Source organism: Spirochaetota bacterium (assembly GCA_025061835.1).
Taxonomy (GTDB): domain Bacteria; phylum Spirochaetota; class Brevinematia; order DTOW01; family DTOW01; genus SKYB106.
Genome location: JANXAC010000008.1, coordinates 1 through 57,671, shown reverse-complemented (window position 1 = coordinate 57,671; position 57,671 = coordinate 1). Strand labels below are relative to the sequence as shown.

The window sequence follows — 57,671 nt, the reverse complement described above, 5'->3', positions numbered from 1 at the left end:
ATCCCTTCATCATCTTTGTTTAGGAATGGATGATGTGTGAGAATAATGTTAAACCTATTTGTTGAGGTTTCCAATGCACTCTTTAAAAAATTTATCTGACTAGCCGTAAGACCTGATGCTTCTGGTTCAGGCAGAATACCGTTGTAAGCAAAGAAGGAGAAATAGTAGTCATAACCAGTATCTATGAATATCAGTCTAACATTGCTTATATCAATGTAGTAGTTTAAAAATCTTTTGCCAACAAACCTAATGTAGTTTGGTATTTCTGTTGAGGTAGTCTTGAATAATGTTTCATACTCGTGGTTTCCGGCAACCATGTAGATTGGTATTTTATAGTCTCTATCAAAGTAAAACATTCCGTTTGAGTAATAGAAAATGTTTGTAAGTATGCGGTAGTTTTCGCAAGAGAATATTCCCTCTCCAAACTCAACTATATCGCCAGTTAGAACAACAATATCCGGTTTAAGTAAGAGGATGTTGCTTCTTATAGTTTGGATGTTCTTTAAATAGTTTCTAGAAAACAATTTAAGGTAGTCAATGTGGAGGTCCGTTAGATGTAATATCCTGACACCTTCTAGTCTGGAAGATAGAACTATCAAAAACACTAGAAGTGTCAGGAGAGTCTTAACCATTTAAAACCTTAAAACTTAACCTTTGTAGCACCTCTTTTGGAGTGATATGCTTTTAAAGAATCGCTTGCTGCATAAGCCCAGATTACATCAACTTCTCCTTTTAACTCTACATTACCTATCTTCCTTGGTATGACAAATTCAACTACCGTTTTGTTTCCCTCTCTCTTACCAGCAGAGTTAATTACTTCATTCTTCTCCGCTTTGACATGATTGTGTTTAACACCTATCGTTTGTTCTACTTCAAACTTATTCTTATCCTTGTTGAAGTATCCTATAAACATAATTGATTTATCCATCATTGGTGAGCCAAAGCCAACAGATACCCATCCTTTAGCGTTTGCTTCCATACCCACATAAGCATTTTTGTCATCATATGAAATGTAAAACTTAAAGTCCTTATCAACTGCGTATGTTGAGGAATACTCCTTATCCTGTATTACACCGTCAACTTTCACGTTCTTTGCTTGCCCAAAAGCGAATATTGAACTAGTTAGCATTATCAGTAATACTAGCACTCTCATATTTCCCTCCAAAAGTATTAGTATATACTAAAAAGTGATATTTATGTCAAGTTCAAATTCTGAAAAGGTATTGAATTTGAAATAATGAGGTAGTTTTATCTAAAATTGTAGAAAAGTTTTAGCAATGCCCCCATCGTCTAGTGGTCAGGACACGGGGCTTTCAATCCCGGAGCAGGGGTTCGATTCCCCTTGGGGGCGAAAAGAGGTTTTTTATGGGTGTTCCAAAGCATAAAAAATCACATAGGAGAGTAAGGAATAGAAGGACTAGAGTATTTTATCATACACTTCCATTTCCAGATAATGTTCTTGTTAAGTGTCCCGAATGTGGTTCTTTAAAACTTCCTCACAGGGTTTGTACTGCTTGTGGTAAGTATAAAGGGTTAGTATACATTGACTATCAGAGAAGGCTTGAGAGGAAAAGACGAAAACAGCAAGAAATGGCTAAGACAAAAGTTTAGTTATGAACATAATTGATGGTAAGTTAGTATCTTCCTTCTACAAAAATGACTTAAGGTCTAGGATCTCATCAAGTGGTTTAAAAATAACACTTGCGGTAATCCTCGTAGGTGATAACCCTGCTTCTAAGATATATGTTTCAATGAAAACAAAGGAGTGTAACGAGGTAGGAATATACACTAAAGATTTCTTCCTTCCTAGTGATACTACTGAGGATGTTGTTATTAAAATCATAAGAGAATTGAATAGGGATGATGAAATAGATGGTATTCTAGTTCAATTACCTCTACCAAAGCACATAGATGAGTATAAGGTTTTATCTTCAATATCTCCACTAAAGGATGTAGATGGTTTTCATCCAGAGAATGTTGGTAAATTGTTGATAGGAAAACCATTTGTGGAGCCTTGCACTCCGAAGGGTATAATAAGGTTGATGGATTATTACAATATACCTATTGAAGGTAAGAGAGCTGTTGTTATTGGCAGGAGTAATATTGTTGGAAAGCCTGTTTCGGTTATGCTGATGCATAGAAATGCTACAGTTACGGTGTGTCATTCTAAAACGGTAGGTTTGGAGGAAATTTCTAAACAAGCAGATATATTAATAGTTGCTGTTGGCAAACCTAGGTTTGTAAATAGTTCAATGGTAAGAGAGGGTAGTGTGGTAATAGATGTTGGTATAAATAAAATTGAGATAGACGGTAGAAGTAGTATTGTTGGTGATGTTGACTTTGACAATGTTAAGGACTTGTGTTCCTATATAACACCTGTGCCAGGTGGTGTAGGACCTATGACAAGAGCAATGCTTCTTGAGAATACCTACAATTTAGCAGTTTATAGAAGAACTTGTGGTTGTAGTGTTTAGTTTTGGGCAGAGGGGGAGTTGAACCCCCACGGGTTGCCCCACTAGATCCTAAGTCTAGCGCGTCTGCCAATTCCGCCATCTGCCCTCTTCTTGGGTCGTGCAGGACTCGAACCTGCGGCCCGCTGATTAAGAGTCAGCTGCTCTACCAAACTGAGCTAACGACCCATCATCCGCGCGCCTGGCGGGACTTGAACCCGCAGCCTTTGGATTCGAAGTCCACCGCTCTATCCTATTGAGCTACAGGCGCTAACAAACATATATTGTATATCAAAGTATCACTTTTTATCAAATTATTATTTCTGTCTTGCTGTATATTCGTTCAATACCTTCTAAGAATAACCTCATATCCTATCTCCGAGAGACATCATTTTAACATACTTTCATAAACTCATTCTTCTTCCTGCCTAATCTCTAAAAAAATACAACAATTTTTTGTGAATACTCTCCATTCCAGTTGAAAAGTAAAATTATCGTTTTTTATAATTCTGTAAAACTTATAGACTCTGGAGGTATTGAGAAGATGATAGAAGTTCCTTATCAGTTTTCAATAGCAGGAAAGAAAAACAATTACACCTTGTTGGTTAAGATAAATGGTGATACACTTGAGATAAGACAGTTGATAGTATCTTCAGATGACCACGAGGTGTTCAAGGTTGATGGTATGCACTATGTTGAGTTTAGAAGTGATATTAATAGGCTTAGGGAATATGCTATGTTTATAGTTAAGGATGCTCCCGAATATTACAAGGAAGCAAATCTTCTAGAACAGCAGGTTAGTGAGTTAATAAAGAACGCTATAAGGCATGGTAATAAGAATGACGTTAACAAGAAAGTCAAAGTATGGTATTCGTTTGATAGTAAAGTTAAAATAGTCGTTCAAGATGAAGGTGAAGGGTTTAAGGATATAGATGATTGGAATAAGTTTAATCTTGCCAGAACTATCGCTATATATAAGCAGGATTTTGAGAATATAATGAACTTTATATCCTGGAGAGGTAGAAATGAGAATGAGATGGATGGAGGTAATGCTCTGTTTGCAGCAATAGAATATTGGAATGGAGGAATATATTACAACGAGAAGGGTAATAAAGTATGTGCTATAAAATACTTCCCGGATAACCCTGAATACGAAAAATATAAATAACAGTCAACTATCTTGATAATTACGCTATGCTATTACCAATTTCCATATTATGGATACAGGTTATATCTGTAATCTTCTCTTTTATGTTAGGTCGCTATGTGTCAAAATTTGTTGAGCCAGTTCATCTTGACAATATTATCAAAGAGTCTCATAACATAAAATTACCGATATACATGACTACTGTCATAGTGTTGATATTCGGTTTTTCATTGATATTTGTGAAGGAGTTATACATACCATCCTACGAAACTATAAGGTCATTAACGATACAACTGAATGTAGGCTTAAATATATCTTATTTTCTGACGCATACATTCTCGTTTTTTATATTACCAACTGTATGGAAGTTTATATCCTATTCTGGTTATAAGTATAGATTACTGATACTTATTCTAGGATTGATGATATTTGTTGGAATCATTCACTTCATTGCTTTCGTAGGTTTTCTTTTAGTTATAGTTTTTGGCACAATATAGACTATTTAAGAGTTATTATTACTTTGTTCACACTTTGATCAATCTTGATTTTTGAGTATTTGGGGTCAGTAGCAACAGCATTTATCAAGTCATCAACGAAATCTGAGGAACCACCTTTGTAAGTTATTTCGTACTCCGAGGTATTACCAGAGATGCTTTTTCTCTTCTTGTTGCCTATTCCTGGTAGCCTATCCAATATATTTGAAAACTCTCTTTCCTCTGAAACATTTTTAAAACCTATTATCACAACATTTATTCTTATTCCTCTCTGGAAGTAGTCTTCTACTGTCTTCAGAACCTTGGGTATTTCCTGTTCAACTACTTCGGTTAAAATGTCAATCCTATTTTCAAAAGCACCTTTTTGAGACTTCTTGTTTCTTGAGAAGGTAGAGGAACCTAACCCTTTGCCAGTTGAAGCGTCGTATGCCTTTATACTACCTAGTATCGTTGTATCTGAAAATGTTGATGTTGCAAGGTTGTCTCTTGCTTCTGCATCAACCTCAATATATACATCAGCTTTAAGTTCTTGGGCTAACATCTGTGCTAGAGACATTGTTTGACCTGACTTCTCCTCATATATGTATTGGAACTTTTTGGAAAGTTCCATAGACCTCTTAAACTCAACGTAATTTAGACCATACTCGGATAGTTTGGAATTCACAATCTCTATGAATACTTTATGAAAATCATTATCTTCAATCTCTTCAATCTTATCGTTTGGGACAAAAACTAAGAAGGAAATGTCATATATAACTGAATCACTTTTTGGATTGAATTCAACGATGTTTTGCTCAACCTTCTTTGTGCTTGGCTCGCTAGTAGATAACTGCTCTTTCTTCGTTATGCTTTCAGGTGGTATGTTCTGACTAGGCTTCTCCTTAATTACTTTGTCTAGATGACTTTTAAGTAAATCAACTTTAACTTTGGTTATTCCTTTTACAACTTTCTTGCCAGATCTGTCAAGTATCGCAGTACTTGAAAACTCAGATGTTTCATTAACAATCTTTCTATCTTGTAGTATTAGCTTGTCTATCTCTGTAAAGTTATCTTTGAATTTCTTATCTCCTATCAATTCAATAGATGCCTTTCTTATACCATCAATAATAGCATTCCTGCGTGCTTCAAAATATTCATCCCCTTCACCTTCAACTTCGTAAGATTTTATACTTGCTTCTTTAGACGAGGATGAAACATAGTCTTGCGTTTTTGTTTCACTTGTTGTCTGTCTAGGTTCTGCACATCCACCTAATAGTAGTACAATTAAAGCAAAAGTAATCGTAATGAACCTAAATATCATAACAACCTCCTCTGAAAGTATTCTTGTAAAAATAACAACTCTCTTTCAAGTTATACCTTCTTTGAGTTTTCAATAAAACCTTCTTTAGAATTCTTTAACGATTATGTTGATGTCAAAGATACTAGATATAGTTGGTGCTATTGTCTATGTAGCAATACTCTTTCTAGGGATAAGGCTTGGCTTTAAGGAAAGCTTTAGAGTTTTCTTGTTTATAGCATTCATTACTGTATTCAATACTGTGATATTCAGAATTTTCAAATACTTCATAGTTCAAGATTATCTACTCGTGATAGATGTAGGTGTTGTCATTGTTTCTTCACTAGTATCATTTTTTTTGTTCTTTCAGGTTGTTAACAGAATATACGAAATGGTTGGAGAGATAGATATACCGATAGTCAGTAAAATGGTTGGTTTCTTGTTATTCGCAGTGAATGGGGTGTTCATTATTGGGTATTTCGTGATATTCACCGATATATATCCACAACTACACTATATTCTTGAAACATCAAGTTTTTTGAGAATAATGTCAAACATAGTTAAGTTTATAATTGGTATAAGAATACTATGATGTCACTTTTGGGTTTGGATAATTCGTTTTCATTAAGAGGAGGATTGATATGAAGAGTATAGTCATTTTAATTACTCTCGTGTTTGTTTGCTTATTCGGTTATGGTGCGTTCTCTCAAGATATAACTGTTTATCTGTTTCCAAGTTTTTACTTCTTTGCGGATGCGGTAGGAGTAGGTTTTGGGCTTGGGAGCATGATTGAGATTGGTAATTCAAAATTCTCACCATCAGATACAATAGCAATCTCTCCCGAAATATCGTTCCTTTTCTCTCAAGCTCAGGTCAATAGTTTCTCTTTCTTCGCTATAAAGTTCATACCTACTTATAATGCTCTTATATACTCATTTGAGAAGAACAATAACCTTTTCCTGAAATTCGGTATAGGGACTGGTATATCTTTCAATAATGCTTCAGTAAGCACATTGTCGCTATCAAGTATATCTCTTGTTTTTGAGCCTGTTCTAGGCTTTATTTACAATTTCTATAACAACTTCTGGGCAGGTGTTGATATAAAATATACTATATCAAGTGATGTAAATAACAGAATAACCTCTATGGTATCACCTAGTATATCTGTTCCAATAGCCATGAGATTTTGATCCTAAAATCTAAACGTTAGAACTCCGAATAGCCTCTGTCTCAAGTTTTGACTAAATATAATAATACCTCCGAATTCAAGTATTTCGTAATTAACTCCGAGTTCAAAAGCGAGTGTAATTCCATCACTATTGGAAAGTTTTATGTCAATGTTTTCTTTAAAAACATCCCTAAATGTAGTTGAGTAAAAAATAAAGGTTTCACTATTATTAAGTGGAATGTATGTGGTAGTATTGAACTTTGTTGTCTTACTTTTGATGTGGAATGATAATTCTATGCTTTCCATACTAAAATTGCTGTTGATTGATACCAGTGGTTTAGTATAAAAACTTAATTCGTTGATACTTATGTATGGATACAAGGATAAGAATATCTTCTTTTGGTTTATGTCGTTATACGCTTCAACATCTAGAAAAGAGAACTTGTATATTTTATACGCTCCAAAGATGTGAAATTCACTCTCAAATCCTCTCTCTTTACTCTTCATATCTTCACTATCAATTATAACCTTGTTTATGTATGAGAATTTAAGATTTTCATCATTCAGTCTTGATGAGAATATTAATCCTTTTCTGACATACCTTCTTGAGAAGAAAGATGAAGAGAATGGAGAATAAAACTCATCCGTTGAGATTCTGCTTTCAAGTGAGAACTCAAACTTACGGTAATACCATTCAAGAAGACTAGCAAATGCTAGATTAATCTTGTCTGAAACTACTGAACTTATCTCAACATTCCCAACAAGTCCAAGGCCTAGTAGGTTTCTAGCCCTGTAGTTAGCAGATACGAAAAAATTACTCCAACTACCTACGAGTAAATATACATCCTCAACACCAATAACACCTCCAAGTATGTAGTTAGAAAACTCTTGTGAGAATAGAATAAAAGGTGATAAACTAATCCAAGACTTTAATGTAAAGCAAACTCCTTTCATAATATCCTGTATTCCATCAAAGTTTCTATCCAACCTATCGTAATTGAAGGGAAGAATGCTATTGGTTTGGAGTGGATATAAATATGCAAACTTCGTTAGATAGTTGTATCTTGTATCACCGAAGACAAGACCTCTTCCAAAACTTATCCAAACATCTCCTAGTGTTAGTGATACATTGGAATTGACTACGTTTAAAGAAAAGATAAGTTCGTTCCTGCTGTTTAAAATTCCTTTAAGATAGAAATAGTCAGATGTCTGACTTATGTATGCGAAGTCAAACTTATCATCATACCTTATGGAGAATGTGTTGGTTGAGAATGATGAAGGTATGAAAGAGAAGGTTATTAAGACTACTAACACTATTTGTCTAGACTTCACAGTCCATACCAGTTGTCTAGGTCTGAAAATGAGACTGTTCCATTACCATCTTCGGTTATAACAACAAACTTATATGAAAATACATCTCCACCAGATGATATGTTGTTATCGCCAGTCATATCAATTTTGACAACTATTATGTAAGTACCTCTTACATAATTTCTATAGGATGTCCAAGTAGAGTATCCTCTTTCCAATCTTCCACTACTCGTCTCAAGCAATACATTGTTTTGGTCGTTGAGCGAGAATGTGAAGTTGTTTGTATTGTTTTGACTCAAGTTTGAGTTGCTATAAATATTTATTTCGTAATAGTTATTACCACTTCCTTTGGTAATTTGGACGGTTATTCGTGTAGCTGAAATTTCAATACATGAGTATATAATCAGAATCGTAGTAAGTGTTAGTAATATAAATACTATCTTTTTCATAGAACCAATCCAGTTTTATATTCATTAATAATATAATTAGTTTTCAACATTATTCAACTAAGTTTGACAAATTCCAATTTCTATTGAGTAGGTAAAATTCTAGACTTTATTGCGAACTTTAGGCTTTGTTGAATAAGTTTGGATCTGTTGTCACTTTTTGTTTGTAAGTTTCGTTTGTATTTTAGCAGGAGGATAAACCTATGAAGAGTAGAATAGTTATAATTCTGGTGTTGATCTTTATTTCAGTATTTTCTTATGTAGGGTGTCAGAAACTACCTACTATAGTTGAAAATCTACTAGGAGGACAACAAACTTCACAGCCTTCAGAGAGATCCGATGATAGACCCCCTTCAGTTCAAATTATAAATCCAAGGGATTATCAAGCAGTTAGTCAAACTTTTTCACTATTTGGTTTTGTTGTTGATGATAAGAGTATAGACAGCGTTATTATATTAACATCTTCTGGTAGTGTAACCATAGATGCTAGTGAGTTTGAGATAACTAGAAATCCTCAGGGTTTTGTATATGCTTCATTTTCAAAGGTTTTGTTATTTACATCTGGAGGGACTAACCAGGTAAGGGTTTTTGCTAAAGATAGTAGTGGTAAAGTTAGTTCAACTAATACTTTAAATGTTATAGTTGATACGCAGAATCCGACATTAAGTATTTTAGGTTTTGAAAGTGCATCTGATAGAATAGTTAGCACTAATTTCCAATTGAGTATTCTTGCTTCTGATGATACTACTGTGGATGGTATATTCATCGCTATAAACACCAATGTTTATACCAAAATATCAGATACAAGAAATCTAGTCACCAATCTAATTTTTGCTAATAACACTACTAACACCATAAGAGTCTACTCTAAAGACGTAGTAGGTAAAATAAGTGAGATTAGAGAAATTACGTTAATAGTTGATATTAATATACCGGTTATAAGCATATCTGAACCACAGAATGGTATTTGGATAAGTTCTAGTAACTTGGTTATAAGGGGAACTGCTAGTGTTTCTTCCTCTGCTTCAATAGGTAAGATATTTGTTAACATAGACAATACATCTTGGGAAGAAATACCAACGCCATCCTCTTCTTGGATGTTTCAGAGAGTAGTTAATATTCAGAGTAGTAATGTAGTTATAAGGGCGAAGGTTAGAGATAATATCAATAGAGAAGGGGAGGCTTCAATAGTGGTTGGTATTGACTATACTAAACCTACTGTCTCAATAACAGGTCCTGCTAACACCTCAACAATAACTCAAACAACGATTGTTGTTAATGGAACTGCTAGTGATAATGTAAGTGGTATTAGCGTAGTTCAAGTAAAAGTCAATAATGGAAATTATGAGGATGCTATAGGTAAGGATACTTGGAGTAAGCAAGTTGGTTTAACCAACGGGACTAACACTATATTCGCAAAGGCTATAGATAATGCGGGCAATTTCAATGAAGTCAATGTAATAGTTATCGTTCAGGGGTCTGGCGGAGGCAGTGGAGGTGGCTCCGGTGGCGGTTCTGGTGGAGGCGGAGGTGGCTCCGGTGGTGGTTCTGGCGGTGGGGGTGGAGGAATATCGTTTCCCGGTGATGGTCCTGAAGACCCAAGAGATTGGCGAGTCTATTTTGTTATGACTGATAGGTTTGTTGATGGATTTTCCGGTAATAACAATATTTATGGTGATGAGTATAGAGCTCCTAATAATGATAGTTCGGATGCTTTGAGGTATTATAACGGTGGTGATTTCAGGGGACTTATAAATAACCTTGATTACTTAAAGAATATGGGCTTCAATGCTATTTGGATTACTCCTGTTGTAAAGCAACCACCAGGAAGATATGTCAACAGTGGTCAAACCTACGACGCAGCTGGTTATCATGGATACTGGGGATATGATTTTGATAGTATTGATCCACATTTAGAATCTCCGGGTGCAACATTTGATGACCTAATAAGAGAAGCACACAATAGAGGTATAAAAATAATACTTGACATTGTTCCTAACCACGCTCATGGTGGTGATGCGCATCCAAGTGTTAAGTGGTTTAATGATAGGCTGAAGGTTAAGTTTGATGGACAGTGGTGGGAGTATAATCCAACTACAGACCCATATAAAAATAATCCTAATGTAGAAGGTATATGGGAGAATAATCCAGGTTTCTTTAATTATAGAGGTGATTACAAACTTCTTGATCTGCTTGACTTCAATGAGTGTGATCCAAGAACGCGACAACACATTTTCAATGTTTATAAGAAGTTTATTGACAGGGGAGTTGATGGGTTTAGGCTTGATACAGTTGCGTATATGAGAAAGCAGTTCTGGGGACTCTTTGCTGATGTTATGTGGGAGTATGCCGCGACGACTAAAAACAAGCCTTGGTTCTGGATTGTAGGTGAAGCATGGGTTGCTACAAGGCAAGAGGCATTGAGTTATTCAAAGTTTTCATCAAGAGGTGTTCTGTCGTTGCTTGACCTACACGGCTCTTGTATGGATTTTCCAGGTCAAGCAAAAGGAATATTTGCTGGTAGCACTGGTTTTGAACAGATGGCTAACATTATGGCTAGTGATTACAGTGGAGGTATTGACCCAACATTCCTGGGAACATTCGTTGATAACCACGATAAGCCAAGATTTCCCGGAGGATATGCGGATAACAATTCTATGGTTAGAATGTGGAGAAATGCCCTTAACTGGTACTATTTAGCGAGAGGTATTCCTATTGTTTATTATGGAACAGAGTTTGAGGGAACTGGGGATAATATAAATGATTACGGCGATGGTGAGCCAAAAAATAGAAAGTTTGTTGGTCAGGATAGGATAAATAGGTTACTATCAAACCCAAATAACTATCCTATATATAGACATCTAAGAATGTTAAATAGGTTAAGAGAGGCGGAAATATCTCTGAGGAGAGGATCTCAAGTAAATATTCATTTACAAGGAAATCTCGCAGTATTCAAAAGAGAGTATGTTAGTTCAGTATCTTATGTTGTTATAAACAAAGGGGATGGTAATGCGAACTACAACCTATCTCTTCCAAATGGTAATTATAGACTTTTAACGCCATCAGGTGACTCAATTTCAACTAATAACATAACAGTTAGCTCTGGTAGTTATAATGTTAATGTTTCGGGTAATAGTTTTGTAGTATTAGTCTATAGTTATCCAGACCCTGCTAATAGTGTATCAATATCTGGCACATACTCAACGAATATGAATAGAGTTATAGGAAATCTATGGAGAGGAACTATAAATGTTACATCAACTGGTAATGTGAATGTTTATTTCAACGCGGTCTATTCAACTACGAAAACTTATGGTGATAACAACGAAGTTGGAACATTCTTACCAGTTAGTGGAGATGCTGTTGAAACTTCAACTGATCCTATAACATTTGAAGCACCTGTTACGGGTCCTTACCAGATAGAGTTTAATGATGCTACACTTGCTTATACCATAAAATATGTTGGTAGCGTGCCAATAACTACGATAGTATTAAGATCCTTTGTCGGAGGAGCAAACTTTGTTGGAGTTTGTGGTAGTTATTCTCCACCCACGAGTGCTAATGATACTAACAACATAGTTCCAGGTATGACTTGGTGGGATAGTGGTCCTGCTACTGTAATGACATACAAAGGTACTGATAGTAGCGGTAGAAATATATGGGTTTGGACTTCTACTTCGGTTCCTAGCGGTAGAAATATTGAGTTTAAGTTCAGAAGGAATGGTGTAGATTGGACACCAGGTGCTAATTACAGAGTTGTAGGAGGTCAATCAGTAGATATAACTTATGACTGGGGCTTAACATCTAGTCAAGGCTCTCCTAACTTAAATGATACAACTCCACCGACTGTTAGTGTGTCATATCCAGCAAGCAATCAGATGATAATGAACCAGACTAACATAACAATTTACGGTAGTGCCTCGGATGATAGGAGTGGCGTAAAAGAAGTGTTTATATCTATAAATGGATCTCCTTTTGTCTTGGCTTCAGGAACAACAACTTGGAACTATACAACTAATCTTTCAATAAATACGACTAATCTGTTAAGGGTATTCGCAAGAGATGTTTCAAACAATACAAGTTCTACTAATGCTATACCATTTACAATTACAAATATTCCATCCACCGGAATAACAGTCAAGTATTTTAACAACAGTTGGAGTAGTGTGAATATCCATCACAATATCAGTGGTAGTTGGACTACTTCTCCGGGTGAATCAATGACTAGTGAAGGAAATGGTTGGTGGAGTAGAAATATAAACGGAACTTCTGAAACTTTTGATTTTGTCTTCAACAATGGCTCTCAATGGGACAACAACTTGAATAGAGATTATATCTCAAAAATATCTTATGGTAATCTGATACATGTAAGCAACAGAATAGTTAATGTTGGAGCTTTATACACAGGCAACGCCCCTGTTAGTGTTAGAGTTAGATACTACAGACCTGACTGGACTACAGTCAAGATACACTACAATAATGGTAGTACTTGGACTACTGCTCCAGGTGAGGATATGGTAAATGAAGGAGGTGGTTGGTGGAGTAAGACCATAAGTGTCGTTGGTAATAACTACGCTGTAGCCTTTAATAATGGAAGTGGAACTTGGGATAACAACGGAGGACAGGACTACAAAGCAAATATTGCATTCACTAATATAATTATAAGGGGTAAAAAGTAGAATTGAGGTATTATATAACTGGGGAGTTGCTAAAAGTTTGACAATACGCAACTCTCCTGGTTAATTTTAGTTTAGAAAATTTTTCAGATTTTATATTCTTTTGTCTTGTGTGAATTAGTAGAAACTTTAGAACCCTAAAGAGACTATCAAAAGATGGTAAATTTGCGAGTTTCTTTAAGTTTTGGTTATGTATGTTATTTGAGTTATTGATTTTTAACCATAACTTTTTTAAATTATTATCAAGAAAGCATTTTAGTTGTTTTAAGCCGAATTTTTGTGATTTTATTTATAATTTTTGGTATCCGAAGTTATAAAATATTACTAGCTATTTAGGAGATGATATGAGTAGGACAACTAGAGACTATTATGAAATACTCGGTGTTCCTAGAAATGCTACCAAAGAAGAGATAAAGAGTGCGTATAGAAAACTAGCATTAAAATACCATCCTGATAGAAATCCGGGGAATAAAGAAGCGGAAGAGAAGTTTAAAGAGATAAACGAGGCTTATGAAGTTTTGAGTGATGATGAGAAGAGAAAGATTTATGATATGTATGGTATAGATGGTATCAAGGGGGCTACTGGTTATAGAAACGCAGGTGCAGGTGCTGGACCAGGATACAGATGGACTGATTTTGGAGGCTTTGGGGGAGGGTTTGGTGTTGAGGATATATTTGAGGATATATTTGATACCTTTTTTGGAACTAGGAGGACAAGGACTTCGTATTCAACCAGAGAGAGTGCTCCTAGGAAAGGGGAAGACATCTATGTTGAATTTGAGGTATCACTTGAGGAGATATTCTTTGGTTCTACTAAGTCTGTTACAATTGAAAAAAGAGAGACATGTTCTGCGTGTGGTGGGATTGGGACAAAGAACGGTAGAAAACCTGATGTATGCCCAACTTGTAAGGGGAGTGGAACTGTAACTGTGAGAGAAGGTTTCTTTTCATTAACAACTACTTGTCCTACATGTAAGGGAACTGGTAAGATAATAAAGGAATACTGTTCTGTTTGTGGTGGAACTGGTGCTGTAAACAAGAAAAAGACGATAGAGTTTAAGATACCTAAAGGTATAGAAGATGGTATGATGGTAAGAGTAAAGGGTGAGGGAAACGCTGGAAAGAATGGAGGTGCACCTGGAGACTTGTATATCGTCATTAAACAAAAGCAACACTACTTCTACACTAGAGAGGGGCTTGATCTCAAATGTGAAGTTTCTATACCTTTTACAAAAGCAATATTAGGTGGTGATGTTGAGATACCATTCCTTGATGGTAAATCAATAAAAGTCAGGATTCCTGAGGGAACTCAACCAAACGATGTTCTTAGGATCAGGGGCTCTGGTCTTGAGGATGACAAAGGTAGAAGAGGTGATATTTACTGTAAGGTCAATATAAGATTACCAAAAGTGTTGAATACTAGACAGCGTTTCTTAGTAGAACAACTTGCTAGAGAGATTTCCGAATCATCCTAGATATGCCTTCTTAACTTCTTCTGATGTTTTTAAAGTATCTCTATCTCCACTCAACACTATCCTACCAGTCTCAATAACATATCCCCTATCCCCTATCTCTAGTGCTTTGTTTGCATTCTGCTCTATAAGCAGGAGGGACATATTTTTCTTTAGGTCGAGAAGAACCTTGAATATTAGGTTTATAGCCTTCACCGCAAGTCCCATTGAGGGTTCATCAAGGATCATAACCTTAGGTCTTGACATAAGTGCTCTTGAGATAGCCAACATCTGTTGCTCTCCTCCACTCAAAGTTCCTGCTTTCTGCTCTCGCCTTTCGTAAAGAATCGGAAAGAGTGAGAAAACATATTCAATGTCCTCTTTCTTGGCTTTTACATCTTTTACTAGGAACGCACCCATCTCAAGGTTTTCTAGAACAGTTAGTTTTGGAAATATCTTTCTACCTTCTGGAACTTGGGCAAGTCCAAGCTTAACTCTTTCATGAATAGGATAGTTTGATATATCCTTCCCCAGAAAGTAGATACTACCCTTTTTCAAACTCACAAGACCCATTATGGTGTTGGCTAGTGTAGTTTTACCAGCACCGTTCGCTCCAAGAATACAAACAATCTCATCCTTGCGAACTTCTATTGAAACTCCTTTTAAAACTTCTATTTTTCCATACCCGGATACTATATTATCTACTCTCAAAAGTTCCATAAGAGTATTATAAATACTTTGCTTTGTGAAAAAGAACTTGCTTAAAGTTATGAAGCTACTATCCAACAAACATTCAAAAAAGAGATAATGTTTAATCAAAGTTTAGAAATTACTTATTCCTAATGGAAATTGAAGTTTATTGGTTCGGAACGCTAGTGGTTATTTTTCTTAAATTCTATGCTTAGACTTATAACATTATCAAAGGCTAGTATAGTGAATAGTTTTAAACTGGTAATTTCTAGAACCTTAACTCACCACTTACATATATGGATATCTTTCTCGTATTTTCAGGAAATATTCGTAAAACATTGAGTAGTATTTGATCATCTACACAGAAGTTTACTTCAAAGTCGTTGAAGTTTGGTATCCTTATGAAGAATGTAACACCTGCAGTAAGATGGAATTGTGAGTAGGATCTAGAGATTATCTCTAGTTGAGTTTTTGAGAAACCTAACATTATTCTGTATCCGGAAATATCGTCGTAGTATATAAAGCCAATTTTAGGTAAAAGATAATCCAACAAATTGTCTCTGGATGTGAATATTTCGTAATTATCCGCTCTTGCGCTCATTAAATTTAAGAAAACTAGATCAAGGCTTGTTGAGACTATGAGGCTATTAACGATTGAAAACGATATACCTGTTGAGACTACTGGCGGGAAAGTTTGTTGTATTAATCCGTAGTAAGGGTTTTGGTAAGATGTTGAGAATGGAGACTTTAGAACTATAGAAGCCCTGAAATCATCAAGTTTTACTTTCAAGCCTCCAACAGCCATAAAGGAGAAAGTTGGAATATTTTCGCTTATGCCAAAAACTGGTCCAACGGCACCGCCAAGCAAGAGAAAAGAATTAACTTTTCTAGACAAACCAAACAGAAACGGTTTGTAAAATGTTTCAGGTGTATCTATGTCGTAAATGTATGTTGTGTATAGTATTGACAATCTTGTCAAGTCATCAATTCTGATGCTAATACCTATGTTAGCAGGATCAAATACAAACCTTTTTCTATAGAGTTCAATTATGTTTCCAACATTCACAGATGAGGTTGCTTCGTAATAAAGCGAGATATAACTGTTTTCAAGTGAAATGTTAGCAGGATTTACAATTGTTAGTGTAGGGTCTTTGAAGAGGTTAGCACCTGTTCTACCGACCGCTATGTTCTTCGCACCTTGACTCAAGAACTCAAACTGTATAGCATCGCAGGTGGAAACTATATAAAATACAAGCAGTAATAGTATCGCCTGTTTAGAAAAAAAACTTTCCATGACTAGATAATAGATTACTAAAATACTTTACTCAAAAGCAAGTTCTAACTAGACTATTTAGGGATTATCTTAATTCTCACTATTAAGTACTCATGAGCTGGTGTTCTTTCTCTTCCTTTCGTTTGAGAATTTTTGAACTTTATTATAAAATCATTGTGTGATTTCTTACCAGGATACGCTATTATTTCAGTTCCATCTTAGGTCGTATAGATGGTGGGATCAAGAGAATGTTTAGTAGCCTTCCTTATCTCATGAGACGGTTTAATATAGTAATAAACCGCTTTGATAAGCAATAAGGTCTCACTTTAATACCTCCATAACTAAGACATATCTATGTGTTATTCTCAAGTTTTCACATTTGTCTTTATTGGAGTAAGAGTCTGTGGAGTTATCCAGTATTATGATCTCTTTTATTTTGAGTTCTTCTAGGCTGTTTAGAACCTTTATGGGAATGTTCTCAATGTATCCTTCAATTCTTTGGTCCTTTACATCAATTGCTATGATGCTTTTGTTTTCAAGTCTATCCGTTTCTTGTTTTAACACAGAAGTAAGACAATTGACAATTTCTCTGAATTCTTGTCTGGTTATTTCTGAGGTTATGTCAAGTTTTATAATTGCCAGACTATTGCCTTTACCAGCAATATTTCTTTTTACAATTATTTTAGGTCTCTTGTATAACACTTGAGTCTCAGAATAGTTCTTTCCATCAGAGTATCTCTTCAAGAGATTTACTTTTTTATTCTCTTCTAACTTTTCCCTAAATTGCCAAAATGTTGTTATTTCAAGTTGTTTATTTATATCTGCTGACACCAGTTGTTCTGCATGTATGTTGTTTTCGTAAACTTCTGTAACTATATTTTCTGTTATCTTTGTAGATGCTTCTTTCGTAGGTTCGTTTGGTTTTTCAAATATTGCTAGATATTCGTGTGAGAGTAGTAAGAAATTATGCTGAATACTTTTTTGAATCCATACGGGTGTTGTTTTACAGTTATGTTGCCTTTTTATAACGAGTTCCTTAAGTTTGAAACCAGTGTTTAGGTATATTTGTATTAGTTTGAAACCAAGAGGTATTACATACTTTTTTCTGCGAATATCTCCTATAAGTATTGCACACTTCTTACCTGTCTTAAGGACTCTATAGTTTTCCTTTGCAACCTTCTCAATCTCCTTAAGAAAATCATCAACATCAAGTGTTGAGAGATCATTTTTGTTGTCAACAGTATATTGTATTGCGTTTGCGTAAGGAGGATGAGAACATATAAGGTCAATGGAATTATCATCAATGAACGAAAGATTTCTTGCGTCACCTACAACAATTTCTGGCTCGTATTCATGATCTTTTTGGTTAATTAGTTCTAACTGATTTGTATGTGGTTTAAAACTCAAATTTTGTCTCGCAAGTTCAGTTGCCTTTTGGTTGATATCTACACCTATTGCTCTTCTGCCTAGAAGTTTTGCTTCAACTAATGTAGTTCCAGAACCGCAAAAACAATCTAAAACGATATCACCAGGTTCTGAATACTTGAGTATCACATTTCTAGGTATGTATGGAGACCAATTACCTCTATATCTTCCATTATGGGTTGCCCAATTCCCTCTGTTCTTGAAACTCCACACAGTGGTAGTTTCTTCTCGGAATTCTTTTGGATGTAGAGTTTTGATGCTAATGTTATCCTTAAAGTTGCTAATATTAAGCCCTTTGGACTTCACAATAGCTTTTTCAATAAACTTTAATGACACATTATACTTTTCACCTATTTTTTCATCAGAAATACCTTTCTGTTTGTCTTCAAGGATGTATTTTTCTATGCGTTTCACGCCTCGCTAAATACTAAATGTATTATAAACAATATCAATGTTTTAGTTTAAACTTGACCTAGTTAAAGTTAATGGTGAATATTATAGACTATTTCACTGGTTCAAAAACTTTTCCACCGCCCCTGAAGAATTTGGTAAAGAATTCATAGAAACTCAGCCTTAACGCTTGTATTCCGACTATAAATCCTTCAAAACCTATTATGAATATCTGCCCAAAGACTATGACAAAGAAACCTATTATGTCTCCTATTGTAGTCCCGCTAATTACATTTGCAATCGAAAAGAATGTTATCATAAGTGCGGTATGGTTAAGTGCAAATCCTGCAATTCTTATGAAAGAGATTGTATTGCTAACGAATGATATAAATACTTCAAACAGTTCAAAGAACACTGTAACAGGTGACACTTTGTGATGGTGCTTTACCGACTCTATTACGCTCTCTACTACAAACAAGAGTATCGGTATTCCAACTCCTAGTAGCATTATAGTTACATTAAATGTTCCGCCAAAGATAATCAGGTATATTGGATAGCCTATTAGCGATGTGTAGAATATAAGACCAGATATTCCTTTACTGCTTAAGAGTAGTTTTGGAATGTTTCCTTCTCTTGATGTATTTATGATGTTCAGTATCAAGCCAACAGATATTACGATAAAACCTATAGCGATTGATACTTTCATCAGTTTAAGAACATCGTGTAAAGGTGATGTCCACATTGCTGGTATTATCTTCTCTTCTATTCCAAAAACTGAACCGTACAGGAAGCCGAATATTGCTGCTGATATACCTACTGCAATACCAAGCCCTGAAACAACTCTGAAGCCTTTAAACTTCCAGAAAAGTAGTGCAGAGACAAGTGATAATGCAAGTCCCTGTCCTACATCCCCAAACATCATTCCGTAGAAAAGAACATAAAGAAATGCGAAGATTATTGTAGGATCAACTTCATAAAACCTAGGTATTGCGTATAACTTAACAAGAGACTCAAATGAACTTAGTTGTTTTGGGTTATTGAGTTTTGTTGGTATGACAACCTGCTTGTCCTGTCTGTGTATCTTTTCTGCATCATTCGTTTCAATAACTGAAATGCCATCCGTGATTTCTGTAATCTTTCTAGATACCTCTTCTTTGTGTTTTGCTGGTATCCAGCCAGAGAAGAGAATTAATTTGCCACCTCTGATTGATGATGATTTTATCTTAAGTGATGAATTAACAAACCAGAGTCCTTTGTATAGTGTTAAAATTTCTTCTGTGTCGGTTTCTCTGATTTTTTCAATGATACTCTTCATTTTCTTCTTTTCTATCTCAACCTCACGAAGTTTCCTTTCTACTTGCTCAATGTCTATCGTTTCTTTCAAAACTTCCGAGATGTCTATAAGTTTTAGGAATGATGTTGATAATTTTAAAACTTCATTCTTGTACGCTTGTGGTAGCGATACGAGTATAACCGAAAGGTCTCCGAATGCTTCAACCTCCTCTACTACGCTTGGAAGAGTAGATAAATTTTTGATTACTGGCTGTGTTTCATACTTTGCTACTACGATGATCGCTACAAAAAACTCTTTCGGAAGGTTTCTAGCCTTTATATTTTCCCTTATCTGATATTTTAGTTTTCTTAACCTGAGTTCTACCTCTTCCTTCTCCAATTCCTCAAGCAGAGAGTGGTTGTAGTAGAACCTATTTTCAATTTTAGATAGCCTAGCGTCAATCTCATCAAACGAGAGTGTTTCTCTTTCGTTTAGGGTTGATTTTATAGTCTTCTCATCAATCCCCATATTCACAGAGAGCCTGTCTAGTCTAGTTTTTAAGTTTGAGAATCTCTCATTGTCTGTGTCCTTTCCTTTGCTGAGTTTGGTTAATTTAGCGGCATCCTTCGTTCTAACAGGTTTTACCTCAAACTCACCGAATTTCATAAGGTAGTCGGATATGGGTCTTAGGTAGTCCTCAGTTGTAAGTATTGTAATTTCGGTCATCTTTTCAGGGAAAAGCATAGATACCTCCTACAAGACTAGATCCTGTCTTATTTCTTCCAGTTTGAACCCGCTTTCAAATCCGCCTATTATCGCAAAGTAGTTTTTCATATCAATCTCTCTCATTACTATGATTGCTATCACAGTCGCGGGGTCCATAGGTGTGCCTATTATAATATCTTTACACTTGTTCTTGAGAAGAATGTTTTTGAATTTATCAATATCATCAATGTCAGTTAGTATGAAATTAGGTGGTAATATTCCAGTATCAATACACTTTTTTATGAAACTCTCTTTGGTTGAAAGGAAAATTTCCGCTAATACGTTTTGTTTATCCTCAAGAAAGTATAGGTTTTGGATATACTTTTCAACGTCAATCCCAGATATGAACTTCATTTTCGCAAGCATCATAAGTATGTCGTAGAAAGACTTTATCTTTACTATTCTTTCGTAGTTATATCCGAATTTGACTTTCTTTGAGATGAGGTTTTGATAATACTCAACACTTGAGAGGAATAGTAGTTCATTGATAGTTGATATAGAAACAGTCTTGATGGCGTCGTATAGGTTACGGTTTTTTAATTTATGATGAAGTAGAGTTTTGATGTAGTGATTTTTTATATCTTCAATCCTTTCTGCATTCATAAGTTCCTCAATAGTGGTGGTGGTTGAGTAGTTGAATAGGAACAAATCTTTCTCTGTGTGTCCGCTTAACTTTGCTCTCAAGAGAGTGTTCAAGTTGTAGAATTCGTAGTATAACATGTATGCTTCAATTAGTTCTTTCATATCGGGGTCTCTCGTGAGTTCAATGACTTTTTTAGCAAATTTTATAGGAATGTTTAGAATATATCTTTTGAGTTCGTCAAAATTGATTTTTCCCTTTTCAAACCTTGAGAGTGCTTGAGTTATCAGGTCGCTAGTAGTATAACTACTACTTACTGAACTACCTGCTAGTATGTCTATTATTGATGTATCGGTAGTTTTGTATAACTCACTCCTTATGTGATACATAAGGAGTGCCATTGTTGTTGAGTAGCTCATAATATTGAATTATTAGTATTCTTTGATCTGTGTTTCAAACATCTTGGGAGGGTATTAGTGCTTTCTTGACTTTTGATTTTAGGTTCTATAAAAATAGAGGTTGAATATAAGGAGGTTTGATATGGCTGTCAATGTTGCTATAAACGGTTTTGGAAGAATAGGGAGGTTGGCTTTCAAGGCCATAGTTGAACAGGGACTTCTGGGTAAGGATATTAATGTAGTTGCTGTTGTTGATATAGTTAATGAAGCGGATTACTTCATATACCAACTCAAGTATGACTCAGTCCATGGTAGATGGAACTATAAACTTGGTGCTGAGAAAAGCTCTCCATCTGCTGAATACAATGATGTCTTGATAGTTGATGGGCACAAGATAAAGTGCTTGCTTGCTCCGAAGGAGGGTCTAAGCAAATTACCTTGGGGCGAGATGGGTGTTGAGTATGTTATAGAATCAACTGGTCTCTTTACTGATGAAGAAAAAGCGAAAGGACACATTGACGCTGGTGCCAAAAAAGTTATAATAACTGCTCCTGCAAAAGGTTCTAATGTTAAGACTTTTGTTATGGGCGTTAACCACGAAGAGTATGACTCTTCAAAACATCATATTGTTTCAAACGCATCATGCACTACGAACTGTCTTGCTCCTATAGTCCATGTCCTCATTAAGGAAGGTATAGGTATAGAGACGGGTCTTATGACGACTATACATGCATATACTGCAACTCAGAAAACCGTTGATGGTCCTTCGAAGAAGGACTGGAGGGGTGGTAGAGCGGCAGCAGTAAATACTATACCTTCAACAACTGGTGCAGCAAAAGCAGTTGGAGAGGTAATACCAGCAGTTAAAGGTAAACTCACAGGTATGTCTTTCAGAATACCTGTTGCTGACGTCTCAGTTGTTGATTTAACTTTCAGAAGTGAGAGAGATACCTCAATTGAAGAGATAGATAGTATTATGAAGAAGGCATCTGAAACTTACCTTAAAGGAATCCTTGGATATACCGACGAGGAAGTCGTATCGTCGGACTTTATTCATGACGAAAGATCCTCTATCTATGACTCACTAGCAACGCTTCAAAACAACCTAAAGGGCGAGAAGAGATTTTTCAAGATCATATCTTGGTATGACAATGAGTGGGGATATTCAAATAGAGTTGTTGACCTACTCAAACATATGATCTCCAAGGATAAGAAGTAGTCTTTAGGAGGTGACGGAGATATGAATAAGAAAACTGTAAAAGATATAGATTTGTCTGGTAAGAAAGTATTTGTTAGGGAGGACTTCAATGTCCCCCTTGATGCAAATGGAAACATAACTGACTATACAAGGGTAGATGCTGCGCTTCCTACAATAAAGTATCTACTAGAAAAGCAATGTGCCATCGTTCTTGCTTCACATCTAGGAAGACCTAAGGGAAGAGACCCAAAGAGTAGCCTGATAGCAGTCCAGAAAGCATTATCTGAAAGGCTAGGTATAAGTGTTAAGTTTGCTTCTGACTGCATTAATGATGACGCTAAAAACGAGATAAAAAACCTCAAACCTGGGGAAGTTTTACTTCTTGAGAATGTTAGGTTTTACAAAGAGGAAGAAGCTAACGATGAAAACTTTGCTAGAAACTGGGCTGAACTCGTGGATGTATATGTGTGTGATGCATTCGGTAGTGTTCATAGGGCACATGCTTCAGTAGAAGCATTACCGAGACTTATGAAACAGATGGGTAAGCCAGCAGTTGCAGGATTTCTTGTTGAGAAGGAACTTGAATATCTAGGTAAGTCTCTTAATGAACCAAAAAGACCGTTTGTTGCTATACTTGGAGGGTCTAAGGTATCAACTAAGATTGATGTTATAAACTCACTACTAAATAAGGTTGATAAACTATTAATCGGTGGTGGTATGATGTTTACATTCTACAAAGCAATGGGCATAGAGATAGGTAAGTCTCTACTTGAGCAGGACTATATATCAGTTGCATTTGATATACTACAAAAATCAAAAGAAAAGAATATATCAATAGTATTACCTGAAGATGTTGTTGTTACAGATAGTATTGATAATCCAACAAAGATAAAAACTGTTGGTAGAAACGAAATACCATCAGACATGATAGGAGTAGACATTGGTCCAGCGACAATAAAGTTATTTGGCGATGAACTCAAGAATGCGAAAACTATATTCTGGAATGGACCTTTGGGTGTTTTTGAAAAAGATGAATTCGCTAAGGGAACTGTTGAAATTGCCAAACTCCTAGCAAACCTCAAAGATGCAATAAAAGTTATAGGTGGTGGTGACTCTGCTGCCGCTGTTGCCAAGGCTGGTGTTGAGAGTAAGATGACACATATATCAACTGGTGGTGGCGCATCGCTTGAATTTGTTGAAGGTAAACCTCTTCCTGGTGTTGTAGTTTTGGATGATAAGTAAAAAGACTAAAGGGGCTAATGCCCCCATTTTTGTATGAAAATACAGATATTCATCCTAGGGGCAACTCAAACAAATTCCTACTTGGTTTGGCAAAACAATAGCGGAATAGTGATAGATCCTGGAGAACATCCAGACTTGATTTTAGAGTTTATAACTAAAAACAATATAAATCTAGAATATGTTATCAATACTCATGGACATTTTGACCACATAATAGGGAATAATTTTCTTATCTCTAAAACAGGTGCCAAACTAGTAGTAAATAGGGAAGATACTAGTATGCTCCTAGATCCATTTTACAATCTATCCGCTTATATGGACAAGCCTTTCTATTCCTTCAAGCCTGATGTGGAAGTAAAAGATGGTGATAAAATTGACTCATCATATAAGGAGTTTTCGTTCATACATACACCAGGACATACTCCAGGTTCTACCTGTATATATCTTCCTGATGACAACATAGTGTTTGTGGGTGATACGATCTTTAAATTTTCGTATGGTAGAACAGACCTTCCTGGGGGTAATGAGAGGGATTTAAGAAACTCAATTAAAAGACTTTTATCAATTCTAAAAGATGATGACTTATGCCTTCCTGGACATGGAGAAAGCTTCAGGTTTGGAGAGGTTAGAAAGTGGCTAGAGAATTTGCTTGGAGAATACTAGAAGTTTCTAACAAGGTTGTTATCCTATCCATTCTCTTGCTCTTATTTAGTCTTTCTAGAGGATTTGCCGAACAGATAGGTGATAGGATAGTTTATTATGCGAAAAAGTTTATAGGAACTCCTTACGACCCAGATCCATTAGGAGCTTATGTAAGAGAAAGGAAGATTGTCTTTGACAGCGAAGTTGATTGTATGTATTTAACATTCAGAAGTGTAGAACTTGCGTTTGCTGATGGTGATGAAAAAATTGCTTTAGATATTGCTTTGGATAGAAGGTTTAAAACAAGAGGTTTTATTTCCAATGGAGTTGTGTTGAACTACAACGATAGATTTGAATATGGTGAGGATATGTTCTTGAGTGGTAAGTGGGGCAAGATTATCACAAACTACCAAACTGAAAAGGTTTTTTCTGAAAGATTGGGAGAATATATACTGTTTATTCCTAAAACACATTACGGTAAAGTAAAATACCTAGTTCCAAATGGAAGTATAATATTCTTTGTAAAAGATCCTAAAAATAGGCTGAAGGATGAAGTGGTAGGACACCTTGGAATTCTTGAAAAGACAGGTAAAGAATTGTATCTCATACACGCTAGTGGAAGTAAGAACAAAGGTGGAAAAGTTGTGAGGGAGAAATTAGGTAGATATCTTAGTAGGTCAAAAAACATAGGTTTTGTTATAACACACTTTTGATAATTACACAAAATTTGTGTCTTCTTATCAAATCTATCAGATAATATTGATAATGTTCAGTATGAATTTAGTTTAATAATTCATTATTTCATTTTGTAAGCGATGCAAAGTAGTTGTATCCAAAAGTAGCGGCATTCTGGTTAGGTTTCACTATCGTGCTCTTACCTTTTTCGGAGAAGAATCTGTCAATTCCTTCTAATAAATGTTCAAATTTGTAGATGTGTGTAAGACTCATAAGCGCACCTAACATTACCATATTGACAAACCTTGTGTCTCCTAGGTCAAACGCAATACTATTTGCATCTATGTGGTAAATCTCTATATCACTTCTCGTTGGCGGGACATTGACGAGTGATGAGTTATAGAGTAATAGTCCGCCTTTCTCAACCCACGATTCAAACTTTATTACTGATGGTTGGTTGAAGCATACAACGATATTAGGAGATTGAGTAACGGGAGACGCTACCTCATAGTCGTCTATTATAACTGTGCAATTTGATGTTCCTCCTCTTTGCTCTGCTCCGTAAGATGGAAAGAATGTAGGATACTTGCCGGCAAACATTGCTCCATAACATAGTATCATACCTGCTGACAAGACTCCCTGTCCTCCAAATCCAGATATTATTATTCTGTTCTCCATAGTGATCTAATACCTCCTAGTTTGACGAATACCTAGAAGCATCAACTGATAAATATTTACTAAACCTTGAAATAATAGAAACATACATAATTTAGTTTAATCAATATAATTTTAAACATTCTACTAGTCAAGTTTATTTATGTTTATTCACAAATAGCTTGTGACATCAAAACTATAAGAACTTTCTATTCAAGGTTTTGAAAAGTTTGGAGAGTATTATAGAAATGCTTGTAGTATCTCTTTCTTTTGTTCTTCTGTTAGTTCTATTGGTTTATTTACAACACCACCATCTCTTATGACTGGGTCTATCTGGTCGTGTGATGGTTTGTCAGGGTTGATGTAGAATATACCTATCGGTATCTTATCTTCCCATTCAGATGCTCTTTGCATTGCTTGTGATATATCGTAAGGGTTGTGTCCTACATCCTCTAGTTTGTAAATTCTTTCTTTGAACCACTGGTAGGTATTTTTCTTATTGTATGTTACACATGGAGATATATCATCAACTAGAGCAAAACCTCTGTGTTGAATAGCCTTGGCTATTATTTCTGACATATGCTCTGGCTCACCAGAGAATGTTCTTGCTACAAAAGTAGCACCTGACGCTATAGCAACTAGAATTGGATTGAGACCAAATTCATAGTTTCCATCTGGTGAAGATTTGGTTTTGCTACCAAAATCACTTGTCGGTGAAGTTTGACCTGTTGTTAAGCCGTATATCTGGTTATTCATAACTACATATGTTATATCTAGGTTTCTTCTACAAGCATGTACGAAGTGCCCAACGCCTATACCATATCCATCACCATCTCCTCCCGCTGCGATAACGAGTAGGTCTGGATTAGCCATCTTTATACCTTGAGCCGTAGGTAGTGATCTACCGTGAAGACTGTGATAACCGTAACCTTTTATAAAGTGTGGTAGGTTAGACGAACAACCAATACCAGAAACAATAACAACTCTTGATGGGTCAATATCAAGTTTTGCTAGAGCAGTCTGTAATCCTCTCAAGAGACCATAGTCACCACATCCGGGACACCAAGTCGGGTTAAGTTCAACTTGATACTTTTTTATATCAACAACTGGCATATAACCTCCTTATAAATATCTTTTTACTTCATTTAAAAGATAGAGAGGAGTAAATGGCTCTCCATCATATTTGAGAATACTTTTGTCTATATGATATCCTGTCTCCATTCTGAGTAGCTTAGCATACTGTGATGAGTAATTATTTTCAACAATCACGACATTCTTGTATTTTGAGAGAATATCAGAAATTTCTTTCTTAACTGGATAGAGATATTCCACATGAATATGATTAACCTTTACTTTTTCTTTCCTTAATAATTGCGCTGTCTCCTTTATAACTCCATAAGTTGAGCCCCAGCCAACTAGAGTAATATCAGGTTTTTCATCACCTTCTACGGTAGGTAGAGGAAATTCCTTTACGACATGTTCCATCTTCCTCATTCTTTTCTCCATCATCTTTTTCCTCTTAACCTCGTCAGTGAATATATCACTTATTAGTATTCCTTTTTCATCATGTTCATCAGTAGCTGCGACGTAGTATGTTTCAGGTGTTCCAGGTAATACTCTAGGTGAAACGCCGGTTGGAGTATCTTTATATCTATGGTAACCATCTCCATTTACACTCGTTATTATCTCTCCTCTTTCTATCTTTATTTTTGATGGGTCTAACTCACTCGTATATACTCCGTAATACCCGTTTGAGAGTAGGAAGTCAATAAGGAGTATAACAGGCATTTGATACCTTTCTGCTAGGTTTAAAGCTTCTGGAGCAAGGTAGAAACAACTCACAACATCTTTTGGTGCGATGATTGCTTTTGGATATTCTCCTTGAGATGCACCTAGTGCCTGGAATAGATCTCCCTGCTCTGTTTTTGTTGGTAATCCTGTTGAAGGTCCTCCTCTCATGGAGTTAACGACAACTATAGGAGTTTCAGTCATACCAGCAGAACCTATAGCCTCGGTCATCAGAGAGAAACCGCCTCCAGATGTTGCACACATGGCTCTTGCTCCTGCAAACCCAGCACCAATCGCTGCGTTTATAACCGCAATTTCATCCTCAAGTTGCTTGACAACGATACCATACTTTTTAGCATTTGCAGAAAACCAATGTAAGATTGAAGTTGCAGGTGTCATCGGATAGGCAGAATAAAACTTACACCCACCTATCACTGCACCAGTTGCTATCGCATAATTACCAGTTATTACATAATACTGTTTGTTTTGTTTCCTTATACCAAAGTCATAGGTTATATTAGTATTGTTATATCCAGCGTTTATAACATCTATGTTTGCTTTTGCTACTTCCTCACCTTTCTTCCCTCCGAAAGACTTTCTAACAACATCTTCTAGTAAGTCTCTATCAAGACCTGTAATCTTTACAACAGAACCAACTAAAAGTGTATTTTGCATTATAGGTTGCTTTGCTTGCTCAGGAGCAAGTTGTCTTAGAGAAAGACCTACATAATTTACATCACTTCTTTTTTCAGTTACTTTGACTTTGTCCTCATTATAGACTATAAAGCCTCCGGGTAGAACACTATCTTTGTGTCTCTCATACTCTGCCTGATTTAAAGGTATGAGTATGTGAGGATTATCGCCGTGTGTATAAACCTTTTCATTTGAGATCCTAATTTGTAACCAAACAAATCCACCTCTTATGACAGATTGATAACTATTATAAGCACAAACACCTAGACCACTACGAGATGCTAACTTTGATAATGTATCACCTACTGAAGCAACACCATCTCCAGCACTACCCGCTACTCTTATTATTACCTCACCTTGTTCCATAGATTCCTCCTTTGGTATAAATTTAAAAAAAACCTTCCACTTTAGTCAAATTTAAGACAGATTAGTTAAATAAAAACAGTGATGTTATTAAACTACTTCTTATTGGTAGTTTTTGTTAAGTGCTTGTTAAGAGTAGTTCAAAACTTCGCTAGAATCTGGATAATTCATTTATAATGCTTAGATGATAAGGGTGGTTTATGTTAAGGTTTTCAGTCATATTCGTAGTGATTTATATACTTCTGACATCCTGTTCCCAGGGAATGAAGGGTAGATTGCTGACATCTTTTGATATTGGGACGAACACTAATAATATCCTTCTTTGGATCTCTTACGGTGGCTCAAATTACATATTTCAGTCTTACCAGGATTTTCTGTCATCATCTGTTGATAGAAGTGTTAAGACTTATCTTGATGATAACTTTTTCCTACCATTTCACAGTGTCAACCAGGAAGTATGGCTTGTAAATCAAATTAGACAACAGATCAGAATCCTAAACTCTTCTCAGGATAAGGTAGTTAATGTTAAGGAACTAACATTAAAATCTGAAAGTTTAATCCAAGATGTGGTGCTAAATCAGTATAAATCAATGATGATACTTATGCTGGAGAATATCTTACCCTCCGACTACTTTGTGAATTCTATCGCGTTTTTAAGAGAGAGTTCTAACTCTCTGGAAAACCATACATATAATCTTACAAATGTTTTCAAGATTGAAACTGATGATGAAGGTAATTTTTATGTCTTTCAGATGCCAGATGATAATGAGATAAGAATAGATGTTTTCTCTCCCTCTTTCATTCCTGTTGTCTCTCGTAATGTTAAGGTCTATGAGATAGTTTCATCTAATTTTGTTTTCTCTTCGGTAGTGGTTACCAAGCCTTACACGATCCTTTTCAAGTTTGACTCGCTTGAAAACCAGCAAAAAGGTGAAATATTTTCATTTGACATAAATCTGAACAAGTTTTCAAAAAAGTATGAAGTAGTATTACCTAGAGAGAATTTTCAGATGTTGAGTTATTTGAGGAATGGATTCGTAGCCTGTGCTACATACAAAGGTAATCTGCCTACAGTGATGTTTTTTGATCCGTCCTCTCCCTCTTTCAAGGTTTCTCACGAGATATATATTGATTTTCAATATCCTCTTATGATGAGGGGGTTCAAGGTTGATAGGAGTGGAAAGATTATTGCAATGTTTGCTGACTTCCCTGATAATAGAGTATTATTTTACTACTGGGATCTTATATCTGCTAGATGAGTTTGAGAAAACTAACATATTATTACAAACTCTGATAGTTTGTATGGGAGCTATTGTCTCTACTTACTTCTTGATTTTTTAGATTGAGAAAACATTATGATTTCAGAAGGTTTAACTCTTCAAGGATATGAAAGAAACGATTCTATCTTCGGTTTTGTTTGCTCTGTATGATGGTAGAACATTTGAATAACAACTCGTGCAGAGTGGTGAGTAGTAGATGTTTTCTTCTATGACACCAAATTCTTTAAGTTCCGAGATTATAAACCTCGGGATATCAAAGTATATTTTATCTCCTCTCCTTAGGCAAAAGTCTGAAGCCCACTCAAGAAATTCACTACCAACCTCGTAGCAGCACACATGAATACAAGGGAGTATAAAAAACTTTGCCCTTTCTTGATTGAACTGAAACTTATCTCTAGCCAGACTTACAGTCTTTTTTACTATTCTACTTTTCAAACCTCTCCAACCACAGTGTATTCCACCTACAACGCCATCAAAATAAAACATAACAGGAGCACAATCAGCAGTCCTTATTCCTACTCTTATATTTCTATCGTTTGTTATTATCCCATCCGCTTCAAGACTATGGTCAAGTGAGTATGAAAAGTTAAGGGCATTGCCATCGTGGTAGATCTTACCTTCAGATATTATCACAACATCAGTGCCATGAACTTGTTTAAGTGTAAATACTTCCTGTTTCTGTGAGATAGTAGGTGTAATGACAGATGACATATCAAGGTTTATGAGTTGGAATTCATCAACTAGTTTTGAGTTATCCGTTGTAGGTATAGAAACACCTAAATCAAAATTTTCAAAGTTATAAGAAATAACCATTTTCTACTATTCTCTATCCTCAAGACTTTCAACTTCTTCGGTTATCTCCTCCGAAACATAAAGAGACTCTTTTTCAACTACTTCTTCTTTTTCCTCTACCTCCCTCTTCATAGCGAAGTTTTCACCTTCAAGTATAGCACTCTTTATAACTTCCGTTATCACTTGTATGGATCTCACTGCATCGTCGTTAGCAGGTATGGGATAGTCAACCAGTGTTGGATCAGCGTTTGTATCAACTATTGCTATTATTGGTATTCCAAGTCTTCTTGCTTCATTGACTGCTATCTCTTCTTTAGTTATATCAACAACATAAAGCACATCGGGTAGTGTTTTCATATCTCTTATTCCTTCAAACCTGTCAATAAGTTTCTTCTTGACCTTCATTAGTTTGCTTATCTCACTTTTAGGTAGTTGGTTTATTGAACCATCAACTTCCATCTTTTCTATCCTCATCAAGTTTTGGATTGCTTTTCTTACCGATGGAAAGTTTGTTAGTGTTCCGGGTATCCACTTCTTATTAACATAAAACTGACCACAAGATAATGCCTCCTGCTTTATTATATCCTGTGCTTGCTTTCTAGTTCCAACAAACAAAAACCTTGCTCCTTTCTGGGCAGATTCTTTGGCAAAGTTGTATGCTTCCTTTAGTTTCTCAAGGGTCTTTTGGAGGTTTATTATATGAACATTACCTTTGGTGGCGAAGATATAGTTCTTCATCTTTGGGTTCCACTTACTCTTCTGGTGTCCAAAGTGAGCGCCTGCCTCAAGAAGAACATTTATGTTAACCTTTTCAGACGAAAACGGCTGTATCTCTATTTGACTCTCTTGAACAATTTCTGACATACATTTCCTCCGATCATAATAAATTATAAAAACATAAATCCCAACTATTCAACCTAGAGTAGTCTCCTTAATTGAATATGCTTATTATAAGAAGTTGAAAGAATTCCTTGATCAAACAACTATAGTTTAGTTTCTTGAAAAAAACATTTATAAGGTAATAAACTAAATGTATGTTGATAGAACTCACGCGGATAGATGGCTCAAAGATAAATATAAATCCCTTCCAGATTGAAATGGTTGAGAAGAAGAATAACACTGTGATCAGGATGATGAATGAAGTTATGTATATAGTGTTGGAAGATCCGTATGAGATAGAAAACAAGATAAAAGAAAAAATTAGAAATATCATATCATCATCTATTGGAGGTAAAAATGGGTGAGAGAAGATTTGACCTTTATATAGTGATAGGTTTGGCTATATCCATAGTTTCAATGATAGTTGCAGTGCTTTTACATGGAGTGCCTCTATACACGTATTTGGATTTGGCAGCTTTCTTGATATCGGTTGTTTCTCCGTTCGGTGCTGCGATAGTTTCCGTTCCGTTTGAGTATGTTAGGAACCTGCCTAACATATTTAGAGTTCTATTCTCCACTGAGGATACTGACTACGCAGAGTTGATAGAAACACTAGTCACATTTGCAGAAAAGTCAAGAAGGGAAGGATTGCTTTCCCTTGAAAATGATGTTCAGGATATAAAAGAACCATTTATGAGAAAGGCTATACAGTTGATAGTTGACGGAACAGACCCTGAAATGGTTAAGCATATTATGATAACTGAGATGGAACAGATGGAATTGAGACATCTGTTTAACAAGAAGTTCTTTGATGAATGGGGCTATTATGGTCCAGCACTAGGAATGGCAGGTGCGTTAGTAGGACTCATAGCAGCGTTGAGCCACGCGGAGGATAGAGCAGCAGTAACGCATGGAGTTGCTATAGCATTCATAGCGACACTCTACGCAGTGTTCATATCAAACGCTATAGTTCTACCTATGGCTACAAGATTGGATCTCAAGAACCAGAAAGATATTCTTATAAAAACAATTATGTTGGAAGGTGTGCTATCAATACAGGCAGGAGACAACCCAACCCTAACAAGGGAAAAATTGACTGCATTCCTACCGCCAAAACTCAGAGAACAAGTTCTATCAAAGAAAGAAGGAGGTGTATAGTATGGCAAAGAAAAAAGAACTTGGTCATAAAAGAGAGATGCCTCTATGGATATTTACATTCGCAGATATGAATAACCTTCTACTCGCACTTTTTATCGTTTTTATGTCTGAAGCAACGATTGAAGGGCTTGAAGCACGAATGATACTGTCTTCTTTCTCTGGAAACATAGGTTTTCTAACAGGTGGCAGGAGCTTGTCTCAAGGTCAGTTTTCAGAGTTAGGTTCATCAATAGAGTCCTTACCTTCTAGAGAGACAGGAGTTGCGATGTCTAGGATACAACAGGAAGCTAGGGAACTATTCAAGCCTGAAATAAAGAGTAGAAAAGTAAAAATTACAACTACAGAAGAAGGTATAAAGATAAGCCTTGCAGATGATTTCTTCTTTGATAGTGGTAGTGCTGACATAAAGGAAGAGGTCATGCCAACCATAAGGAAGGTATCGGAACTCATATCGTCCCTTAAGGATGTGAAAGTTGATGTTATAGGGCATACTGATAAATCTCCAGTAGTAAATCCAATAGTCAAAGAAAGGTATCCTTCTAACTGGGAACTATCTACTGCAAGAGCATCTTCTGTTGTTAGGGCGCTTGTTGATTTTGGGGCAAACCCAGAGATAATGACCGCTAGCGGAAGAGCAGAGTTTGAACCTGTTGAACCCAACGATACTCCTGAAGGTAGAGCGTTCAACAGGCGAACAGATATATATATAAAACTCGTCAAAAAGACATCACTACCAACTTACAGATAAAATTGGATCACTTACTTACTACAAGAAAGGCTGATTGATTTACTTTTCTAGCCTTCTCAAGGACCTTTGTTGCCTCCTCATAAGACTCAAAGCCACCAACCCTAACCCTAAATAATTTTTTACCATCCACCGTAGCCTCTTGTATAAAACCGCTGATACCGATAGACTTTAATCTGTTAAGATTACTCTCCGCAACATCCTTTCTCTCGTTTGAAGATACTTGAATGAAATATTTTACATTCCTAGAAGGGGAACTTTTTGTTTCAACTTCTTTTTTATTTGGTGTTTCATTTTTTACAACTTGTTTTTTTTCTTGAACCTTTGTCTTCATTTCAGACTTTGTTGCTTCTTCTTTTTTCCTTGAAATTACATTTTCTCCTGATTTCTTCTCAACCGATTTTTCAATTTTTGTTTCTAATAGTGTGTTCTTGTTACTTTCAAAACTTTTAGGTATAAGATCTGTTATCTCCTCGTCTTCAGGTATAAACTCTTCTTTGAATTTGTTTTTCTGTTCTGAGAAACTCTGCTTTGATGATGGAAGCCCAAGAACATCGTCTGGTTGTGTCTTGCTAGAGGTGATTTCAACTTCTTTGGTATTACTATTCATAAATTTACCTATCATATAGCCTACAACGAAGTTAAATACAGAAAACAGCACTGTTACAATCACTATTAGAGACAACTTAGGACCCGATGAAATCTTGCTTTTAGAAGAACCTGAAGCATTTGGTTGAAAGTTTGTCCTAACACCGTATTCATTGAACTCGTCTTTCTCAAAATTCATTTCTACCTCCTAGAGAGTTCTTAATTAAGTTTCGGATACACCAAAAATGATTAAAATTTTACTCTCAATCTTTGAATTTGAATGACTTTAAGTATTGAGTATTTGAAAGCAAGTTAGTATCCAGAAACAACTAAAATCTTATGTTAAGGGAGACTCTTTGGAAATCAAGCGATAACGATACATTCTCTTTAAGGTTCAACATCTCCTCTAATCTACCATTCCACCAAGTAGCATATATAAACGGACGAGCAATATTATATGTATAACCTGCTATCACGAAAAGACCTAGAAGAGGACCTAAAATAGTTTCTTCCCTTGCTCTATTATCTAGAGCAGATAAAATTGCAAGTGTAGCGTATGGTGATAGTATAGATATAGCTACTCCTCCCATATCTTCAATTACTAGACTACCTAGACCTGGAATTATATTAAGCACCGATGCACCTATCATTCCAAATATACTTATTGAATACCTATAATAGGTATTTTTTCTCGTTTGGTAATCAAGTATTTTGGCATCTCCTTTCATAACATTAAAGACTTCATCATCAAATATATCCTTTCTTTCTATACTCGTCCTTATAGCCATTAAAACCGAAGACTTCATTTTCTCTTCATCTTGAACTTGAGTAGTAGGCTGTAGGGATGTTTGTTTTTCTTTAGGTTCCTCTTTGACAACATTCAAAATAGTTTCCTCGTTGTCCGTAAGTATTACGGATTTGTTAAACACTATCTCTTTAGTTACGTCATTCCTTACTATCACAGAGTAAGGTGTCTTTGATACTACCTTAACCGATATATTGGTATTTCCTTGGACGGCGGATAATACCTGATCGTTCAGAAAGACAGTGTATGTGCTTTGAACATCAAGGTTGATATTAACTGCTATCCTAGCAAAACCTACCGCCTTACCTGAGTAGAATGAAAAAACCTTCTGCATTATGCCGTCTGCTATATCAAACAGATCTTCAGATCTAACACTAAAAGAAGTCAGAGATGAACCTTGATCGTCGTATATTGAAACTTCGTAAGTATATACATTGTTTTTGAAAGTATAATATCCAACTATGTAATTATCATATCCAGAGACTGCTTTTGATAATTCTTTCACATCTCTACCTTTGACATCAAAGGAAGATTCTTTTATATTAGCGCCGGGATAATACTTAGCGAACTGCATTATTGACTTGAGAACACCTACTGATGCACTTGGAATATTCTTGCCTTCCTTGTTGTAAAACTCAAATATTACAACATCCTTTGCGGAGGAAATTGAGCAAACTAGAAACATTACAATAGCAAATAACATTACTCTCATAAGTATCAGTATGAAGCAATAATACATCCTATGTCAAGATTTGGAGGATTGGGTTTGAAGTATTGACACACTTTCACCTAGAGATTTAGGTGAGAGATTTTTTTACATTTTCTTGAGGTATAAGATTTTGAAATTATCTACATTGAAGTTCTGGTAATATAATTATGAGGTAATATGTTTAGAGTTCTTTGGGCATAGTTTTAGTTGAAATCCAACTTGAGATTCTTTGGATATTAAAATATTTAAGTTTGAGTTTCATAATTTGCCTTAATTTGAAAAATATTATCGTTTTTTCTAAATTTATTAACACTCTTGAAATAGGAGTTTTAGTATGATACAAAGAAGAAAGAGTAGAAAAGTTAGAGTAGGAGATAAATACATAGGAGGTGATGCGCCTGTTACAGTTCAGACGATGCCGACAAGTAAGACAACTAACATAAAAGAGACCGTTGATATCATTAAAAGGTGTGAGGAAGCTGGAGTTGATATTGTCAGGCTCGGGATGCCAGATATTGAATCTGCTAGGGCTATAAAGGAGATAAAGAAACATGTCAAAGTTCCGATAGTTGCTGACATTCACTTTGACTACAAAATAGCACTAGAGGCTATAAAAAGCGGTGCTGATAAAATTAGACTGAACCCTGGGAATATAAAAGAAAGGTGGAAGGTAGAAGAAGTTGTAAGAGCTTGTAAAGACAACGGAATACCTATAAGGATAGGAGTTAATGCCGGATCAATTGACAGAAGTAAGTATCCAAAGCCTACTCCTGAAGCACTGGTTGACTCTGCATTTCATCATGTGAGAATACTTGAGGATCTTGGTTTTTATGATATTGTGATATCGGTCAAACATAATGATGTGATAACTATGGTGGAAGCGTATAGACTTATCGCGAGTCAGTGTGATTACCCACTACATCTAGGAGTTACTGAAGCAGGAACGGAGTTTAAGTCAACAATCAAAAGCACTATAGGAATTGGAACGCTTCTTATGGAAGGAATAGGTGATACAGTTAGAGTCTCACTGACTGGAGACTCTGTTAAGGAAGTTGAGATAGGTATAGCGATACTTCAGCAATTTGGATACAAACCAACCTATGTAGATGTTGTTTCTTGTCCTCTCTGTGCTAGGGCGGATGTGAATATAATTGAACTTACCAACAAGTTTGAAGAGAAAACGAAGAATATGAAAAAGAAGGTAAAAGTTGCTATAATGGGATGTGTTGTGAATGGTCCTGGTGAGTCTATGGATGCTGACATAGGAGTATCGTGTGGCAAAAGTGGTTCTGTTGCCTACAAGAATGGTAAATTATATAAGAGACTCAAAAATGAAGAGATACTAGACTTCCTATTGGAAGAAGTTGAAAAGTTTAACAATGTCTCTTCATAATATTATTTGCTTTTTGCGGGAATAGCTCAGTTGGTAGAGCATCGGCCTTCCAAGCCGAGGGTCGCGGGTTCGAGTCCCGTTTCCCGCTCGTTGTCTGGTTTTAATAACCTATAATCCGTTTTTTCCCTAACTAAGTAGTCATCTCCATGCTTGTGTCTCTATCACGATAGTTCTCATTTTCTGTTTATACCTAGACGTAAGAGTTATCCAATCCTAATAGTAATATCTAGAGTGAATCAAAGTTTAGAAATTACGAAACCCAAAGAGTTGAAAAAGGAGAAGACAAACGATGAGTGTTCTATGAATTACATTGGAGAGCAGGGGGATGGACCCCCTAGGTGTTATGGTCTTATGTTAGCGCCGAGGGTAGCAATTATACCACTGAAGTCTGTTTTACCTATTGGAGCGTATCTGTAACCAACATTAAGCTCCACGGATAACTCTTTTATGATGTTGAGCCCAATAATCAACTTCCCTTCTGCTACTAAACCGCTTGCCGAGTTGGACTGACTGGCGTTAGAAATCACCTGTCCATTAGTCTTGATTGTAAGATCACTTGAAAAAGATGCGAAGCCATAACCTACACTTGCATTAGCACCCAGATATATAGGATTAATATTGTAAGTGTAGGTAATACCACCAAGTATAGGTATCAATGAAGAATTGTAGATTGATTCAAAAGTTATAGAGCCAAAGAAAATAAAGCTAAACTTTATGCTACCAGGTAGTACATACAGGTAGTATGCCCCAATGCCAATGTTTAGATTACCTATTGATGGGTCATTCAGGATATCATAACCCAATTGTAGCCCACCAACTAAAGCATTATCAAACAAGTCTACTTGAGTACCTGGGAAAAGGACACTTAACTGTTTGATGTCTTCATTAATATCACTCATAAAAACTGTTGAGTAGCCAAGGTAGGGTTTTATGGTTATACCAGTCTCTGCATAACCATAAAGCGCAATAAATAGGGTTAATATAATGATGAAGATAGTCTGTCTTTCATATATAACTTCTTATTCTAGATTTGATTGTAGAGAATCGGAGTAAAATTTTCAACATCTGAAGAAGGTGTTCAAAAAAATCGTTAAGAGGTGAAACACTTTTTGAGGAAGAAGTGTGAGAGGGATTTTAGGGATTACGGGTGTCAATACGGTAGGAATAGGTATAAGGTTGAGGAGGTGATAGGTCATTTCAAGAGAAGTGGAGAGAGGTGGTTAGAAGTGAGGGATGTAGAAATGGCTAGGGATTTTGGTAATGATAAGTGCATTAGGTTTTGTAATGTTTGAGGGGGATGAAAATTTTTTGTTTTTAGTGTTTTTACCATACTTGCAAAGAGATATTCATCAGAACAACAAGTATTCATAAGCATTACATACATTTTTTGAACATCCTCCACTGAAGTTGTATTGGTATCTGAAGTACATTTATAACTTTATGAGACTATATTTTTATTAAAGGAGGTTTGGTATGAGGTATTTTAGTAGTGATCATATTGATGCGATCTTCAATGCTATAGGTGGGCCTTGGCATATACAACCGTAGAGGTGGATATATCCAAACAAATGGGTAGAATAAGGGGGATCAATGTTGATGTCAATGTTTTTGGTTGTAGCTCCTTCCAAGGAGTGTTTACCCCAAGTGGTTTTTTACGAGGAGCACATTTTCTAGCTTCTTATCCGGAGGATGGAGTAAGTGCACTACCGGTGTTAAAAGAGTGTTCTGAACTTAACGCTAAGCAAGAAGCTATTGAGGCTTGTAGAGAAATATCTGATAAAATTGGAAACCCTGATGTTATACTTATGCACGCAACTCCTGGTTTTGAAGAGAGGGTCATAGAGGGTATAGATGAGTTCTATGGAGGTAAGGTTAAAGTGTATGGAGGTAGTGCTGGCGATGATGACATATCAGGAAAGTGGTTCCTTTTCCTGAATAATACGATTACCAAAAGTGGAGTTCTCATAGTGGGTTTTAAAAGTTCTGGAAAGGTTTATGGAGCATTTTTGAGTGGGTATCTACCATCAGCTGAAAGGGGTAAAGTTACCAAAGCACAAGGTAGGACTATCTACGAAATAAATGGAAAGCCTGCTGCAATTGTTTACAATGAATGGACTAAAGGTTCTATTTCGGAATATCTGGAAAAGGGAGGAGTAATTCTTGGGGCAACGACACTTAAGCCTATTGGAAGAGTTGTTGGAGAGGTTATGGGTATAAAGAACTATCTTCTATCACATCCACATTCGGTAATACCAGAAAACAAGGCACTAACTCTGTTCACGGAGTTTAACGAAGGGGATGAGATAATTCTGATGACAGGTTATAAGAAAGCACTCATAGAACGGGCTAGACAGGTCGTTGAAAGAGCACTCGGTATAGACAAATACAAGACTAAACTCAAGGGGTCTATTCTTGTCTATTGTGCAGGATGTGTCGGTGTGGTAATGGATGAAATACAAGAAGTTGTAGAAGAGTATAAACTGTATTTGGGTGATGCTCCGTTTATAGGGGCTGCAACCTTCGGCGAACAAGGATGTTTCATACTGAAGGAAAATCAGAAGGCGAATAAGCACGGTAATCTTATGGTTGACAACATAATATTTGGGTAAATTACTTGCGGTTTTGTGAGATTTTTAACCACGATTTGTGGTGACCTTTTCAATTAGGAGAAAGGCTGTAAAGAAGGATTCACCTTTTCGTCTCGGAAGTGAAACATAATATTATCCCGTTTTGAATTCTATGCTTGTGCTTTTGTATAATTTAGTTTAACTATAGTGATGAAGTTATGAGGTTTAGTAGTTTTCTCATATACACTTTGAGGGAAGACCCAAAGGATGCTGAAATAGTTAGTCATAAGCTTATGTTGAGAGCAGGACTTATATACAAAGAAGAGAGTGGGCTATATTGCTACTTGCCGTTAGGATTTAGAGTTTATAACAAGGTCGTTAATATAGTTAGGGAGGAGATGAATAGGTTTGGAGGTGTTGAAGCCTTACCTACCATACTTACACCAGGTGGGATATGGGAAGAGAGCGGGAGACTACACACTATGGGAAAAGAGATGATAAGAATAAAAGATAGAAGAGATGGACTTTTGGTTTTAGGTCCTACTCACGAAGAGGCTTTTACAGATATCGTAAGAAGAACTATAAGTTCATACAAACAATTACCTATAACTCTTTATCAGATAGCAAAGAAATTCAGAGATGAGATAAGACCAAGGTTCGGAGTGATGAGGTGTAGAGAATTCACGATGAAGGATGCTTACTCGTTTGATATTGATGAGGAAGGTCTTGAAAAAAGTTATCTTAATATGAGGCAGGCTTACATAAGTATCTTCAAGAGGGTTGGTCTTAATGCTTTGCCAGTTGAAGCGGATGTTGGAAGTATGGGGGGAACTAGAAGTGAAGAGTTTATGGTTTTTTCTTCAGTAGGTGAGGCTGTTATTCTATACTGTCCGAAGTGTGGGTATTATGCTAATGTTGAGAGAGCAGAGTCTGTAATTGATGAGACACCTGATGATGAAGAAGAAAAACCTATCCGAGAAGTTGATACACCAAATGTATATACTATTAATGACCTAACCAGTTTCTTTAAAACTCAACCGAGAAAATTTATAAAATCTCTGATATACAAATCTGACGGCGAACCGATTATGGTTCTGATAAGAGGTGACCTTGATGTAAATGAAGTAAAATTGAAGAATTACCTAAATGCAGTTGAGCTTGAGCTTGCTGACCCAGAAACCGTTGAGAGTATTACAAAAGCACCTGTTGGTTTTGCTGGACCTGTGGGGCTGAATAGAATTAGAATTATAGCAGACAACTCTGTCAAGACCATTAAGAACGGTATAACCGGTGCTAACAAGAAGGATAAGCACTTAATTAATGTGAATATAAATAGGGACTTTGTTGTGAGTGATTTTGCTAATATAAGGAGTGCTAAATCTGGAGATGGATGCCCTAGATGTAATAGTATCCTTGAAGAGACTAGAGGTATAGAAGTTGGACATATATTCAAATTAGGATACAAATACACAGAATCAATGGATGTGTCAGTCCTTGACAAGAACGGAAACAGGATAAGACCTATAATGGGGTGCTACGGAATAGGTATTGATAGAACCATTGCTGCGGTAATAGAGGTAAGTAATGACGAAAACGGAATAATATTCCCAATAACCATTGCACCCTTTGAGGTGATTGTGATACCAATATCCAATAGAGATGAGAAGATAGTTAAAGTTGCTCAAGAGATTTACAAAGGATTACTCTCAAAAGGTGTGGATGTTGCGATTGATGATAGAGAGGAAACTGCTGGTGTTAAGTTCAACGATGCCGACCTCATAGGAATACCATTCAAGGTAATAGTTGGTAAAAAAACACTGAATGAAAACAAAGTAGAAGTCAAAAGAAGAGACAATGGACAGTCTTACGAGTTTGATTTATCTGGTGCAGTAGAAGATGTTAAGAGACTTGTAGATGAGGAACACAAGAAATACAATACTATTGAAGTCTAGAATTTATGAATATAATTAGTGTCTTCAATCTTGTAATCCTAGTTGTGTGTATTATCGTAAATTTTGATATCTATCAACTTCCTAGTAATTGTAAGATAGAATTTTAGGGTCTTTTGATACAACAAGTATTAAATACAAAGCTCCCTTGGAGTTTATCAGAAACCTGAAAATCTGGTGAGTTTTAAGAGCATTATGTTTTTTGAATTACATAAGTCTTGATTTTGTTGATGTGGTCTTTTTGGTGCTTTAGAGATTAGTTTTTAACTACGCTTCTAACTTTCATTATAGTTGCTACATCAAAAATGACTCTTTTTATCTTTCTTCCAGTTGCATCTTTTGTTAGGTCAACGCTTATAGGATTTCTTAAAGGTGTTCCATTTTGAGATATACATATTACCATCTCAGGAGAAATATCGTACTCTGAGTGTAGTCTTTTCACTATTCCTATTTCATTTGTTGTTAGTTCTACTACGCTTCCTTCAGATATTGGGCTCTGAATTTTATACATCTTTGAGATTTCTATAGAAAACCTTAATGATATCTCTTCATCATACTTTGTTCCTGCCATTTTTAGTATCTCTTCAATCGCAACTCTTACGGGTAGTGCTGGTCTATAGGGTCTATCTGTTGTCATTGCGTCAAAGGAGTCGCATATTGAAACCATCTTGGTATAGATATCTATTTTACTTCCATCAACACCTAATGGGTATCCTTTACCGTCAATCTGTTCGTGGTGCATAAGGACTATTCGCTTTGAAATTTCATCTATACCTGTTGTATCTTTTAGTATTTGGTATCCTATAACTGGATGTCTTTTTATGGTATCTATCTCAAACTGCGATAGTGGGTCTTTTTTGTTGAGTATTGAAACAGGTATCTTTATCTTACCTATATCTATCAACAATCCCCCAACACCTACTGCACATACTTTATCAATTGACATTCCTAGTTTAGTTGCTATGAATGATGATAGAATGCTAACATTAACTGCGTGTACGTAACTGTAGGTATCATGTCCTTTAAGGTCAAGTAAGTTTATTGTTTTACCTACTCCGAGTTTTATCTCTTTCGCAACTTCATCAACGGATTCTTTCACCTTTTCCGTATTCGGCATCTTGCTATTGGTTATATCAAAGACAACACTTGAGAAGCTATCATATATCTTCTTCTGTGTTACCTCAGATATCATCGGGTTCTCTACTGATTGTTTTGAGAGCGAAATATCAGGCGATATAGGTCTGTATGTTAATTGTGTTATACCAAGTGCTATTAAATTGTCAATGAATTCTTTCTTTACAGGGACTTTGGCAGGCCAAAGAAATCCTCCATTCATATCGTATATGTTTCCGTTCAAAATCATCCCCTCCTTCAAGAAGGAGACAGGAACTACTTCACTTTTGTCAAAATTTGACATATATACTTAATGTTATATATTCATAATCTGGATTGCAATAAATTTTTTCAATAATCTTACACTATCTTTGCACGGAGTTTTACAGTAAAGTATTTAGTCAGATTTTTTATTTCCAACATTTTAAAGTTATTTGGTGCTATAATTATGAGCCTCAATTGTTATTAATTTGTTTTGTATTTTTTTGGATGTTTGATGGATAATATTACCATTTATTTGAATTAAGGTTTGATATTGTTTTACTTGATAGTTGTTTTGATATTTTTGTTTGAATTTTGCTTCTTGACTTTAGAATTCTGTTTATATAAAGATTATAGTATGAAATCAACGATTTCAAAAGAGGAGATAATAGAAGAGATACTTACACTTAAGAGGGAGAAGAACGCAGTTATACTAGCACACAACTACCAGATAGGAGATGTTCAGGATATTGCCGACTTTGTAGGTGACTCTCTTGGGCTTTCCATAAAGGCAAAGGATACTGATGCTAGTGTAATTGTATTCTGTGGTGTTCATTTTATGGCTGAGACTGCGTCAATACTGAACCCTGACAAGAAGGTTTTGCTTCCAGACCTTGAGGCAGGATGTTCGCTTGCGGATAGTATCACCGTTGAGGAGTTGAGAGAATGGAAAAGGAGATACCCGAGTGCTGTTGTGGTTTCTTACGTTAATACAACAGCTGAGATTAAGGCTGAAAGCGACTACTGCTGCACTTCTTCAAACGCTGTTAAGGTTATACAGTCTATACCTGAAGACAAAGAGATATTATTCCTACCAGATATGTTTTTGGGTAGTTATGTAGCGAGAGTAACTGGTAGGAAGATACGAGTATGGGCTGGTGAGTGTCATGTCCATGCTAACATAAGGCCAGAGGATATTGAAAAAGTTAGAGAAAAACATCCAAGTGCTGATTTTCTGATCCATCCGGAGTGTGGATGCACGACGAGTTGCTACTATTATGTTGAAAGTAAGGACATAAGCTCAAATAATACTTACTTCTTATCAACAGAAGGTATGATAAATTTTGTTAAGAACTCTCCAAAGAATGAATTTGTTGTTGCGACTGAGGTTGGGGTTTTACATAGAATGAAAAAATACAAACCTAATGCTAGTTTCTACCCCGTTAGTGAGGAGATGGTGTGTGAGTATATGAAGAAAATAACACTTGAGAAAGTTTTAGAGTCTCTAAGGCATGAAATATATGAAGTTAAAGTTCCTGAAGAGATAAGACAAAAGGCACTTATACCTATCCAAAGGATGCTCGAAATAGTATGAGTAGTAAAATAGATGTAGAAGAACTTATTGATGTTATAACGAGTAGTTATGAAGATATAGACCAATTCTACAAAAGACTTCTTACATTCCTATCTGACATAACAGATTCGGAGATAGTAGGTATATACTTTCCTGATAATATATCAAACAAAGGTTTGGAATTGAAGTATCTGGTTGAGAAGAGTGGTCATGGGGTCAAGTTTATAAAGCACAATAATTATTATCTACCTTTTGATAAAGGTATAGTTGGCTGGGTATATAGAAACAAGTCTATGTATGTTTCAGACAATACCGAAACTGATAAGTTCTACGTCCCTCTTGATGAGAGGAAAAAGTCTGATATAGCAGTGCCAATAATCTCTTATGATGGTAAAGTTGTAGCAGTGATAAACTTTGAAAACTATCAAGAAGATAAGTACTCAAAAGAGGATCTTGAGAAGATAAGTATCATAATACCTCTTGTTTCAACACTTATAGAATATAATACAAGGATTGAAACGAAAGAGTATGAAGCAAAGTTTTACAGATTACTCTACTCGGTGTATAGGATATTTCAGAGTTTAGATGACCTTGATAGTATCTTCAACAAATTGATGAACTTTTTGATAGACAATTTGCGGATTGAGAGAGGAATGATATTCTTGCTTGATGATGGTAAGAATGAGTTAAGTATAATAAAGAGTTTTGGTCTTACTGGGGAGGAAGCGAGTAGAGGAGTTTATAGTATTGGCGAGGGTATAGTGGGAACTGTTGCTTTGACTGGTAAGCCTATCTCAATACCTAATATATGGGAGGATAAAAGGTTTCTTGGTAAAACGAAAGCAAAGCGATCAAAAGCAAAGAGAATATCTTTCTTCGCAAACCCTATAATGTTTGAAGATAATACTTTAGGAGTTATACTGATAGAAAAAGAATTCACAAACTCTTCCGAGTTTGAGGTTGTCAGTAGGTTAATGAAGGAGGTATCAGAGCTTCTTGCTATATCGGTTTTGAGATACTCAAAGGCTAAGAAGGAGAAGGAAGATCTCATAAGCGAGAATGAAATGTTGAGAGAGCAGCTTCTTGAGAGGTATGGTGTGAGTAATATAGTTGGTAAATCTCAGAAGATGCTTGATATTTTTGAGATAATTAGTATTGTTTCAAAAACGAACTCAACTGTTTTGATAGAAGGTGAGTCTGGGACTGGTAAAGAACTTATCGCAAAAACTATACATTATGCCAGTAATAGAAAAGACAAGCCGTTTGTTGCGATAAACTGTGCTGCTATACCTGAGACACTGCTTGAGAGCGAGCTGTTTGGATACAAGAAAGGAGCGTTTACGGGAGCAATTTCTGATAAGAAAGGTAAGATTCTTCAATCTGAAGGGGGAACTTTATTCCTTGATGAGATTGGTGATATGCCTTTGTCTCTTCAAGCGAAGATATTGAGAGTGATACAGGAGAGGGAGGTTGAACCTATAGGTGGAACGCCCGTGAAGGTGGATATAAGAATAATTGCTGCAACTAATAAAAATCTTGAGAGTCTCGTTGAAGAAGGTAAATTTAGATTGGATCTCTATTATAGGTTGAATGTGGTCAAGATAGAAGTCCCTCCTCTTAGGGATAGGAAGGATGATATTCCATTGCTTGTAGATTTTTTTGTCAATAAGTTTTCTAAGGAACACTCAAAGAATATAGAAGGCGTTGAAAAAGACTTTATGGAATTATTCCTAATCTACGAGTGGCCAGGAAATGTGAGAGAGCTTGAGAATGTTATTGAACATGCTGTTATAATGTCAAAAGATAAAATACTTACCAAGGATTTGCTACCTAGAAGGTTAAGGGAGATATCTAGAGTAACGCCGACATACGAGGAGAGAATAAATCAGATAGTATCTGAATATGTTTCATCTATTGACCTTTCAAAAGAAAATGAACTGTATGACAAAGTTATAGACCCTATTCTTAAAAGCCTTATAAATCAGGTTGTGGTTAGGGTTAACAATAACAAAGTTAAGGCTTCAGAGATACTGGGTATAAACAGAAACACTCTGTTTTCGTATATGAAGAAGTATAGAATTTAAGTTTTTGAGATTTTGATGAAGGGTGTTGTATCATTTAAAAACTTTTGAACAAAGGTTAGTTTCCGAAAATTTTAGTATTGATAACATTTGATAGAGGAACTAACATTTTTTATAATTATAATGTGTAGGGTAGTATATGACATCTGTGTTGTCTCAGGAAGAAATAGATAGCTTACTCTCTGCTCTTCAGACAGGTGGTGAAATAAAGGAAACACCTTCTGTTATTGCTGCTGAGACACCTGCTGCTGTTGCTAGGAAGAATATAAAGAGTTATGATTTCAGAAGACCTGACAGGTTTTCTAAGGATCAGTTGAGAACCCTACAAATGATCCATGAAACATTCGCAAGGCTAACATCAACATTTCTGTCTGCACAACTTAGATTAGTTGTTCAAGTTCATGTTGCTTCAACAGACCAGCTTACTTACGAAGAGTTCTCAAGAAGCATACCATCACCAACTACTCTAGGTATAATAAATATGGAACCACTCAAAGGTAATGCAGTCTTGGAAATAGATCCTACGATAACATTCGTCATCATAGATAGGCTCTTTGGAGGGAAGGGAGAGGCACTTAAGGATAATAGGGAACTTACAGATATTGAAAAGTCTGTTATGGAAAGCGTTATAGTTAGAATTTTATCCAATTTGAGAGAGTCTTGGGCGAATGTTATTGACTTAAGACCGAGACTAGGTAATATAGAGGTTAACCCGCAGTTTGCACAGTTGGTCCCTCCTACTGATATGGTGGTTCTGATAACATTTGATGTCAAGATGGGAGAAGCTGAGGGGATGATGAACCTTTGTGTTCCTTATGTTACGATAGAACCTATAATGTCTAAATTAAGTGCTCAATACTGGTATTCTGGAATAAAGAAAGTCATGACCAAAGAAACACTGGACTTGGTAAAAGATACCTTAAACAAGGTGGAACTTGATCTGAGTGTGATAGTTGGTTCTACTACTCTTAAGTTCAAGGATGTGAATAAACTCAAAGTTGGTGATGTTATAAGACTTGATCAGAGTATCAAGGATAATATGATCGTAAAGGTTGAGAATAAGAATAAGTTCTATTGTAGGCCTGGTAAGGTTGGTAAGAAATTATCTGTTCAGATAACTGGTATTATAGAAAGACTATCAGAAGATATATTAGAGTTAGTTTTAAGGGAGGTAGAAGACTAGTATGTTTGGAGGAGAAGGACATCTTTCACAGGAGGAGATGGATGCACTTTTGAGTGGGACTGATACTTTTGATACTTTCAAAGGTTTTGATATAGGTAGGACAGTTGATACAGGGGAAGGGTTACTTACTGAAGTTGACAGGGCTAACCTTACAGAACTATTTAGACAGATACTTGAGGCTAAAAGAAACCTACTCAAGACTCAAACTGGTAGGGAAATTTCTGTATCAGGATTAACTATAGATACATTTGACTCGTTTAGGCTTTCATCAGAGATAGTTGGAGAAGTAGTTGATGTAAAGTTCAATATATCAGGTAATCTTACGGGAGAGATACATTTTATATATCCTTCTGCTACAGTTTTGGCTATAACCAACCCCCTCATAGGTGATGAAGCAAATACTATACTTACGGACCTTGTTATAAATACCTTTGAGCAGAATATGTCAATCGTTATTTCTAACTTTACTTCAACACTCTCCGAAAGGATAGGTAGAACATTAGCGGCCGGTAGTCCTACAGTTCAGAAATTACCTGACGCTAGAAGTATTCCGCTTCCTAATATTCCGATGGTTATGTTATCTTTTTCAATGAGTGTAGGTAATAGGCAGGGAAAGGTATATTTCGTATTCCCTCAAAATACTGCTAAACAAATGATAATTTCATATACGACCAAGAAGATGCCAGAAGTGGAGAGAACTACATCAAAATACAAAGGTGAACCTGAAGAGGCAGGTAAATTAGTAGTCAGACCTGTTGAGTTTGGTAATCTTGAGGAGGTTTCCGTTGAAGCTGAAGGCTCGCTGGCTTTGATTCTTGATATACCTGTCCAGATAACGGTTGAACTTGGAAGGACTAAAATGCTTGTAAAGGAAGTTCTACAACTCGGTGAAGGTTCTGTCGTTGAACTTGATAAGCTGGCGGGTGAGCCTGTTGATATTATGGTCAACGGTAGGCTCATAGCAAAGGGTGAGGTTGTGGTTATTGAGGAAAACTTCGGTGTAAGAATAACAGAAATAGTTAATCATATTGATAGAATGTTCAAGTATTCTGATAGAGGATAATAAAGTTTTAAGTAATTTTTTTAGATAATTATATTAGGGAATTCCGAAATGATAACCGAGGAAATTGTTCAGGATTTTACTAGGATTCAAAAAATATTGCAGTATTTCAAAGAAAACAAAACCCCATTAAGTATAAAGACAGATAACGGTATATCTTTAGTATCTGTGATAAGTGATTTATCTAATAATGTTATACTTTTGAAAGATGTTTCTGTTATCACGGGTAATTCCTACCTAGAAGAGTGTATAGGTGTGAATTCTTTGGCCGAGGCACCTTATGGAGCGAATACTGTGAAATTTGATACCTCATTGATAGACAAGTCATCTTTAAGATTTCCTCAGAAGTTGCTTATGCACCCTAAGAGGAAATATACAAGAATACCAGTAAGGGATAATGTCCTCATCACTAATATGTATGGTATTCTATCAATGAAGGTTATAGACCCTACGATAAAAGATAGCACGCTACAGCAAAAAATAGATGCTATATTAAAAACCATAGAAAGTAGTGTAAGAAGAAGTGAAAACTATGATTTTGCCAAGGTGATGTTATTTGACGGGTCTGAGAAGAGTGGTGTGTATTACATAGTAAAGCAGATGAAGAAACCTTTTGCAGTTTTTGATACATCAAATATCAAAATTAAAGAAGATTTTGTCCTCACTTATGAGGATTACATAAAGTTCATGGCACAGATTGGTAAGAGCTACTCTGAAATAAGTAAGAGTATAGATGAGATTAAAAAGTTTTATACTGACAATAGAATCTTGAGTGAGGCAGTAGTTCCAATAATATTTGATGAAGAGGCAATAGGCATAATAAGAGTTATGTCAAGGAATCAGAAACTTACTACTGGTATGATAAAAAGGTTGGTATCTGCTTCACAGAATGCGTCATTAAAGCTTGAAACGGAAGGTTCATTTGAAATAATAACCAAAGAGAACCAAGAGATAATTGATATAAGTGTTGGAGGAATGAGAGTATTGATAAGAGACCCTGTATTCCCTAAATATACAAGACTTGGCAAGAGGTTGTTTTGTCAGATTTACTTTCCTGACAATACCTCAATAAAAACATTGTCATCCGTTGCGAATATCTATGGAAAAGCTGGTGATGAACTTGTTGATGTTGGTCTTAAGTTCTCACAGAATATGGATTGGAAGGATAGAAATAAGCTTGAAAACTTCATAAACTCAATATTGGATCTTGAACGAAAAGGAGCACACAGGATCAAGAAGAAGAGTTAATAATTCAGTATAGCAACACCTCTTACTTTACTGTTTATGTCTTTGAATGTTATAAAGTTTCTGAAACCTTTGAGGTAGAATATTTTTTTGACCTTCTCCGCTTGTTTTTCGTCTCCTACCTCGAGGATTATTCTACCGTTCTTCCTTATAAAGTCTTTGACCTTATCAGCGATTCTTATGTAGAAGTCTAATCCTGAAACACCACCAAACAATGCTATAATAGGTTCTTTTTTTACATCATTAGGAAGATTTTGGTAGTCCTTTATTGAGATGTAAGGAGGATTTGAAACTATAAGGTCAAACCTTCCCCAACCTATATATTCCCATATATCTTCAAAAACATCGGATTTTATAATCTCAACTCCATCGGTATTTCCAAGTATATCCTTGACATTCTCTTTGCATACATCTATGGCAATCTCGGAAATATCACACATAACTACATACGAAGAAGGAAATATCTTCTTTAATGTTATTCCTATCGCTCCAGTTCCAGTGCCTATGTCTAGTATGTATCTAGGATTTGGACAAATGTTTTTAGCAACCTCTATCACTGCTTCCGTGTCAAATCTAGGTATTAGAACACCTTCCCTTACTTTGAACTTATAACCCCAGAAATACTTGTATCCTATAATGTATTCAAGAGGAGTGAAATCCTTCCTTTTCTCTACCATACTTATTACCTTCTTAATATCTTCTTCACCAACTTCAAGATTTCTGTTAAGATAAATCTGAACTCTGTCTATACTTAAAGCATTTGATATTATTATCTCTGCATCTGTCTTGGGAGTTTCTATACCAGAAACTGATAGGATTTTTACAGCCTCTTTGAAAAGGTCAAATAGTTTCATATATCATAGTATAATCAAAACACTAATTACTTTGAAGTTTTTAGTAAGTAGAGCGTTTCAATGTTGTTGGAAGAAGTTTTTTGATACGAATGATTCTAGTGCTTTAACTACTACCTGGTCATATAGATTTGGGTGCTTCTTAAGGTATTCTATTGCATCTTGTATTGATAACTTTTCCGATTCTCTACCGTTTATCAATCTCTCAAATTTATCTGCTACTGCTACTATTTTAGCAGGTAATGGTATTATGCTTCCGTATAGACCTTCAGGACCACTTCCATCCATCCTTTCGTGATGGTATAACACCATAGGTAAATACTTGATGAATATATTGCTACTCTCAAGTATTCTTCTACCAATCCATATATGCTTCATAACTTCAGGATTTTCGTAAGAACTGCCTTCTAATAAATTCCTGTGGTCTACCCCTAGAAATCCTATATCATGCATCATTGCTCCTTCTCTTATGAAACTAACAACTTTTCCATCCAGACCTAGTTCTATAGCTATACCTTCTGAAATAGTTACTACATTAATTGAATGTTGCTTCCTCAAGGGATACCTTGCCTCAATCTTGTTTATCAAGAGAAACAGAAAGTCTTTAAATTCTTTCAACTGATGCTCAATTATAGCATCTTTTTTCTCCTTTAGTAAATCAAGCGATCTCAAGGTGTGTAAATACTCTTTGGATGTTATGTATATTGAACTAAGACCAAGAGGTAATAGTGAAAACAAAAGGCTAGTTGAAGGATAATCCATTAGTGTAATTAGAAAAACTATTGAAATTATATTACTAAAGGATAATATCCTGACATTCTTTTCTGAAAACCAAGCAATACTTATCATTATATTAACTAAAGATAAAATAACTACATAGATAATTACATTTCCTAGACCTAGTAGTTGAATTGCTAGTGCTGCCAATACCAGCAAGGATGTTGTGATATGGTAAAATGTATAATTTCTTTGAGAGTAGTGTAATTTGTTTGACATATTCGTCTCGGTTATGAATTTACCAACATATACTAGTCCATATATTATATACACTATCTCACTGGTTCTTAAAAGGTAGATAAGTATAGAACCTATCAGATAAATAATTGAAGCAATAATAGCATTTGCCGATATTATCTTCATTCTTTTTGCTTTTATTTTGACAGAAAGTATGGTCATAATCAGTAGATATGTGAGTGTTCCAGATACTATTGATGCAAATAGATAGAATGTTATCTTCTCTACTTCCATTCTACAACTCTTTATTTGCTACCTTGACGAATATCTCGTAGTCTTGACTTGAGAAGAAGACTAACCTTATCTCCTTTAATTTAGGGTTTTTTGAGTAATCTTTCAAGACTCTACACACTACCTTTGCTGCTTCTTCTTTGGGATATCCATAGACACCTGTTGATATAGCGGGGAACGATATAGTTTCGCAATTCATTTTCTCGGCTAGAGAGAGACTGTTTCTGTAAGCATTTTCTAATAGTTTCTCTTCGTTGCTATTACCGCCATACCATACAGGTCCTACGGTATGTATAACATACTTTGCTTTAAGATTTCCTGCTGTTGTTGCGACTGCTTCGCCTGTTGGGAGACCGTTTGGGTATTGGGTTTGTCTTATCACCTTGCATTCCTCAAGTATTTTAGGACCTCCCTTTCTGTGTATAGCACCATCAACACCACCTCCTCCCATAAGTGAAGAATTAGCAGCATTCACTATCGCATCAACTTCCTCTTCAGTGATATCACCAACCTTTACAAGCACAAGACCATTCAGAAACCTTCTCTCCATATCCGTTATTATCAAAAATATTTTTCTTCGGATTCAATTAGCAAGAAAAAACATCGGTAGGTTTCAATTCTCATATGAACTGATAGGGTAGGGGAGATTACATCGGTTATGAAGCAATGTAATCTACTGTCTCTTGTAGAACGAGTATCCTTTTATATACTTCCACTCTGGGGTAAGTAGCATAACTTGATAAGGTTCTAGATCAACATTTATAGAACTAATTTCACAAATAAACTCTCTACCTGAAAAGTAATCTCGCACCTTGAGTGCATCGTGAAAGTGTGAATATGGAATGTATATTCTCTTCCTAACTCTCTCGTTCTTTGGATTTATAACTACTATGGAAAACTCTTCTCTTTTGTCACTATACCTGATAAATGATATTAGTTTGTAGTCTGTTAGGTTTGTTAGGTTTTTGAATTTACCTTCTTGGAGTTCTTTTCTACTCTTTCGTAGTTGGATGAATGTTTTGTAAAGTTTGACTACATCAGAGTTCCAATTATTTTCGTCAAAAACCATCACATTCCTAGCACTCGCTTCACCTATTTTAGTGCTTCTGATTCCTACTTCTTCGCCATACAGTACAACAGGTACGCCAGGGAATGTGAATTGAATTGCGAGGAGTATTTTGTAAATCTTCATATCGTTTATTCTGTCAAGCACTCTTGTTGTATCGTGTGAGGATAGGATGTTTAGGGAGTTTAGGAGCACTTCGTAGTCAAAATCGCTTATTATGTGGTCCAATGCGTTTGAAAAGGTTTGGATTGATATTTCGCTATTCACGATTGAAAACAGGAGTCCTGTTAGGTAATAACTCTGTAGCGAGTCCAGAACTTTACTCCACTCTCCTGCGAAGTTAAAAACTTCGCCCATCACTAGAAAGTTGTCATTCCATTTGTGAGCGGTATCTCTTATTAGTTTGACTACTTTCATTCCTAAGTCGTTTGCGCAATCAAGGCGCACTCCATCAATTCCTTTGTCCATCCAAAATTTCAAGACACTTCTACTACCTGTTATAAGTTCTTCCAAGACTTCGGGGTTGTCTAGGTTCAGTTCTACTAAATCACTGCCTCGCCATCTGTTGTAGTCACCTTCGTCAGTGAAGAAGTAGTTTTTGTATTTAGAGTTATTGTTCTTTGCTTCTTTAAACCATGGATGGTTTTGGGAGGTATGGTTGAAAGGGATGTCTAGAATAACTTTTATGTCTCTTTTGTGACATTCTTTTACGAGTGTTTCAAAATCTTCGTTAGTTCCGAGTATCGGGTCGGTTTGGAAGTAGTCCAGAACATCGTATCTATGGTTTGTTTCTGCTTTGAATATGGGGTTTAGGTAGATAGCATTGAAACCAAAGTCTTTGATATAGTCAAGTTTTAGAATGATACCTTTCAGGGTTCCTCCATAGTATTTTTGGGGAACTTCGTTGGAATTGTCTTTGAAGAAAAGGTCTGGGAAGACTTGATAGAGAATTCTGTTTCTAATCCACTTCGGCATAGGTTTTTGTTTCTTCAACGCCGAGGTATGCGTCAATGACTCTTTTGTCATTCTTTACTTCTTCTGGTGTTCCTTCGGATATTTTCTCTCCGTGATCAAGAACTATAACTTTGTCAGATATTGTCATAACCAACATCATCTGATGTTCTATAAGAAGGACGGTTATACCCATATCTCTTATTTTGGATATTATCTCCATTATTTCGTTTGTTTCCTTATATGTCATACCTGCGCTAGGTTCGTCTAGGAGTAGCAGTTTAGGTTCGGTTGCTAATGCTCTTGCAATCTCAAGTCTTCTCTGGAGCCCGTAGGGTAGGTTTTTTGCAAGGACATTTAGGTAATTCTCAAGTCCTAGCATCTTTAGGTAGTAGATTGATTTTTCTTGTATTTCCTTCTCGGTTTGGTGGAAATCTTTGTTTCTCAATATAGCGTCAAAAAAGGAGGATAGCCCTGACTTACTTCTGACGTGTCTTCCAACCATAACATTTTCAAGTGCCGTCATATTGTAGAAAAGTCTTATGTTTTGGAATGTTCTTGAGATACCTATTTTAGAGCATTCATAGACTTTGATGTTTGTAATATCTCTTCCTTCAAAGATTATTTTACCGGTGTCGGGTTTGTAGAATCCCGATATGATATTGAAAAGTGTAGTCTTACCTGCGCCGTTTGGTCCTATTATTGAGACAATCTTACCTCTTTCAACTGCGAATGATACGCTACTGACTGCTTTTATGCCTCCGAAGTGTTTTGAAACATTCACAACTTCAAGTATTATGTTCTCTTCGGTCATAATGTAATATAGGATAAAAAATGAACTTGTTGTAGATTCAAGTTAAAGGTGTGTGGATGTAGAACTTTTTCCCGAAGTCTCTTGGATTTTCTGAGTGTCTGAAAAATTTTTGCGTCCAGTTAGATTAGTATGACTATGTTTGATTATACGAATTAGTCAAATATGATAAAATCAGAAACTTTCTACAAGGGGATTGAGAGTTACTTGGGTAGGTTATGAAAGTAAGGTATTCACAATACTATTCAAAAAATAGCAAACTCTTAACCAAACTTCAGGTTAAAGTTGTTGAAATTTGTATAACAAATATTTATATTAGAAATTTAGGATAGATGGTTATGTTAAAATTTAGTGCCATAATATTATATATTCAAGGAGGTATCAACATATGAGATTTTACAAGATCCTACTAATTTTGACTTTAGCCCTATTTGTTGTATGGGGCTACTTTGGTTGCAGTCCGACGCCGGAACAACAGCAACAAGGCGGAGGGCAACAAGGTGGTGGCGGACAACAGCAAATACAAGACACTAACCGCCCAACAATAACCATCACCTCTCCAGCAAACAACTCTACGAACAATACCTCTAACATCACAGTATCTGGAACAGCAAGTGATACCAACGGTAGTGGTAACACAGGTGTTAAAGAAGTGTTTATTAGAGTAGGAACTTCTGGTAGTTTCTACAAAGTAACAGGAACTACCAACTGGAGTACTAACATAACTCTATCAGACGGTTCATACACTATCCAGGCGTATGCTGTTGATAATGCCAACAATACTAGTGTCACACAATCAGTTACATTTGTCATTGACGCAACAAAACCAACTGTGACCATTTCTTCACCAGCAAACAATAGTACTGTTCCTTCAGGCTTCTCAGTAAGTGGAACGGCAAATGATGCTGGAACAGGTCTTAAGGCGGTGTATTTGAGAGTAGGGACTAGTGGTGCTTTCGGGCAGGTAAGCGGAACTTCTTCTTGGAGTACCAACCTCAACATTACAACATCAGGCTTATACACTATCCAGGTCTATGCAGAAGATAACGCAGGTAATGTTAGTTCCACCAACTCCATCAACATAACCGTTGATATTAATTTCCCTGTCGTTGAAATTGGGTCTCCTGGTACGAATAGCTCAATCGTGCTTACAAATGTTACCTCACTCGCAGTAAGCGGAACTGCTCTAAACACTGCTACTGTGTTCTACAGATTAGGAACTACTGGGATCTTCTCAATAGCATCAGGAACTAGCTCTTGGAGCACTCCTTCTTTAACCTTAACTTCAGGGACAAACATTGTCCAAGTATTCGCAACAAACGCCGCTGGAATGTCAAGTTCAACACAACAAATCATAATTGTTGTTGATAATAACCCCCCCTCAATAGCAATCTCCTCACCATCAGATAATGATATAGTCCCGGCATCCTTCTCTGTAAGCGGAACAGCAAACGATACAGGAGTCTCAGGACTTAAGGCAGTATACCTTAGAGTAGGGACTAGTGGTGGTTTTGGGCAGGTGAGTGGGACTTCTTCTTGGAGTACCAACCTCAACATTACAACATCAGGTTCATATACTATTCAGGTCTATAGTGTTGATAATGTTGGTAATACTAGTTCCACCAGCTCCATCAACATAACTGTTGATGCAACACCGCCGACAGTTTCTATCTCATCTCCGGCTAACGGTAGCACTGTTCCGGGTATCTTCACTGTAAGTGGGAGTGCGAACGACACAGGTGGTGCAGGTCTTCAGGCTGTTTTTCTCAGGGTAGGGACTAGTGGTGGTTTTGGGCAGGTGAGTGGGACTTCTTCTTGGAGTACCAACCTCAACATTACAACATCAGGTTCATACACTATTCAGGTCTATAGTGTTGATAATGTTGGCAATACTAGTTCCACCAGCTCCATCAACATAACTGTTGATGCAACACCGCCGACAGTTTCTATCTCATCTCCGGCTAACAACTCTACCATAACTAACAACTTACCTGCAGGTGGGGTATTGATACAAGGAACGGCTTCAGACAACATTGGTGTAGCTCAGGTATATGTATCAGTAGATGGAGGTCCTTTCCAACTTGCAACAGGGACTACCTCTTGGTCTAGACTCGTGAGGAACTTGAGAGAAACTACAATAAACATAGTAGCATACTCAGTTGATACTGTTGGTAACCATAGCACGACGAATACAAATACGGTAACCAATAATGCAACCTTCCTCGGCACTGGTGAGTATAATTTCTGGGCTTCTCAAATAAAAGATGTGTATGTAAAAAGCGGTTCTGGACAGCTTACGATTGACATCATAATTAACAACACTGCTACAGACGACCACAACCTGTATGTCTTTGTGGACATTACCAACATGACAACAGGACATCAACCTACAGCAACAGGTTGGAGTGGAGATTGGACAACAGGCTGGGGTAACTTTTGGTTTACAAACAGTGCTGGTATCAACGCAGACCTTGTGATATGGGGTTGGCTTAGGAATTCATCGGGTTCAGGTGGTAGTAGAGCATTAGGTGCTACTAATGCTAACAAAATAGTGGGAACTGCATCTTCGGTTTCAGTATCACATTCCATGACATCTATCGGTGGTGGAGATTATAAGTATTCATTTGTTGTAAGTTACGCAAACATAGGTTCTGGTGCGTCAAGCGGGCAAGTTGCTAATGTATATGTATTGTATGGAAGGAGCGGCGGAACAGCGGGTGAAGAAGGTATGCGCTCAATATACCCATCAGGTGTTTCAAGAACAGGTGCAGGTGCGTGGGGTCCATATATATCTGATATCACTAACAAATCAATAGATTATGTCCTTAACCCATAACAATTTCAAGGGGGCTTTGTCCCCCTTCACTACAACTTTAGAAAACCTTTTTCTACAAGACTTATAACAAAAAATCCTGAAAAAGTGTAATGTTGAAATCTAGAAATTATTACGTTTATACTCTCTATCATAGATAGAATCTATGATTAGATTTTCTGTTTTTAAAAAAACATGTTATAATATTTATATAAGACATAAAGGAGGTATAAGCGTATGAAGCTTTACAAAACAATACTAATTTTGATTTTAGCTGTGTTCGTGGCGTGGGGCTACTTTGGTTGCAGTCCGACGCCGGAACAACAGCAACAAGGCGGAGGGCAACAAGGTGGTGGCGGACAACA

The 57,671-nt window shown here is 36.2% G+C and carries 50 protein-coding genes and 5 tRNA genes (1 of these 55 running past the window's edge); 28 read left to right on the top strand and 27 right to left on the bottom strand.

The features are described 5' to 3' along the window. Together NZ579_04655 and NZ579_04650 are read right to left on the bottom strand one after the other, a co-directional pair. Positions 1 to 632, bottom strand: partial view of a metallophosphoesterase gene (locus NZ579_04655; GenBank protein MCS7299236.1) — the 5' portion only. 277 nt of this gene lie to the left of the window's left edge; the window shows 632 of its 909 coding nt (coding positions 1-632); it begins with the start codon at positions 630 to 632; its stop codon lies beyond the left edge, outside the window. An 8-nt stretch (positions 633 to 640) separates the two neighbouring features. After that, positions 641 to 1,153 (bottom strand): DOMON domain-containing protein, encoded by a 513-nt coding sequence (locus NZ579_04650; protein ID MCS7299235.1) that lies wholly within the window; start codon positions 1,151 to 1,153, stop codon positions 641 to 643. 126 nt (positions 1,154 to 1,279) lie between these two features. Between NZ579_04650 and NZ579_04645 the strand changes: the two genes are divergently transcribed. The 3 genes from NZ579_04645 (at position 1,280) to folD (ending at position 2,474) form a co-directional block, all read left to right on the top strand. After that, positions 1,280 to 1,351: transfer RNA gene (locus tag NZ579_04645), tRNA-Glu, on the top strand. A gap of 14 nt (positions 1,352 to 1,365) precedes the next feature. Next, positions 1,366 to 1,611, top strand: a complete 246-nt coding sequence (gene rpmF / locus NZ579_04640; protein MCS7299234.1) for a 50S ribosomal protein L32 — start codon at positions 1,366 to 1,368, stop codon at positions 1,609 to 1,611. 2 nt (positions 1,612 to 1,613) lie between these two features. Further along, complete coding sequence (gene folD, locus NZ579_04635; protein MCS7299233.1) at positions 1,614 to 2,474, top strand: bifunctional methylenetetrahydrofolate dehydrogenase/methenyltetrahydrofolate cyclohydrolase FolD; 861 nt, start codon at positions 1,614 to 1,616, stop codon at positions 2,472 to 2,474. Positions 2,475 to 2,477: 3 nt separating this feature from the next. Here folD and NZ579_04630 read toward each other — a convergent pair. The 3 genes from NZ579_04630 to NZ579_04620 all read right to left on the bottom strand — a co-directional run bounded on the left by NZ579_04630 (position 2,478) and on the right by NZ579_04620 (position 2,721). After that, a tRNA-Leu gene (locus NZ579_04630) sits at positions 2,478 to 2,559 on the bottom strand. A 6-nt stretch (positions 2,560 to 2,565) separates the two neighbouring features. Then, a tRNA-Lys gene (locus NZ579_04625) sits at positions 2,566 to 2,639 on the bottom strand. Positions 2,640 to 2,647: 8 nt separating this feature from the next. Further along, positions 2,648 to 2,721, bottom strand: a tRNA-Arg gene (locus NZ579_04620). 273 nt (positions 2,722 to 2,994) lie between these two features. Here NZ579_04620 and NZ579_04615 point away from each other — a divergent pair. Both NZ579_04615 and NZ579_04610 read left to right on the top strand, forming a co-directional pair. Further along, positions 2,995 to 3,618, top strand: a complete 624-nt coding sequence (locus NZ579_04615; protein ID MCS7299232.1) for an ATP-binding protein — start codon at positions 2,995 to 2,997, stop codon at positions 3,616 to 3,618. Between the two features lie 26 nt (positions 3,619 to 3,644). Next, entirely contained in the window at positions 3,645 to 4,094 is a 450-nt protein-coding gene (locus tag NZ579_04610) for a hypothetical protein (GenBank protein MCS7299231.1), read from the top strand. A 1-nt stretch (position 4,095) separates the two neighbouring features. Here the strand turns inward: NZ579_04610 and NZ579_04605 are convergent, their stop codons facing one another. Continuing rightward, positions 4,096 to 5,391, bottom strand: coding sequence for a DUF6175 family protein (locus NZ579_04605; protein ID MCS7299230.1), 1,296 nt, complete (start codon positions 5,389 to 5,391; stop codon positions 4,096 to 4,098). A 103-nt stretch (positions 5,392 to 5,494) separates the two neighbouring features. On the opposite strand from NZ579_04605, the gene NZ579_04600 reads away from it, so the two are divergent. Beyond that, positions 5,495 to 5,959, top strand: coding sequence for a hypothetical protein (locus tag NZ579_04600; protein ID MCS7299229.1), 465 nt, complete (start codon positions 5,495 to 5,497; stop codon positions 5,957 to 5,959). Between the two features lie 49 nt (positions 5,960 to 6,008). After that, complete coding sequence (locus NZ579_04595) at positions 6,009 to 6,557, top strand: hypothetical protein (protein ID MCS7299228.1); 549 nt, start codon at positions 6,009 to 6,011, stop codon at positions 6,555 to 6,557. Positions 6,558 to 6,559: 2 nt separating this feature from the next. On the opposite strand, the gene NZ579_04590 is transcribed toward NZ579_04595, so the two are convergent. Both NZ579_04590 and NZ579_04585 read right to left on the bottom strand, forming a co-directional pair. After that, a complete protein-coding gene (locus tag NZ579_04590; protein MCS7299227.1) occupies positions 6,560 to 7,867 on the bottom strand; it encodes a hypothetical protein in 1,308 nt (435 codons plus the stop codon). Next, a complete protein-coding gene (locus NZ579_04585) occupies positions 7,864 to 8,295 on the bottom strand; it encodes a hypothetical protein (protein MCS7299226.1) in 432 nt (143 codons plus the stop codon). Before NZ579_04585 ends, NZ579_04590 begins: the two co-directional genes overlap by 4 nt. Positions 8,296 to 8,495: 200 nt before the next feature. Between NZ579_04585 and NZ579_04580 the strand changes: the two genes are divergently transcribed. Then, the gene (locus NZ579_04580) at positions 8,496 to 12,971 is read left to right on the top strand and encodes an alpha-amylase family glycosyl hydrolase (protein MCS7299225.1); all 4,476 of its coding nucleotides are present in this window, start codon (positions 8,496 to 8,498) and stop codon (positions 12,969 to 12,971) included. A gap of 341 nt (positions 12,972 to 13,312) precedes the next feature. Further along, positions 13,313 to 14,443, top strand: coding sequence for a molecular chaperone DnaJ (dnaJ, locus tag NZ579_04575; protein MCS7299224.1), 1,131 nt, complete (start codon positions 13,313 to 13,315; stop codon positions 14,441 to 14,443). Here the strand turns inward: dnaJ and NZ579_04570 are convergent. The 5 genes from NZ579_04570 to NZ579_04550 form a co-directional block, all read right to left on the bottom strand. Further along, positions 14,435 to 15,139 (bottom strand): ABC transporter ATP-binding protein, encoded by a 705-nt coding sequence (locus tag NZ579_04570; protein MCS7299223.1) that lies wholly within the window; start codon positions 15,137 to 15,139, stop codon positions 14,435 to 14,437. The two genes, dnaJ and NZ579_04570, sit on opposite strands and share 9 nt — an antisense overlap. A 238-nt stretch (positions 15,140 to 15,377) precedes the next feature. Further along, positions 15,378 to 16,403, bottom strand: a complete 1,026-nt coding sequence (locus NZ579_04565; protein MCS7299222.1) for a hypothetical protein — start codon at positions 16,401 to 16,403, stop codon at positions 15,378 to 15,380. Positions 16,404 to 16,703: 300 nt separating this feature from the next. Beyond that, positions 16,704 to 18,221 (bottom strand): DNA methyltransferase, encoded by a 1,518-nt coding sequence (locus NZ579_04560; protein MCS7299221.1) that lies wholly within the window; start codon positions 18,219 to 18,221, stop codon positions 16,704 to 16,706. 88 nt (positions 18,222 to 18,309) lie between these two features. Next, positions 18,310 to 20,214 carry a hypothetical protein gene (locus NZ579_04555; GenBank protein MCS7299220.1) on the bottom strand — a complete coding sequence of 635 codons (1,905 nt, stop codon included), beginning with the start codon at positions 20,212 to 20,214 and terminating at the stop codon, positions 18,310 to 18,312. 9 nt (positions 20,215 to 20,223) lie between these two features. After that, complete coding sequence (locus NZ579_04550; protein MCS7299219.1) at positions 20,224 to 21,234, bottom strand: V-type ATPase subunit; 1,011 nt, start codon at positions 21,232 to 21,234, stop codon at positions 20,224 to 20,226. A gap of 121 nt (positions 21,235 to 21,355) precedes the next feature. On the opposite strand from NZ579_04550, the gene gap reads away from it, so the two are divergent. From gap to NZ579_04530, 4 genes are read left to right on the top strand one after another with little or no spacing between them, the layout of a single operon-like run. After that, the gene (gene gap / locus NZ579_04545; GenBank protein ID MCS7299218.1) at positions 21,356 to 22,432 is read left to right on the top strand and encodes a type I glyceraldehyde-3-phosphate dehydrogenase; all 1,077 of its coding nucleotides are present in this window, start codon (positions 21,356 to 21,358) and stop codon (positions 22,430 to 22,432) included. A 21-nt stretch (positions 22,433 to 22,453) separates the two neighbouring features. Continuing rightward, entirely contained in the window at positions 22,454 to 23,653 is a 1,200-nt protein-coding gene (locus NZ579_04540; protein ID MCS7299217.1) for a phosphoglycerate kinase, read from the top strand. A gap of 33 nt (positions 23,654 to 23,686) precedes the next feature. Beyond that, on the top strand, positions 23,687 to 24,316 hold the full coding sequence (locus NZ579_04535; protein MCS7299216.1) for an MBL fold metallo-hydrolase: 630 nt from the start codon (positions 23,687 to 23,689) through the stop codon (positions 24,314 to 24,316). Next, on the top strand, positions 24,286 to 25,008 hold the full coding sequence (locus NZ579_04530; GenBank protein MCS7299215.1) for a DUF1460 domain-containing protein: 723 nt from the start codon (positions 24,286 to 24,288) through the stop codon (positions 25,006 to 25,008). Before NZ579_04535 ends, NZ579_04530 begins: the two co-directional genes overlap by 31 nt. Before the next feature lie 88 nt (positions 25,009 to 25,096). On the opposite strand, the gene NZ579_04525 is transcribed toward NZ579_04530, so the two are convergent. From NZ579_04525 to NZ579_04515, 3 genes are all read right to left on the bottom strand, one after another. After that, complete coding sequence (locus NZ579_04525) at positions 25,097 to 25,648, bottom strand: 2-oxoacid:acceptor oxidoreductase family protein (GenBank protein MCS7299214.1); 552 nt, start codon at positions 25,646 to 25,648, stop codon at positions 25,097 to 25,099. A gap of 216 nt (positions 25,649 to 25,864) precedes the next feature. Next, positions 25,865 to 26,737, bottom strand: coding sequence for a thiamine pyrophosphate-dependent enzyme (locus NZ579_04520; protein MCS7299213.1), 873 nt, complete (start codon positions 26,735 to 26,737; stop codon positions 25,865 to 25,867). 9 nt (positions 26,738 to 26,746) lie between these two features. Next, positions 26,747 to 28,471, bottom strand: a complete 1,725-nt coding sequence (locus tag NZ579_04515; GenBank protein ID MCS7299212.1) for a 2-oxoacid:acceptor oxidoreductase subunit alpha — start codon at positions 28,469 to 28,471, stop codon at positions 26,747 to 26,749. Between the two features lie 197 nt (positions 28,472 to 28,668). Between NZ579_04515 and NZ579_04510 the strand changes: the two genes are divergently transcribed. Next, positions 28,669 to 29,727 (top strand): hypothetical protein, encoded by a 1,059-nt coding sequence (locus tag NZ579_04510; protein ID MCS7299211.1) that lies wholly within the window; start codon positions 28,669 to 28,671, stop codon positions 29,725 to 29,727. 111 nt (positions 29,728 to 29,838) lie between these two features. Here NZ579_04510 and NZ579_04505 read toward each other — a convergent pair whose 3' ends face one another. Together NZ579_04505 and rpsB are read right to left on the bottom strand one after the other, a co-directional pair. Beyond that, positions 29,839 to 30,561 (bottom strand): polyphenol oxidase family protein, encoded by a 723-nt coding sequence (locus NZ579_04505; GenBank protein ID MCS7299210.1) that lies wholly within the window; start codon positions 30,559 to 30,561, stop codon positions 29,839 to 29,841. Positions 30,562 to 30,567: 6 nt separating this feature from the next. After that, complete coding sequence (rpsB, locus tag NZ579_04500; GenBank protein MCS7299209.1) at positions 30,568 to 31,404, bottom strand: 30S ribosomal protein S2; 837 nt, start codon at positions 31,402 to 31,404, stop codon at positions 30,568 to 30,570. A gap of 170 nt (positions 31,405 to 31,574) precedes the next feature. Here rpsB and NZ579_04495 point away from each other — a divergent pair, with 170 nt between their 5' ends. Genes NZ579_04495 through NZ579_04485 form a run of 3 tightly spaced genes read left to right on the top strand, consistent with a single transcriptional unit; the run spans position 31,575 to position 33,325 of the window. Continuing rightward, the gene (locus NZ579_04495; GenBank protein ID MCS7299208.1) at positions 31,575 to 31,784 is read left to right on the top strand and encodes a flagellar FlbD family protein; all 210 of its coding nucleotides are present in this window, start codon (positions 31,575 to 31,577) and stop codon (positions 31,782 to 31,784) included. Continuing rightward, complete coding sequence (locus NZ579_04490) at positions 31,777 to 32,577, top strand: MotA/TolQ/ExbB proton channel family protein (protein ID MCS7299207.1); 801 nt, start codon at positions 31,777 to 31,779, stop codon at positions 32,575 to 32,577. Before NZ579_04495 ends, NZ579_04490 begins: the two co-directional genes overlap by 8 nt. 1 nt (position 32,578) lies before the next feature. Then, positions 32,579 to 33,325 carry an OmpA family protein gene (locus NZ579_04485; GenBank protein ID MCS7299206.1) on the top strand — a complete coding sequence of 249 codons (747 nt, stop codon included), beginning with the start codon at positions 32,579 to 32,581 and terminating at the stop codon, positions 33,323 to 33,325. A 7-nt stretch (positions 33,326 to 33,332) separates the two neighbouring features. Here the strand turns inward: NZ579_04485 and NZ579_04480 are convergent, their stop codons facing one another. Both NZ579_04480 and NZ579_04475 read right to left on the bottom strand, forming a co-directional pair. Continuing rightward, positions 33,333 to 34,109, bottom strand: a complete 777-nt coding sequence (locus tag NZ579_04480) for an SPOR domain-containing protein (protein ID MCS7299205.1) — start codon at positions 34,107 to 34,109, stop codon at positions 33,333 to 33,335. Positions 34,110 to 34,239: 130 nt separating this feature from the next. Further along, positions 34,240 to 35,427 carry a hypothetical protein gene (locus NZ579_04475; protein ID MCS7299204.1) on the bottom strand — a complete coding sequence of 396 codons (1,188 nt, stop codon included), beginning with the start codon at positions 35,425 to 35,427 and terminating at the stop codon, positions 34,240 to 34,242. Between the two features lie 334 nt (positions 35,428 to 35,761). Between NZ579_04475 and ispG the strand changes: the two genes are divergently transcribed. After that, the gene (gene ispG, locus NZ579_04470) at positions 35,762 to 36,817 is read left to right on the top strand and encodes a flavodoxin-dependent (E)-4-hydroxy-3-methylbut-2-enyl-diphosphate synthase (GenBank protein ID MCS7299203.1); all 1,056 of its coding nucleotides are present in this window, start codon (positions 35,762 to 35,764) and stop codon (positions 36,815 to 36,817) included. A gap of 15 nt (positions 36,818 to 36,832) precedes the next feature. Beyond that, positions 36,833 to 36,905: transfer RNA gene (locus NZ579_04465), tRNA-Gly, on the top strand. A gap of 253 nt (positions 36,906 to 37,158) precedes the next feature. Here the strand turns inward: NZ579_04465 and NZ579_04460 are convergent. After that, on the bottom strand, positions 37,159 to 37,716 hold the full coding sequence (locus NZ579_04460; protein ID MCS7299202.1) for a hypothetical protein: 558 nt from the start codon (positions 37,714 to 37,716) through the stop codon (positions 37,159 to 37,161). Positions 37,717 to 37,914: 198 nt separating this feature from the next. On the opposite strand from NZ579_04460, the gene NZ579_04455 reads away from it, so the two are divergent. The 3 genes from NZ579_04455 to NZ579_04445 all read left to right on the top strand — a co-directional run bounded on the left by NZ579_04455 (position 37,915) and on the right by NZ579_04445 (position 41,336). Next, positions 37,915 to 38,109, top strand: coding sequence for a hypothetical protein (locus NZ579_04455; GenBank protein ID MCS7299201.1), 195 nt, complete (start codon positions 37,915 to 37,917; stop codon positions 38,107 to 38,109). 276 nt (positions 38,110 to 38,385) lie between these two features. After that, a complete protein-coding gene (locus NZ579_04450) occupies positions 38,386 to 39,426 on the top strand; it encodes an FIST C-terminal domain-containing protein (protein ID MCS7299200.1) in 1,041 nt (346 codons plus the stop codon). 176 nt (positions 39,427 to 39,602) lie between these two features. Then, complete coding sequence (locus tag NZ579_04445; protein MCS7299199.1) at positions 39,603 to 41,336, top strand: proline--tRNA ligase; 1,734 nt, start codon at positions 39,603 to 39,605, stop codon at positions 41,334 to 41,336. Between the two features lie 253 nt (positions 41,337 to 41,589). On the opposite strand, the gene NZ579_04440 is transcribed toward NZ579_04445, so the two are convergent. Continuing rightward, positions 41,590 to 42,750, bottom strand: coding sequence for an HD-GYP domain-containing protein (locus NZ579_04440; protein ID MCS7299198.1), 1,161 nt, complete (start codon positions 42,748 to 42,750; stop codon positions 41,590 to 41,592). A 315-nt stretch (positions 42,751 to 43,065) separates the two neighbouring features. On the opposite strand from NZ579_04440, the gene nadA reads away from it, so the two are divergent. The 5 genes from nadA (at position 43,066) to NZ579_04415 (ending at position 49,573) form a co-directional block, all read left to right on the top strand. Further along, complete coding sequence (gene nadA, locus NZ579_04435; protein ID MCS7299197.1) at positions 43,066 to 44,022, top strand: quinolinate synthase NadA; 957 nt, start codon at positions 43,066 to 43,068, stop codon at positions 44,020 to 44,022. After that, positions 44,019 to 46,085 carry a sigma 54-interacting transcriptional regulator gene (locus tag NZ579_04430; protein ID MCS7299196.1) on the top strand — a complete coding sequence of 689 codons (2,067 nt, stop codon included), beginning with the start codon at positions 44,019 to 44,021 and terminating at the stop codon, positions 46,083 to 46,085. The genes nadA and NZ579_04430 overlap by 4 nt, the downstream gene beginning before the upstream one ends. A 136-nt stretch (positions 46,086 to 46,221) precedes the next feature. Then, positions 46,222 to 47,265 carry a flagellar motor switch protein FliM gene (gene fliM / locus NZ579_04425; protein ID MCS7299195.1) on the top strand — a complete coding sequence of 348 codons (1,044 nt, stop codon included), beginning with the start codon at positions 46,222 to 46,224 and terminating at the stop codon, positions 47,263 to 47,265. Between the two features lies 1 nt (position 47,266). Beyond that, positions 47,267 to 48,328 (top strand): flagellar motor switch protein FliN, encoded by a 1,062-nt coding sequence (gene fliN, locus NZ579_04420; GenBank protein MCS7299194.1) that lies wholly within the window; start codon positions 47,267 to 47,269, stop codon positions 48,326 to 48,328. 48 nt (positions 48,329 to 48,376) lie between these two features. After that, positions 48,377 to 49,573: a DUF1577 domain-containing protein gene (locus tag NZ579_04415; GenBank protein ID MCS7299193.1), complete on the top strand. Its 1,197-nt coding sequence runs from the start codon at positions 48,377 to 48,379 to the stop codon at positions 49,571 to 49,573. Here NZ579_04415 and prmC read toward each other — a convergent pair. The 5 genes from prmC to NZ579_04390 all read right to left on the bottom strand — a co-directional run bounded on the left by prmC (position 49,570) and on the right by NZ579_04390 (position 54,497). Further along, positions 49,570 to 50,424, bottom strand: coding sequence for a peptide chain release factor N(5)-glutamine methyltransferase (gene prmC / locus NZ579_04410; GenBank protein MCS7299192.1), 855 nt, complete (start codon positions 50,422 to 50,424; stop codon positions 49,570 to 49,572). The two genes, NZ579_04415 and prmC, sit on opposite strands and share 4 nt — an antisense overlap. A gap of 57 nt (positions 50,425 to 50,481) precedes the next feature. Further along, a complete protein-coding gene (locus NZ579_04405) occupies positions 50,482 to 51,669 on the bottom strand; it encodes an HD domain-containing protein (GenBank protein ID MCS7299191.1) in 1,188 nt (395 codons plus the stop codon). A 1-nt stretch (position 51,670) separates the two neighbouring features. Further along, a complete protein-coding gene (locus NZ579_04400) occupies positions 51,671 to 52,216 on the bottom strand; it encodes an O-acetyl-ADP-ribose deacetylase (protein MCS7299190.1) in 546 nt (181 codons plus the stop codon). Between the two features lie 123 nt (positions 52,217 to 52,339). Further along, positions 52,340 to 53,758: an alpha-amylase family glycosyl hydrolase gene (locus NZ579_04395; protein MCS7299189.1), complete on the bottom strand. Its 1,419-nt coding sequence runs from the start codon at positions 53,756 to 53,758 to the stop codon at positions 52,340 to 52,342. After that, complete coding sequence (locus tag NZ579_04390) at positions 53,691 to 54,497, bottom strand: ABC transporter ATP-binding protein (protein MCS7299188.1); 807 nt, start codon at positions 54,495 to 54,497, stop codon at positions 53,691 to 53,693. The genes NZ579_04395 and NZ579_04390 overlap by 68 nt, the downstream gene beginning before the upstream one ends. A gap of 385 nt (positions 54,498 to 54,882) precedes the next feature. On the opposite strand from NZ579_04390, the gene NZ579_04385 reads away from it, so the two are divergent. Beyond that, the gene (locus NZ579_04385) at positions 54,883 to 57,330 is read left to right on the top strand and encodes an Ig-like domain-containing protein (GenBank protein MCS7299187.1); all 2,448 of its coding nucleotides are present in this window, start codon (positions 54,883 to 54,885) and stop codon (positions 57,328 to 57,330) included. Positions 57,331 to 57,671 lie beyond the last annotated feature (341 nt).

What these genes read in the sequence shown, in the direction of transcription:
- NZ579_04440 (MCS7299198.1), bottom strand. Translation starts at nt 42,750, where the DNA reads ATGTCAAATTTTGACAAAAGTGAAGTAGTTCCTGTCTCCTTCTTGAAG.
- NZ579_04580 (MCS7299225.1), top strand. Translation starts at nt 8,496, where the DNA reads ATGAAGAGTAGAATAGTTATAATTCTGGTGTTGATCTTTATTTCAGTA.
- NZ579_04415 (MCS7299193.1), top strand. Translation starts at nt 48,377, where the DNA reads ATGATAACCGAGGAAATTGTTCAGGATTTTACTAGGATTCAAAAAATA.
- NZ579_04490 (MCS7299207.1), top strand. Translation starts at nt 31,777, where the DNA reads ATGGGTGAGAGAAGATTTGACCTTTATATAGTGATAGGTTTGGCTATA.
- folD (MCS7299233.1), top strand. Translation starts at nt 1,614, where the DNA reads ATGAACATAATTGATGGTAAGTTAGTATCTTCCTTCTACAAAAATGAC.
- fliN (MCS7299194.1), top strand. Translation starts at nt 47,267, where the DNA reads ATGTTTGGAGGAGAAGGACATCTTTCACAGGAGGAGATGGATGCACTT.
- rpmF (MCS7299234.1), top strand. Translation starts at nt 1,366, where the DNA reads ATGGGTGTTCCAAAGCATAAAAAATCACATAGGAGAGTAAGGAATAGA.
- NZ579_04450 (MCS7299200.1), top strand. Translation starts at nt 38,386, where the DNA reads ATGGGTAGAATAAGGGGGATCAATGTTGATGTCAATGTTTTTGGTTGT.
- NZ579_04525 (MCS7299214.1), bottom strand. Translation starts at nt 25,648, where the DNA reads ATGGAGAACAGAATAATAATATCTGGATTTGGAGGACAGGGAGTCTTG.
- NZ579_04495 (MCS7299208.1), top strand. Translation starts at nt 31,575, where the DNA reads ATGTTGATAGAACTCACGCGGATAGATGGCTCAAAGATAAATATAAAT.
- NZ579_04570 (MCS7299223.1), bottom strand. Translation starts at nt 15,139, where the DNA reads ATGGAACTTTTGAGAGTAGATAATATAGTATCCGGGTATGGAAAAATA.
- NZ579_04400 (MCS7299190.1), bottom strand. Translation starts at nt 52,216, where the DNA reads ATGGAGAGAAGGTTTCTGAATGGTCTTGTGCTTGTAAAGGTTGGTGAT.
- NZ579_04615 (MCS7299232.1), top strand. Translation starts at nt 2,995, where the DNA reads ATGATAGAAGTTCCTTATCAGTTTTCAATAGCAGGAAAGAAAAACAAT.
- NZ579_04445 (MCS7299199.1), top strand. Translation starts at nt 39,603, where the DNA reads ATGAGGTTTAGTAGTTTTCTCATATACACTTTGAGGGAAGACCCAAAG.
- NZ579_04515 (MCS7299212.1), bottom strand. Translation starts at nt 28,471, where the DNA reads ATGGAACAAGGTGAGGTAATAATAAGAGTAGCGGGTAGTGCTGGAGAT.
- rpsB (MCS7299209.1), bottom strand. Translation starts at nt 31,404, where the DNA reads ATGTCAGAAATTGTTCAAGAGAGTCAAATAGAGATACAGCCGTTTTCG.
- NZ579_04390 (MCS7299188.1), bottom strand. Translation starts at nt 54,497, where the DNA reads ATGACCGAAGAGAACATAATACTTGAAGTTGTGAATGTTTCAAAACAC.
- NZ579_04460 (MCS7299202.1), bottom strand. Translation starts at nt 37,716, where the DNA reads ATGAGTGATATTAATGAAGACATCAAACAGTTAAGTGTCCTTTTCCCA.
- NZ579_04430 (MCS7299196.1), top strand. Translation starts at nt 44,019, where the DNA reads ATGAGTAGTAAAATAGATGTAGAAGAACTTATTGATGTTATAACGAGT.
- NZ579_04405 (MCS7299191.1), bottom strand. Translation starts at nt 51,669, where the DNA reads ATGGAAGTAGAGAAGATAACATTCTATCTATTTGCATCAATAGTATCT.
- NZ579_04505 (MCS7299210.1), bottom strand. Translation starts at nt 30,561, where the DNA reads ATGGTTATTTCTTATAACTTTGAAAATTTTGATTTAGGTGTTTCTATA.
- NZ579_04585 (MCS7299226.1), bottom strand. Translation starts at nt 8,295, where the DNA reads ATGAAAAAGATAGTATTTATATTACTAACACTTACTACGATTCTGATT.
- NZ579_04485 (MCS7299206.1), top strand. Translation starts at nt 32,579, where the DNA reads ATGGCAAAGAAAAAAGAACTTGGTCATAAAAGAGAGATGCCTCTATGG.
- NZ579_04395 (MCS7299189.1), bottom strand. Translation starts at nt 53,758, where the DNA reads ATGACAAAAGAGTCATTGACGCATACCTCGGCGTTGAAGAAACAAAAA.
- dnaJ (MCS7299224.1), top strand. Translation starts at nt 13,313, where the DNA reads ATGAGTAGGACAACTAGAGACTATTATGAAATACTCGGTGTTCCTAGA.
- NZ579_04535 (MCS7299216.1), top strand. Translation starts at nt 23,687, where the DNA reads ATGAAAATACAGATATTCATCCTAGGGGCAACTCAAACAAATTCCTAC.
- NZ579_04520 (MCS7299213.1), bottom strand. Translation starts at nt 26,737, where the DNA reads ATGCCAGTTGTTGATATAAAAAAGTATCAAGTTGAACTTAACCCGACT.
- NZ579_04565 (MCS7299222.1), bottom strand. Translation starts at nt 16,403, where the DNA reads ATGGAAAGTTTTTTTTCTAAACAGGCGATACTATTACTGCTTGTATTT.
- fliM (MCS7299195.1), top strand. Translation starts at nt 46,222, where the DNA reads ATGACATCTGTGTTGTCTCAGGAAGAAATAGATAGCTTACTCTCTGCT.
- nadA (MCS7299197.1), top strand. Translation starts at nt 43,066, where the DNA reads ATGAAATCAACGATTTCAAAAGAGGAGATAATAGAAGAGATACTTACA.
- NZ579_04595 (MCS7299228.1), top strand. Translation starts at nt 6,009, where the DNA reads ATGAAGAGTATAGTCATTTTAATTACTCTCGTGTTTGTTTGCTTATTC.
- NZ579_04650 (MCS7299235.1), bottom strand. Translation starts at nt 1,153, where the DNA reads ATGAGAGTGCTAGTATTACTGATAATGCTAACTAGTTCAATATTCGCT.
- NZ579_04475 (MCS7299204.1), bottom strand. Translation starts at nt 35,427, where the DNA reads ATGAGAGTAATGTTATTTGCTATTGTAATGTTTCTAGTTTGCTCAATT.
- NZ579_04540 (MCS7299217.1), top strand. Translation starts at nt 22,454, where the DNA reads ATGAATAAGAAAACTGTAAAAGATATAGATTTGTCTGGTAAGAAAGTA.
- NZ579_04600 (MCS7299229.1), top strand. Translation starts at nt 5,495, where the DNA reads ATGTTGATGTCAAAGATACTAGATATAGTTGGTGCTATTGTCTATGTA.
- NZ579_04555 (MCS7299220.1), bottom strand. Translation starts at nt 20,214, where the DNA reads ATGCTTTTCCCTGAAAAGATGACCGAAATTACAATACTTACAACTGAG.
- NZ579_04610 (MCS7299231.1), top strand. Translation starts at nt 3,645, where the DNA reads ATGCTATTACCAATTTCCATATTATGGATACAGGTTATATCTGTAATC.
- NZ579_04550 (MCS7299219.1), bottom strand. Translation starts at nt 21,234, where the DNA reads ATGAGCTACTCAACAACAATGGCACTCCTTATGTATCACATAAGGAGT.
- NZ579_04605 (MCS7299230.1), bottom strand. Translation starts at nt 5,391, where the DNA reads ATGATATTTAGGTTCATTACGATTACTTTTGCTTTAATTGTACTACTA.
- NZ579_04480 (MCS7299205.1), bottom strand. Translation starts at nt 34,109, where the DNA reads ATGAATTTTGAGAAAGACGAGTTCAATGAATACGGTGTTAGGACAAAC.
- NZ579_04510 (MCS7299211.1), top strand. Translation starts at nt 28,669, where the DNA reads ATGTTAAGGTTTTCAGTCATATTCGTAGTGATTTATATACTTCTGACA.
- gap (MCS7299218.1), top strand. Translation starts at nt 21,356, where the DNA reads ATGGCTGTCAATGTTGCTATAAACGGTTTTGGAAGAATAGGGAGGTTG.
- NZ579_04385 (MCS7299187.1), top strand. Translation starts at nt 54,883, where the DNA reads ATGAGATTTTACAAGATCCTACTAATTTTGACTTTAGCCCTATTTGTT.
- prmC (MCS7299192.1), bottom strand. Translation starts at nt 50,424, where the DNA reads ATGAAACTATTTGACCTTTTCAAAGAGGCTGTAAAAATCCTATCAGTT.